The 54,796-nt window shown below is 73.1% G+C and carries 56 protein-coding genes and 3 pseudogenes (1 of these 59 cut by a window edge); 44 read left to right on the top strand and 15 right to left on the bottom strand.

What is annotated here, in order from left to right; translation table 11 throughout:
- The 3 genes from ACFFIA_RS13775 to ACFFIA_RS13765 form a co-directional block, all read left to right on the top strand.
- Window positions 1–473, top strand: the 3' portion of a protein-coding gene (locus ACFFIA_RS13775) for a xanthine dehydrogenase family protein molybdopterin-binding subunit (protein ID WP_377250664.1). Its footprint begins 1,711 nt before the window's first position; 473 of the gene's 2,184 nt are visible here — the last part of the coding sequence; its start codon lies off the left edge, out of view; its stop codon occupies window positions 471–473.
- Window positions 463–1,332, top strand: coding sequence for an FAD binding domain-containing protein (locus tag ACFFIA_RS13770; RefSeq protein ID WP_377250662.1), 870 nt, complete (start codon window positions 463–465; stop codon window positions 1,330–1,332). The genes ACFFIA_RS13775 and ACFFIA_RS13770 overlap by 11 nt, the downstream gene beginning before the upstream one ends.
- Before the next feature lie 346 nt (window positions 1,333–1,678).
- Window positions 1,679–2,767, top strand: a complete 1,089-nt coding sequence (locus ACFFIA_RS13765) for a helix-hairpin-helix domain-containing protein (protein WP_377250659.1) — start codon at window positions 1,679–1,681, stop codon at window positions 2,765–2,767.
- A 36-nt stretch (window positions 2,768–2,803) separates the two neighbouring features.
- Here ACFFIA_RS13765 and ACFFIA_RS13760 read toward each other — a convergent pair whose 3' ends face one another.
- The 4 genes from ACFFIA_RS13760 to ACFFIA_RS13745 are packed head-to-tail and all read right to left on the bottom strand — an operon-like array spanning window position 2,804 to window position 4,996.
- A complete protein-coding gene (locus ACFFIA_RS13760) occupies window positions 2,804–3,199 on the bottom strand; it encodes a hypothetical protein (RefSeq protein WP_377250657.1) in 396 nt (131 codons plus the stop codon).
- 15 nt (window positions 3,200–3,214) lie between these two features.
- A complete protein-coding gene (locus tag ACFFIA_RS13755; protein ID WP_377250655.1) occupies window positions 3,215–3,421 on the bottom strand; it encodes a hypothetical protein in 207 nt (68 codons plus the stop codon).
- 22 nt (window positions 3,422–3,443) lie between these two features.
- Window positions 3,444–4,214: an IclR family transcriptional regulator gene (locus tag ACFFIA_RS13750; protein ID WP_377250652.1), complete on the bottom strand. Its 771-nt coding sequence runs from the start codon at window positions 4,212–4,214 to the stop codon at window positions 3,444–3,446.
- Window positions 4,211–4,996, bottom strand: a complete 786-nt coding sequence (locus ACFFIA_RS13745) for an alpha/beta fold hydrolase (protein WP_377250650.1) — start codon at window positions 4,994–4,996, stop codon at window positions 4,211–4,213. Before ACFFIA_RS13745 ends, ACFFIA_RS13750 begins: the two co-directional genes overlap by 4 nt.
- 199 nt (window positions 4,997–5,195) lie before the next feature.
- Here ACFFIA_RS13745 and ACFFIA_RS13740 point away from each other — a divergent pair, with 199 nt between their 5' ends.
- The 23 genes from ACFFIA_RS13740 to ACFFIA_RS13630 all read left to right on the top strand — a co-directional run bounded on the left by ACFFIA_RS13740 (window position 5,196) and on the right by ACFFIA_RS13630 (window position 30,404).
- A complete protein-coding gene (locus ACFFIA_RS13740; RefSeq protein ID WP_377250647.1) occupies window positions 5,196–6,506 on the top strand; it encodes a hypothetical protein in 1,311 nt (436 codons plus the stop codon).
- Window positions 6,503–7,180 carry an isochorismatase family protein gene (locus ACFFIA_RS13735; RefSeq protein WP_377250645.1) on the top strand — a complete coding sequence of 226 codons (678 nt, stop codon included), beginning with the start codon at window positions 6,503–6,505 and terminating at the stop codon, window positions 7,178–7,180. The genes ACFFIA_RS13740 and ACFFIA_RS13735 overlap by 4 nt, the downstream gene beginning before the upstream one ends.
- The gene (locus ACFFIA_RS13730) at window positions 7,177–7,497 is read left to right on the top strand and encodes a hypothetical protein (protein WP_377250643.1); all 321 of its coding nucleotides are present in this window, start codon (window positions 7,177–7,179) and stop codon (window positions 7,495–7,497) included. Before ACFFIA_RS13735 ends, ACFFIA_RS13730 begins: the two co-directional genes overlap by 4 nt.
- The gene (locus ACFFIA_RS13725; protein ID WP_377250641.1) at window positions 7,494–8,684 is read left to right on the top strand and encodes a Rieske 2Fe-2S domain-containing protein; all 1,191 of its coding nucleotides are present in this window, start codon (window positions 7,494–7,496) and stop codon (window positions 8,682–8,684) included. The genes ACFFIA_RS13730 and ACFFIA_RS13725 overlap by 4 nt, the downstream gene beginning before the upstream one ends.
- Window positions 8,684–8,821 carry a hypothetical protein gene (locus ACFFIA_RS13720; RefSeq protein ID WP_377250638.1) on the top strand — a complete coding sequence of 46 codons (138 nt, stop codon included), beginning with the start codon at window positions 8,684–8,686 and terminating at the stop codon, window positions 8,819–8,821. The genes ACFFIA_RS13725 and ACFFIA_RS13720 overlap by 1 nt, the downstream gene beginning before the upstream one ends.
- Window positions 8,818–9,759, top strand: coding sequence for a DODA-type extradiol aromatic ring-opening family dioxygenase (locus ACFFIA_RS13715; protein ID WP_377250636.1), 942 nt, complete (start codon window positions 8,818–8,820; stop codon window positions 9,757–9,759). Before ACFFIA_RS13720 ends, ACFFIA_RS13715 begins: the two co-directional genes overlap by 4 nt.
- The gene (locus ACFFIA_RS13710; RefSeq protein WP_377250634.1) at window positions 9,756–10,607 is read left to right on the top strand and encodes an alpha/beta fold hydrolase; all 852 of its coding nucleotides are present in this window, start codon (window positions 9,756–9,758) and stop codon (window positions 10,605–10,607) included. Before ACFFIA_RS13715 ends, ACFFIA_RS13710 begins: the two co-directional genes overlap by 4 nt.
- Before the next feature lie 4 nt (window positions 10,608–10,611).
- A complete protein-coding gene (locus ACFFIA_RS13705) occupies window positions 10,612–11,538 on the top strand; it encodes a PDR/VanB family oxidoreductase (protein ID WP_377250631.1) in 927 nt (308 codons plus the stop codon).
- Window positions 11,539–11,783: 245 nt separating this feature from the next.
- Window positions 11,784–12,722: an acetaldehyde dehydrogenase (acetylating) gene (locus ACFFIA_RS13700; RefSeq protein WP_377250628.1), complete on the top strand. Its 939-nt coding sequence runs from the start codon at window positions 11,784–11,786 to the stop codon at window positions 12,720–12,722.
- Entirely contained in the window at window positions 12,719–13,726 is a 1,008-nt protein-coding gene (dmpG, locus tag ACFFIA_RS13695) for a 4-hydroxy-2-oxovalerate aldolase (protein WP_377250625.1), read from the top strand. The genes ACFFIA_RS13700 and dmpG (ACFFIA_RS13695) overlap by 4 nt, the downstream gene beginning before the upstream one ends.
- Window positions 13,727–13,961: 235 nt before the next feature.
- On the top strand, window positions 13,962–15,596 hold the full coding sequence (locus ACFFIA_RS13690) for an ABC transporter substrate-binding protein (RefSeq protein WP_377250623.1): 1,635 nt from the start codon (window positions 13,962–13,964) through the stop codon (window positions 15,594–15,596).
- 7 nt (window positions 15,597–15,603) lie between these two features.
- Window positions 15,604–16,614 carry an ABC transporter permease gene (locus ACFFIA_RS13685; RefSeq protein WP_377250621.1) on the top strand — a complete coding sequence of 337 codons (1,011 nt, stop codon included), beginning with the start codon at window positions 15,604–15,606 and terminating at the stop codon, window positions 16,612–16,614.
- 49 nt (window positions 16,615–16,663) lie between these two features.
- Window positions 16,664–17,557, top strand: coding sequence for an ABC transporter permease (locus ACFFIA_RS13680; RefSeq protein WP_377250619.1), 894 nt, complete (start codon window positions 16,664–16,666; stop codon window positions 17,555–17,557).
- 76 nt (window positions 17,558–17,633) lie between these two features.
- A complete protein-coding gene (locus tag ACFFIA_RS13675) occupies window positions 17,634–19,682 on the top strand; it encodes an ABC transporter ATP-binding protein (protein ID WP_377250616.1) in 2,049 nt (682 codons plus the stop codon).
- Window positions 19,683–19,687: 5 nt separating this feature from the next.
- Window positions 19,688–21,733 (top strand): hydantoinase/oxoprolinase family protein, encoded by a 2,046-nt coding sequence (locus ACFFIA_RS13670; protein ID WP_377250614.1) that lies wholly within the window; start codon window positions 19,688–19,690, stop codon window positions 21,731–21,733.
- Window positions 21,734–21,737: 4 nt separating this feature from the next.
- Window positions 21,738–23,420, top strand: coding sequence for a hydantoinase B/oxoprolinase family protein (locus ACFFIA_RS13665; protein WP_377250611.1), 1,683 nt, complete (start codon window positions 21,738–21,740; stop codon window positions 23,418–23,420).
- Entirely contained in the window at window positions 23,413–25,071 is a 1,659-nt protein-coding gene (locus tag ACFFIA_RS13660) for a hydantoinase B/oxoprolinase family protein (protein ID WP_377250609.1), read from the top strand. The genes ACFFIA_RS13665 and ACFFIA_RS13660 overlap by 8 nt, the downstream gene beginning before the upstream one ends.
- Entirely contained in the window at window positions 25,068–26,330 is a 1,263-nt protein-coding gene (locus ACFFIA_RS13655; protein WP_377250607.1) for an amidohydrolase family protein, read from the top strand. Before ACFFIA_RS13660 ends, ACFFIA_RS13655 begins: the two co-directional genes overlap by 4 nt.
- Window positions 26,327–26,809: a DUF4440 domain-containing protein gene (locus tag ACFFIA_RS13650; RefSeq protein WP_377250605.1), complete on the top strand. Its 483-nt coding sequence runs from the start codon at window positions 26,327–26,329 to the stop codon at window positions 26,807–26,809. Before ACFFIA_RS13655 ends, ACFFIA_RS13650 begins: the two co-directional genes overlap by 4 nt.
- Window positions 26,806–27,807 carry an NADPH:quinone oxidoreductase family protein gene (locus tag ACFFIA_RS13645; protein ID WP_377250602.1) on the top strand — a complete coding sequence of 334 codons (1,002 nt, stop codon included), beginning with the start codon at window positions 26,806–26,808 and terminating at the stop codon, window positions 27,805–27,807. Before ACFFIA_RS13650 ends, ACFFIA_RS13645 begins: the two co-directional genes overlap by 4 nt.
- Before the next feature lie 5 nt (window positions 27,808–27,812).
- Window positions 27,813–28,118: a TIGR04076 family protein gene (locus tag ACFFIA_RS13640; protein WP_377250762.1), complete on the top strand. Its 306-nt coding sequence runs from the start codon at window positions 27,813–27,815 to the stop codon at window positions 28,116–28,118.
- 70 nt (window positions 28,119–28,188) lie between these two features.
- Window positions 28,189–29,265 carry an LLM class flavin-dependent oxidoreductase gene (locus ACFFIA_RS13635; protein WP_377250600.1) on the top strand — a complete coding sequence of 359 codons (1,077 nt, stop codon included), beginning with the start codon at window positions 28,189–28,191 and terminating at the stop codon, window positions 29,263–29,265.
- Entirely contained in the window at window positions 29,262–30,404 is a 1,143-nt protein-coding gene (locus tag ACFFIA_RS13630; protein ID WP_377250597.1) for an alpha/beta hydrolase family protein, read from the top strand. The genes ACFFIA_RS13635 and ACFFIA_RS13630 overlap by 4 nt, the downstream gene beginning before the upstream one ends.
- An 18-nt stretch (window positions 30,405–30,422) precedes the next feature.
- Here ACFFIA_RS13630 and ACFFIA_RS13625 read toward each other — a convergent pair whose 3' ends face one another.
- Window positions 30,423–31,040 carry a helix-turn-helix domain-containing protein gene (locus tag ACFFIA_RS13625; protein ID WP_377250595.1) on the bottom strand — a complete coding sequence of 206 codons (618 nt, stop codon included), beginning with the start codon at window positions 31,038–31,040 and terminating at the stop codon, window positions 30,423–30,425.
- Between the two features lie 246 nt (window positions 31,041–31,286).
- Between ACFFIA_RS13625 and ACFFIA_RS13620 the strand changes: the two genes are divergently transcribed.
- The 12 genes and pseudogenes from ACFFIA_RS13620 (at window position 31,287) to ACFFIA_RS13565 (ending at window position 41,667) form a co-directional block, all read left to right on the top strand.
- Window positions 31,287–32,126, top strand: coding sequence for a tryptophan 2,3-dioxygenase (locus ACFFIA_RS13620; protein WP_377250592.1), 840 nt, complete (start codon window positions 31,287–31,289; stop codon window positions 32,124–32,126).
- A 13-nt stretch (window positions 32,127–32,139) separates the two neighbouring features.
- Window positions 32,140–33,390, top strand: a complete 1,251-nt coding sequence (kynU, locus tag ACFFIA_RS13615; protein WP_377250589.1) for a kynureninase — start codon at window positions 32,140–32,142, stop codon at window positions 33,388–33,390.
- A gap of 16 nt (window positions 33,391–33,406) precedes the next feature.
- Window positions 33,407–34,406 (top strand): annotated as a pseudogene (locus ACFFIA_RS13610) (FAD-dependent oxidoreductase); the annotation flags it as partial.
- An 80-nt stretch (window positions 34,407–34,486) separates the two neighbouring features.
- Window positions 34,487–34,825: pseudogene (locus ACFFIA_RS13605) on the top strand (FAD-dependent oxidoreductase); the annotation flags it as partial.
- Entirely contained in the window at window positions 34,822–36,330 is a 1,509-nt protein-coding gene (locus tag ACFFIA_RS13600) for a 2-hydroxymuconic semialdehyde dehydrogenase (protein ID WP_377250587.1), read from the top strand. The pseudogene ACFFIA_RS13605 and the gene ACFFIA_RS13600, both read left to right, overlap by 4 nt.
- Complete coding sequence (locus tag ACFFIA_RS13595; protein WP_377250585.1) at window positions 36,327–37,127, top strand: 2-keto-4-pentenoate hydratase; 801 nt, start codon at window positions 36,327–36,329, stop codon at window positions 37,125–37,127. Before ACFFIA_RS13600 ends, ACFFIA_RS13595 begins: the two co-directional genes overlap by 4 nt.
- Window positions 37,127–38,026 carry an acetaldehyde dehydrogenase (acetylating) gene (locus tag ACFFIA_RS13590; RefSeq protein ID WP_377250583.1) on the top strand — a complete coding sequence of 300 codons (900 nt, stop codon included), beginning with the start codon at window positions 37,127–37,129 and terminating at the stop codon, window positions 38,024–38,026. The genes ACFFIA_RS13595 and ACFFIA_RS13590 overlap by 1 nt, the downstream gene beginning before the upstream one ends.
- Entirely contained in the window at window positions 38,023–39,033 is a 1,011-nt protein-coding gene (gene dmpG, locus ACFFIA_RS13585) for a 4-hydroxy-2-oxovalerate aldolase (RefSeq protein ID WP_377250581.1), read from the top strand. The genes ACFFIA_RS13590 and dmpG (ACFFIA_RS13585) overlap by 4 nt, the downstream gene beginning before the upstream one ends.
- Window positions 39,030–39,740, top strand: coding sequence for a 2-keto-4-pentenoate hydratase (locus ACFFIA_RS13580; RefSeq protein WP_377250579.1), 711 nt, complete (start codon window positions 39,030–39,032; stop codon window positions 39,738–39,740). The genes dmpG (ACFFIA_RS13585) and ACFFIA_RS13580 overlap by 4 nt, the downstream gene beginning before the upstream one ends.
- Entirely contained in the window at window positions 39,737–40,135 is a 399-nt protein-coding gene (locus tag ACFFIA_RS13575; RefSeq protein WP_377250577.1) for a RidA family protein, read from the top strand. The genes ACFFIA_RS13580 and ACFFIA_RS13575 overlap by 4 nt, the downstream gene beginning before the upstream one ends.
- 9 nt (window positions 40,136–40,144) lie before the next feature.
- Window positions 40,145–40,669 carry a 3-hydroxyanthranilate 3,4-dioxygenase gene (locus ACFFIA_RS13570; protein WP_377250575.1) on the top strand — a complete coding sequence of 175 codons (525 nt, stop codon included), beginning with the start codon at window positions 40,145–40,147 and terminating at the stop codon, window positions 40,667–40,669.
- On the top strand, window positions 40,666–41,667 hold the full coding sequence (locus ACFFIA_RS13565) for an amidohydrolase family protein (RefSeq protein WP_377250573.1): 1,002 nt from the start codon (window positions 40,666–40,668) through the stop codon (window positions 41,665–41,667). Before ACFFIA_RS13570 ends, ACFFIA_RS13565 begins: the two co-directional genes overlap by 4 nt.
- A 25-nt stretch (window positions 41,668–41,692) precedes the next feature.
- Here the strand turns inward: ACFFIA_RS13565 and ACFFIA_RS13560 are convergent, their stop codons facing one another.
- Both ACFFIA_RS13560 and ACFFIA_RS13555 read right to left on the bottom strand, forming a co-directional pair.
- Window positions 41,693–42,358 (bottom strand): cellulose binding domain-containing protein, encoded by a 666-nt coding sequence (locus ACFFIA_RS13560; RefSeq protein ID WP_377250571.1) that lies wholly within the window; start codon window positions 42,356–42,358, stop codon window positions 41,693–41,695.
- A gap of 60 nt (window positions 42,359–42,418) precedes the next feature.
- Window positions 42,419–43,012 (bottom strand): TlpA family protein disulfide reductase, encoded by a 594-nt coding sequence (locus ACFFIA_RS13555; protein WP_377250569.1) that lies wholly within the window; start codon window positions 43,010–43,012, stop codon window positions 42,419–42,421.
- 118 nt (window positions 43,013–43,130) lie between these two features.
- Between ACFFIA_RS13555 and ACFFIA_RS13550 the strand changes: the two are divergent.
- The 3 genes and pseudogenes from ACFFIA_RS13550 to ACFFIA_RS13540 form a co-directional block, all read left to right on the top strand.
- Window positions 43,131–43,277, top strand: a pseudogene (locus ACFFIA_RS13550) (acyl-CoA dehydrogenase family protein); the annotation flags it as partial.
- A 130-nt stretch (window positions 43,278–43,407) separates the two neighbouring features.
- Complete coding sequence (locus tag ACFFIA_RS13545) at window positions 43,408–43,641, top strand: acyl-CoA dehydrogenase family protein (RefSeq protein ID WP_377250759.1); 234 nt, start codon at window positions 43,408–43,410, stop codon at window positions 43,639–43,641.
- A complete protein-coding gene (locus ACFFIA_RS13540) occupies window positions 43,638–44,156 on the top strand; it encodes a gamma carbonic anhydrase family protein (RefSeq protein WP_377250756.1) in 519 nt (172 codons plus the stop codon). Before ACFFIA_RS13545 ends, ACFFIA_RS13540 begins: the two co-directional genes overlap by 4 nt.
- A 214-nt stretch (window positions 44,157–44,370) precedes the next feature.
- Here ACFFIA_RS13540 and ACFFIA_RS13535 read toward each other — a convergent pair whose 3' ends face one another.
- Window positions 44,371–44,742 (bottom strand): MmcQ/YjbR family DNA-binding protein, encoded by a 372-nt coding sequence (locus tag ACFFIA_RS13535; protein ID WP_377250566.1) that lies wholly within the window; start codon window positions 44,740–44,742, stop codon window positions 44,371–44,373.
- A gap of 91 nt (window positions 44,743–44,833) precedes the next feature.
- Between ACFFIA_RS13535 and ACFFIA_RS13530 the strand changes: the two genes are divergently transcribed.
- Both ACFFIA_RS13530 and ligD read left to right on the top strand, forming a co-directional pair.
- Window positions 44,834–45,061 (top strand): TM2 domain-containing protein, encoded by a 228-nt coding sequence (locus ACFFIA_RS13530; RefSeq protein ID WP_377250564.1) that lies wholly within the window; start codon window positions 44,834–44,836, stop codon window positions 45,059–45,061.
- Between the two features lie 59 nt (window positions 45,062–45,120).
- Window positions 45,121–46,095 carry a non-homologous end-joining DNA ligase gene (gene ligD / locus ACFFIA_RS13525; RefSeq protein WP_377250562.1) on the top strand — a complete coding sequence of 325 codons (975 nt, stop codon included), beginning with the start codon at window positions 45,121–45,123 and terminating at the stop codon, window positions 46,093–46,095.
- Window positions 46,096–46,150: 55 nt separating this feature from the next.
- Here the strand turns inward: ligD and bla are convergent, their stop codons facing one another.
- The gene (bla, locus tag ACFFIA_RS13520) at window positions 46,151–46,861 is read right to left on the bottom strand and encodes a class A beta-lactamase (RefSeq protein WP_377250560.1); all 711 of its coding nucleotides are present in this window, start codon (window positions 46,859–46,861) and stop codon (window positions 46,151–46,153) included.
- Window positions 46,862–47,042: 181 nt separating this feature from the next.
- On the opposite strand from bla, the gene ACFFIA_RS13515 reads away from it, so the two are divergent.
- Window positions 47,043–48,479: a cellulase family glycosylhydrolase gene (locus ACFFIA_RS13515; RefSeq protein ID WP_377250558.1), complete on the top strand. Its 1,437-nt coding sequence runs from the start codon at window positions 47,043–47,045 to the stop codon at window positions 48,477–48,479.
- A gap of 519 nt (window positions 48,480–48,998) precedes the next feature.
- Here the strand turns inward: ACFFIA_RS13515 and ACFFIA_RS13510 are convergent.
- The 6 genes from ACFFIA_RS13510 to ACFFIA_RS13485 all read right to left on the bottom strand — a co-directional run bounded on the left by ACFFIA_RS13510 (window position 48,999) and on the right by ACFFIA_RS13485 (window position 54,670).
- Window positions 48,999–49,787, bottom strand: a complete 789-nt coding sequence (locus ACFFIA_RS13510) for a DUF4184 family protein (RefSeq protein ID WP_377250556.1) — start codon at window positions 49,785–49,787, stop codon at window positions 48,999–49,001.
- A 65-nt stretch (window positions 49,788–49,852) separates the two neighbouring features.
- The gene (locus tag ACFFIA_RS13505) at window positions 49,853–50,773 is read right to left on the bottom strand and encodes a 1-phosphofructokinase family hexose kinase (RefSeq protein ID WP_377250554.1); all 921 of its coding nucleotides are present in this window, start codon (window positions 50,771–50,773) and stop codon (window positions 49,853–49,855) included.
- A complete protein-coding gene (locus ACFFIA_RS13500) occupies window positions 50,770–51,663 on the bottom strand; it encodes a carbohydrate kinase family protein (RefSeq protein ID WP_377250552.1) in 894 nt (297 codons plus the stop codon). Before ACFFIA_RS13500 ends, ACFFIA_RS13505 begins: the two co-directional genes overlap by 4 nt.
- Window positions 51,664–51,675: 12 nt before the next feature.
- Entirely contained in the window at window positions 51,676–52,521 is an 846-nt protein-coding gene (locus tag ACFFIA_RS13495) for a class I fructose-bisphosphate aldolase (RefSeq protein WP_377250550.1), read from the bottom strand.
- Between the two features lie 26 nt (window positions 52,522–52,547).
- Window positions 52,548–53,555, bottom strand: coding sequence for an ABC transporter substrate-binding protein (locus ACFFIA_RS13490; protein WP_377250548.1), 1,008 nt, complete (start codon window positions 53,553–53,555; stop codon window positions 52,548–52,550).
- A 92-nt stretch (window positions 53,556–53,647) separates the two neighbouring features.
- A complete protein-coding gene (locus ACFFIA_RS13485; protein WP_377250546.1) occupies window positions 53,648–54,670 on the bottom strand; it encodes an ABC transporter permease in 1,023 nt (340 codons plus the stop codon).
- Window positions 54,671–54,796 lie beyond the last annotated feature (126 nt).

The raw sequence follows: 54,796 nt of genomic DNA, 5'->3' as shown, positions 1-54,796 counted from the left end.
AGCTGGGCGGCGGCTCCGGGCCGGCGCTCTTCTGGGAGGTCTGCGTCGCCGGCGCCGAGGTGGCGGTCGACCCGGAGACCGGCCGGATCGACGTCCGCGAGGCGGTGACGGTGGCCGACGTCGGCCGCGCGATCAACCCGACCCTGGTCGAGCGCCAGGACGAGGGCTGCACGCTCCAGGTGGTCGGCAACGCGCTCTTCGAGGAGATGCGGTTCGGCCCGGACGGCGTGCTGCGCAACGGCAGCCTGCTCGACTACCGGATACCCACGGTGTCGGACATGCCGGGGGAGATGACCTGCGTGATCGTGGAGAACGGCGACGGTCCCGGCCCCTTCGGGGCCAAGGGCTGCGGCGAGGGCGTCTTCGGCGGCCTCACCGCCGCGCTGGTCACCGCCGTGACCCACGCCGGGGTACGCGTCCCCGAGCTGCCCATGTCGCCGGACCGCGTGTGGCGGTGGATCCATGCTTCCTGACTTCACCCTGCTCCGCCCGGCCACGGTCGCGGAGGCGTGCGCGCTGCTGGCCGAGCAGACCGGCGAGGCGGCCGCCTACGCCGGCGGTACTGAGCTGCTGCTCGCCATGAAGCTCGGCGAGGCCACGCCCCGCTATCTGGTCGATCTCAAGGGCGTGCCCGGCCTCGACCCGCTGACTGTCCACGATGGAGTGTTGCGGATCGGGGCGCTGGTCACCCACCGCCGGCTCGAACGGGCACCGCTGGTCGCCCAGACGCTGCCGGCGCTGGCCTGGCTGGAGCGGCGCCTCGCCAACCCACGCATCCGGGCCACCGGCACGGTCGGCGGCAACCTCGCCTCCGGCCGCCCCCACTCCGACCTGGCCACGTTTCTCATCGCGGCCGGCGCGACCGTCTCGTGCGTCTCGTCGGCCGGCGCGGCCCGGACCGTCGCGGCCGCCGACCTGACGGTCGCGCCGTTCCAGACCGTGCTCACCGAGGACGAGGTGATCGTCGGCGTGGACGTGCCCGTGCCGGCCGCCGGCACGGCCCTGGCCCACCAGCGGTTCATCCTGGTCGAGCGCCCGGCCGCCACCGTGACCGTCCGTCTCACCGCGACCGGCGGCGTCGTCACCGCGGCCCGCGTGGTGGCCGGCGCGGCCTCGCCGATCCCCGCCCCGCTGCCAGCGGCGGCGGACGCCCTGGTCGGCGTGCCGCTCGACGCCGGACCGGTGGAGCTGCGCCAGGCCGGCGAGGCGGCGGCCGAGACGCTGGCGGTGGCCCCCGGCGGCGACGAGGCGTACCAGCGGCAGCTCGTCGCCGTGCTCGTCCGCCGCGCCGCCCACGCGGCCCTCGCCGACCTGGCGTTCGCGCCCAGGTAGCTGTCCGCTCGCGCCGCACGAGACCAAGGATCTGAAGAGCTCCCGGGTCGGGTGATCGCGCGGGTCATGCGTTGGGGAAGCTGTCGAGCTGGGCGCGCCGGTGCCCCAACCCGGCCCGGCGTCATGCGGATCACCGCCTGCCCGCCGCCGACCCGGAAGGACGGACGCCGGATGCGCGCCTCGCGCCGTGGATGCGCGGGACCCGGCCGCGAGGGGCTATGTCGGGGACACTGCCCGTTCAAACCTGCCGCAAGCGGCTATGTCCCCGGCATAGCCCACGCACCGGCCGGGTCCCGCGCGGCAACGCGCACCGGACCTGTCCGACTGCCGCCGGCTCGGCATCAAGGTGCTGCCGCCCGACGTCAACGCCAGCCAGCTCACCTTCGCCGCGGTCGGCGCCGACATCCGCTTCGGCCTCGGTGCGGTCCGCAACGTCGGCGCCGGCGTGGTGGACGCGATCGTGGCCACGCGCGAGGCGAAGGGGGCGTACACCGACCTCGACGACTTCCTCGCCAAGGTCCCGGCCGCCGTCTGCAACAAGCGGGTCGTCGAGTCGCTGGCCAAGGCCGGCGCGTTCGACTCGCTGGGCCACCACCGTAAGGGCATCGTCGCCGTACACGAGACTGCGGTCGACGCGATCGCCGACGTCAAGCGGAAGCAGGCGCACGGCCAGGACTCGCTCTTCGGGCCGGCGGCCTCCCCGGCGGCATTCGCGGTCGCCGTCCCCGAAGGGGAGTGGGACCGGGTCACGCTGCTCGCCTTCGAGCGGGAGATGCTCGGCCTCTACGTCTCCAGCCATCCGCTCGACGGCGCCGAACGCCTGCTCGCGGCCAACCGCGACACCACCATCGCCGACCTGCTCGCCGCCGGGCGCCAGGACGGCGCGGTCCGGGTCGCCGGCATCATCGCCGGACTCCAGCGAAAGATCACCAAGCAGGGCAGCCCGTGGGCGATCCTCACCGTCGAGGACCACGACGCCGCCGTGGAGTGTCTGATCTTCCCCAAGACCTATGCCGAGTACGCCGACACGCTCGCCCAGGACCGTGTCGTCTCGGTGCGCGGCCGGATCAACGTGCGCGACGAGACGACGAGCGTCTACGGCGAGGAGGTCACCCCGCTCGACCTCGCCCGCGCCGACGCCGAGCCGGCCGTCGTGATCTCGCTCCAGCAGGACCGGCTCAGCCCGCGCCTGGTACGGGAGCTGGAGCAGATCCTGGCCGCCCATCCCGGCCGGGCACCGGTGCACCTGTGCCTGCACCGCCCCGGCGCCCGGAGCGTCCTCTACGACCTGCGGCTCTTCCGGGTCGCCCCGGCGCCGGCCTTCTTCGGCGACGTCAAGGCGCTGCTCGGCTGGATCGCCGGCGGCCGGCCCCCGACGTCGGACGAGGAGGCGCTGCGCGCCGATATCGACACCTGGCGCGCAGGCACATCCTGACGGCAGGCGCCGCCGACGGCGTTTGTGGGGTTGGGCTCAGACCTCGATCACGAGGTCCGCGTCCCCGAAGCCCGCGTACAAGCCGGGCGTGGTCGACAGCAGAGGCACGTCGTAGTCGATCGCCAACAATGCCGCCACGGCGGCATCCGGCCGGCCCGCGATGTCGGTCGCCGCAGCGACCGCCTGCCAGTCCTCCGGACCCCGCAACAGGGCCGATGCCTCATGCTCGGACAGTAGCTGGAACAGGTCTGGATGACCGTCGCCAGCCGCCCGCCACGCCTCGGCCATACAGGCGACCGGAAGTCCGAATGCGGCGCCCTCATCGTTGATCTCGGCGATGGTCTCCCCGACGCCGATCGACCGGTCGCCGCCGTGGATGAACCGGAGTATCGCGGACGTATCCAGGACTGCGCGTAGGGGCCGGTCTGTCACAGCCCCAGAGCGTAGTCAGGCGGCCGGCGCCTTGGGGGGAAGGCCGACCTTCGCGCGTAGCGCATCCCGCCGCTCCGGTGTGCGGGCGGCAGCCGCCCGGTCCAGCCGCTCTCGGGCCCGGGCCTTGCCTTCTTCGGTGATCTCAATCCCGACGGCGGCCAGCAATTCCTCGGTGCTCACCGAGGGCTCGGAATCCCAGCTGCGGGAACTTCTCGTGACCACGAACAACAGGGTACAACGTGACCTAGCCGTACGCGGAGCGCAACGTCGTGCCGATGCCGGCCGCCGCCTCCTTCACCAGGTCGGCGAGCTGTTCGGCGGTGGTGGTGTGCAGCGCCGAGGTCACCGATATGGCCGCGATCGCGCCCTTCTCGGAGTTGAGCACCGGCGCGCCCACCGCGAGGTAGCCGACGTGCATCTCCTCGACCTCGGTGGCCGTACCGGTCTCCCGGGCCCGTTCCAGCGCGCGGCTCAGGTGCAGCGCCGACGTGATGGTGCGTGGCGTACGGCGCGGCAGCCCGGCCCGGAGCACCTCGGTGACCAGGTGCGGGTGCGAGTACGCGAGCAGCGCCTTGCCCACCGCCGTGCAGTGCATCGGCATCCGGCCGGCGATCTGGGTCAGCCGCGTCGGCTGGCGAAACGGCGACAGGCGCTCGATGACCAGCGCGTCGAGGCCGTCCACGATCGCCAGGTGGACCACCGAGCGGGTGCGGTAGAGCAGCTCCTGCATGTACGGGCGGGCCGCGTCGCGCAGGATGCGCTGGCGGGGCACGCGCTGCCCCAGCTCGAACAGGCGCAGCCCGAGCCGGTAGTCGGCGCCGGAGCGTTCCAAGACGCCCCAGGTGGTGGCGACCTGGCAGATGCGGTGGACGGTGGTGCGCGGCAGGCCGGTGCGGCGGACCAGCTCGGCCAGCGACAGCTCGACGTCGTCCATCGTGAACGCGTCGAGGATGATCTCGATCTTGCCGACCACCGACCGAGGGTCGAGCTTGTCGGCTTCCCCCGGCGCCGTCACGTGGTTTCGTCCAGGAATTTCGAGACGAGCGCGGCGACCTCGTCGGGCATCTGCTCCATCAGCGGCACCATGCCGCCCTGGATGATCTCCAGCCGGGCCCGGGGCAGCCGCTCGACCAGGCGCGGCACGTGGTGGTACGTGATCGGGTCGGCTGTCGCGCCGATGCAGAGCACCGGACCGGGGTAGCCGGTGCGCCCCTCCATCCGGTACGCGCTGATCGCCCGGTGGCCCTCCTCGGCCTGGTGCTCCAGCAGCAGGACGTCGCGCACGTACCGGTCGAGCAGGTCGGGGCGGGCCGGCGGGTAGAAGCCGCTGCGGCGTACCCACAGCTCCGTCAGGTGGCGGCCGTCGTCCTGGAGCTCGACCAGGCTGAGCGGATGCATCTGCGGCCGGTTGCGGCGGAACTCCTCGTCCACGTACGGCGTGCCGGACAGGATCAGCCGCCCCAGCCGCTCCGGCCGCTGGTGCGACACCTCCACGGCCACGATGCCGCCGAGCTGATGGCCGAGCAGGTCGACCCGGTCGAGGCCCAGCTCGTCGAGGAGCGCGATCACCGCGCCGGCGTACCGCTCGATGGAGTGGTCCTCGATCGACTCGGAGGCGCCGAAGCCGAGGATGTCCGGCGCGATGACCCGCCGCTTCTCCGCCAGCAGCGGCATCAGCTCGCGGAACTCGTCCCACGAGCTGGGCGTCTGGTGCAGCAGGACCAGCGGCTCGCCCGCGCCCATCTCCACGTAGTGCATCAGGCCGCTGCGCGTCCGGGCGTAGTGCGGAGAGAACATCGGGGCGATCATCCGGTTTTAGTCCTGTCGTGAGGTTTGTCGGCTTGGTCCGTGCCGCCGCTGTGGCCAGCGTAGTTCGGTCGCCGGCCGCCCGGGATGCGCCTGCATCCACTGACCGGGATGCCGCGCTGGTCAGTTCCGTGGCTGGTCGCGCAGCCTATGGACCCGGACGACCCAGGGCACACGGGAGGGAGGGCCGATGACCGAGCTTGTCGAGCGGGCGTGGGCGGCGATCGACGCCGACCGCCTCCGCGACCTCGCTCTGCGGATGGTGTCGACGCCGAGCCCGACCGGGGACGAGGCGGCACTCGCCCGGCTGCTCACCGGCCACCTGGCCGAGGTCGGGCTGGAGGCGACGTACCAGGAGATCGACGAGCGGCAGGGGAACGCGGTCGGCCGGCTGCGCGGCGACGGCACCGGCGCCGACCTGCTGCTGTACGCGCCGATCGACACGCTCTCGGTCGGCACCGAGGAGGAGGACCTGCCGTACGTCGGCGACGCCCTCCGCCCGGACATGCGCACCGAGGGGCTGCTCGACGGCGACACGGTGATCGGCCTCGGCGCCAGCAACCCCAAGGGGCACGCCGCCTGCGTGGTCGAGGCGGCCTCGGCGGTCGCCGCGGCGGGCCTCCCGCTCCGCGGTGACCTGCTGGTCGGCCTCGGCGCCGGCGGCATGCCCACCAACAGCCGCCCCGGCGCGACCCGGGCCAACACCGGGCAGGGCAACGGCTGCTCGTTCATGCTCGAACAGGGCGTGTGGGCCGACCACGCGATCCTCGCCAAGCCCGGCTGGTCGGTCTCCCACGAGGAGGTCGGGCTCTGCTGGTTCACCGTCCGGGTCCTCGGCACCTTCAACTACGTCGGCAGCCGGCAGCGCCTGCCGTACCGCAACGCGGTGGTCGACGCGGCCCGGCTGATCGGCGAGTTGGAGCGCTGGTTCCCCGAGTACACCGCCCGCAACACCGGTGGGCTCGTCGCGCCGCAGGGGCACGTCGCCTCGGTGCGCGGCGGCTGGGAGCGGACCGCGGCGTTCAGCCCGGCGGTCTGCGAGTTCACGGTGGACCTGCGGATCAGCCCGCGTACGACGCCGGCGGACGCGGCTCGGCAGTTCGGCGAAGGGCTGGCCGCCGCACTGGAACGGCTCGGCGACGTCTCCGCCACGTGGGAGATGACGCTCTCCATCCCGGGCAGCCACACCGACCCGCAGACCTGGATCGTCGGGGCCTGCGTGCGGGCGTTCGAGGCGGTCACCGGCGCGCCGCACGTGGTCGACGAGGTGTACCGGACGACGAGCGGCGCGACCGACGGCAACATCCTGCGCAACCGGGGCATCCCGACGGCGCGGATCGGGATGCCGCGACTCGCCTCGACGGACGGCTCCGAAGTGGACTTCCCGCTGGGGATGAACGCCGCGTCACTGCCGAACATGCTGCGGCTGACCCGGCTGATCGTGGCCGCGGCGGTCGACGCCTGCACGCGGGACCGGGCGTCAATTGGAGGTGTGTCATGAGGTGGTGGCAGGAGGTCTTCGCCGGGGAGGCGGGCACGGCGTACGCGTCGTTCGCGCACCGGCAGGAGCCGGGGGAGCGTCCCGCGGTCCTGGTCATCGACGTCGTCCGGTCGTTCGTCGGCTCGCCCGGCCTCGACCTGGAGGCGGCGATCGCGCAGTGGCCCACCGCCTGCGGCCCGGCCGCGTACGAGGCGCTGCCCGCCGTCGCCGCGCTGCTCGACGCCGCCCGTACCGCCGGCGTGCCGGTCGTGCACCTGCGCCCGGCCGGCCCGGCCGCCCGGCTTCTCGGCCCGACGGTGAAGAACGAGCTGGTCGGCGAGTTCGTCAACGGCCGGCCCGGCGCGGTCGACTTCGTGCCCGAGTCGGCGCCGCGCGACGGCGAGCTGGTCGTCGCCAAGCCCCGGGCCAGCGCGTTCTTCAACACGCCGGTCGCCACGTACCTGCACTCGCTGGGCGTGGACGACCTCATCATCGCCGGCACCACGACCTCCGGCTGCGTACGCGCCTCGGTGGTGGACGCGTTCTCGCACGGCTTCCAGCCGTTCGTGGTCGAGCAGGCCGTCTTCGACCGCTCGCGCCTCTCCGCCGGGGTGAGCCTCTACGAGATGGACGCCAAGTACGCCGACGTCGTGCAGCTCGACGACGCCCTCAAGCGGCTGGCGGCGGTCCGATGAGGACGGTCCACTTCCACGTCGACCGGCTGCGCCTCGCGGGCTCGCTCTTCCTGCCGGAGGAGCGCCCCGAGGCCGGTGTGCCGGCGGTCGTCTTCTGCCACGGCTTCGGCGCGACCCGGGAGTACGTGGCCGCCGACAGGGAGCACGCCGGCGCGCTGTACGCCGCCGCGCGCGAGCCCAAGGAACTGCTCACGCTGCCGGACGCGACCCACCACGACATCTACCGCGGCCACCACTTCGACGAGGTCGTTGACGCGGCCGCGCGGTGGTTGGGCGCACACCTGGATAAGACCCACGCGGAGGTTCGGAACAAATGACCATCGAGCGCGAGGCGGGGCAGCCGCCGGTGTGGCAGAACGACACCCCCGAGGGGCAGGCGCCGGTGATGGAGGGGCAGGACTGGTCGGCCTGGCCCCAGTACGAGAGCGCCACGCTCGGTCTGCGCGACTACTGGTACCCCGTCGACTGGGCGGACCGCTTCACGCGCAAGCCGCGCCCCGTGAAGATCCTCGGCGAGGACATCGTGCTGGTGCGCGAGGGCGACGAGATCTACGCGCTGCACGACCGGTGCCCGCACCGCGGCGTGCCGCTCTCGCACGGGCGCCGCCAGTTTCCGGACACGGTCAGCTGCGCGTACCACGGCTGGACGTTCGAGCTGAAGACCGGCAACCTCTGCGCGGTCCTCACCGACGGCCCGGACTCGCCGATCTGCGGCAAGCTCAAGGTCCGCACGTACCCCGTGCAGCAGCGGCTGGGCCTGGTCTGGGTCTACGTCGGCGCCGGCCCGGTACCGCCGGTGGAGCGGGACATCCCGGCCGAGTTGCTCGACAACGACTTCGTGATGGGCGGCCGCAGCGACGTGCGCAACGGCAACTGGCGCTTCGCCGCGGAGAACGGCTTCGACGAGGGGCACGCCAAGTACCTGCACAACACCGCCCTGTGGCGGCTGTTCAAGGTGATGCCGGCGTGGAACAAGACCCGCCTCCAGCAGGAGGGGCCGTGGCTGGTGCGGGTCCAGGAGGAGTTGCACTGGGAGGCCGAGTTCCCCGGTCTTGGCACGTGGACCAACAAGCGGTGGTGGAAGCGGATGCCGCTGCCCGACCGCCCCGGCAAGGGCAAGCGGGTCAACCCCGTCATCGACTCGCTGAAGATCCCGGGCTTCGTCTCCATCCGCCTGCCCGGTCTGCTGCGTGTCGCGTACCCCCAGTTCATCCACTACGAGTGGTACGTGCCGGTGGACGAGGACCACGTCCGGTACGTGCAGATCATGGTCCGGTTCGAGAAGGGGCTGACCGCCGCGGCGTTCAAGGCCAAGTACCTCGCCGGTATCCGCTGGCTCTTCCACGGCCAGTTCACCGGCCAGGACGCCTGGATGGTCGACGTGACCGACGCCCCGCCGGAGCGGCTCTACCGCCCCGACCTGTCGATCACCGGCTGGCGCCGGCTCGTCGAGCGCTCCAAGCCCGTGGTCCAGACCCGTCCGCAGCGTACGAAGGCCGAGTGATGAAGTTCCGTACCCCCGTTGTCGTGGCCGCCGTCGTCGTGGCCGCCGCCGCCATCCCGCAGGTCCGCCGCGGCCTGGCCCGCCTGCTCCTGCTCACCACCGGCACGGTGGTCCGCGACCAGCGGCGTCTCCAATGAGTCAGGTCGTCCTCGGCGTCGGTGCCTCGCACAGCACGCTGATGAACACGCACTGGGACGAGGTCGCCGACCTGCCGGACGCGATCGCGTTCCGCGAAGGGCTGGAGGAGGCGGCGGCGCTGGTCGCCGAGGCGCGCCCGGACGCCGTGGTGATCATCGGCTCCAACCACTTCCGCGGCTTCTTCCTCGACCTCATGCCGGCGGTGACGATCGGCGTCGCCGAGTGCGTCGGCGCGGGGGAGTCCGGCACGCCCGGCGGGCCGCTGCCGGTCGACACCGCGCTCGCCCGGAGCCTCGTCGACTCGCTGCTGGAGAACGAGTTCGACGCGGCGTTCTCGCTGCGGCTCCAGGTCGACCACGGCATCACGCACAGCCTGCAGTACCTCGTGCCGGGGCTGGACGTGCCGATCGTGCCGGTGGTGCTCAACATGTTCGCGCCGCCGCTGCCGACGCTGCGCCGCTGCCACCGGCTCGGCGAGCAGATCGGCCGGGCGGTCGCCGGCGACGGCGCCGGCAAGCGGGTCGTCGTGATCGCCTCCGGCGGCCTGTCGCACCGGCTGCCGTGGCCGAAGTGGTTCGAGACGTTCTCGGACGACGACCGCTTCCTCGTCGAGGCATGGCTCAACGGGCGCACGTCGTGGAAGGAGTACGAGGTGCGCCGGCGGCAGATCATCCGGGCCGCCGAGGCCGACATCAACCCCGACTTCGACCGCCGCTTCCTCGACCTGCTCGCCACCGGCGGGCTCGCCGAGATCGTCGGCTACGACAACGACCGGGTCGAGGCCGAGGCGGGCAACGGCGGCCAGGAGATCCGCTCCTGGGTCACCATGGCCGCCGCCGTTGGCCCGGCCGAGGGCCGCACGCTCGCGTACGCACCGATCCCCCAGTGGCTCACCGGCATGGGTGTGGCCGCGCTCGTTCCCGGAGGTAACCGATGACGTTCTGGACCGACCTGACCGGCGTGCCGTTCTCGCTGGACTACGTGGACGCCGGTGGGGTGCGTACCCGCGCGCTCCGGGCCGGCGCGGGCGAGCCGGTCGTCTTCCTGCACGGGACCAGCGGCCACCTGGAGGCGTTCGTCCGCAACTTCCCGGCGCACTCGCGGCACTTCAGCTGCCACGCGATCGACATGCTCGGCCACGGCTACACCGCCGGGATCGACGCGCCGTACCGGATCGAGCGCTACGTCGAGCACCTGCTGGCGTACCTCGACGCGATCGGCGCCGACCGGGCGCACCTGGTCGGCGAGTCGCTGGGCGGCTGGGTCGCCGGCCGGCTCGCCGCCGACCACCCCGAGCGGGTCGCCCGGCTGACGCTGGTCGCGCCCGGCGGCACGGTGGCCAACCCGAACGTGATGGAGCGGATCAAGACCAGCACGCGCGCCGCGGTGGAGAGCGACGACATCGGCCTGACCCGAAAGCGCCTCGAACTGTTGATGCACGACCCGGCCAAGGACGTCAGCGACGAGTTGGTGGCGGTGCGGCACGACATCTACCACCGTCCCGAGTTCAAGGCCGGGCTGGACAAACTGCTGTGCCTCCAGGAGATCGAGAACCGGGAGCCGGACCTGCTCAGCGAGGAGCAGATGGGGCGGATCACCGCGCCGACCCTGATCGTGTGGGGCGCGGAGAACCCGTTCGGCGAGGTCCCCGAGGCCAAGCGGATGAACGCGTCGATCCCCGGCTCCCGGCTGGAGATCTTCGAGCGGTGCGGGCACTGGCCCCAGCACGAGCACTCGGACCGGTTCGACGCGCTCAACATCGGCTTCCTGACCGGGCGGGACTGATCCGATGGACGTCCTGGTCAAGCAGGCGACCTGGGAGGCCGAGGGCGTCCTGTCGCTCGTGCTGGTCGACCCCGACGGCGCCGAGCTGCCCACCTGGACGCCCGGCGCCCACCTCGACCTGCACCTCGGCGACCGGCTCCGGCAGTACTCGCTCTGCGGCGACCCCGCCGACCGCGGCCGCTACCGGGTCGCCGTGCTGCACGCGAAGGAGAGTCGGGGCGGCTCGGCGTACGTGCACGAGCGGCTGCGCCCCGGCCAGACCGTCCGGATCGACGGGCCGCGCAACCACTTCACGCTGGAACCGTCGCCGCGCTACCTCTTCGTCGCCGGCGGCATCGGCATCACCCCGATCCTGCCGATGGTCCGCCAGGTCGCGGCCGAGGGCCGGGACTGGCGCCTGGTCTACGGCGGCCGGGGCCGCCGTTCCATGGCCTTCCACGAGGAGCTGGCCGGGTACGGGGACCGCGTGGAGATCGTGCCGCAGGACGAGCGGGGCCTGCTCGACCTGGACGCGCTGCTCGGCACGCCCGGCCCCGACACGCTGGTGTACTGCTGCGGGCCGGAGCCGCTGCTCGCCGCCGTCGAGGCCCGCTGCGCCGCCTGGCCGCCGGGGAGCCTGCGGCTGGAGCGGTTCGCGGCCAAGCCGCAGGACTTCGGGCCGGACGCCCCCTTCGAGGTGGTCTGCCAGCGCTCCGACGTCACCGTCCGGGTCGATCCGGGCGTGTCCATCGTGGACGCGCTGGAGGAGACCGACATCTGGCTCTCCAGCGCCTGCCGGGAGGGCATCTGCGGCACCTGCGAGACGCGGGTCATCGACGGGACGCCGGACCACCGCGACTCGCTGCTCTCCGAGGAGGAGCGGGCGGCCGGAAAGGTCATGCTCCCGTGCGTCTCCCGGGCACTGACCAAGAGGCTCGTGCTGGACCTCTGAAGATCTTCGAAGAGACAGAGGATTTGAGCTGCCGCGATGTCCGCCGTGGTTCGGACCGCCGCTCCCGCGGCCCTGATCTCCGCCTCCACAAGACCGAGGCCCGCGCCGCGGACGTCGACCTCGGCTCGGGATGTGTGACGGCGGAGGGTGAGGCTGCGGGAGCAGCGGCCTTGCCCGCGGCGGACATGGCGGTAGCCCAAATTTTTTAATCATCCAACTTGAATGGATCATTTGTGGAGGGCGCGATGAGCAGGACGAAGGTGGCGATCATCGGTTCCGGCAACATTGGCACCGACCTCATGATCAAGGTGCTGCGGCTCTCCCCGCACCTGGATGTCGCGGCGATGGTCGGCATCGACCCGGCCTCGGACGGCCTGGCCCGGGCCGGCCGGCTCGGCGTACCGACCACATCGGACGGTGTGCGCGGGCTGGTCGAGATGCCCGGCTTCGACGAGGTCCAGATCGTCCTGGACGCGACGTCGGCCGCCGCGCACGTGGCGAACGACGCGGCGCTGCGGCCGTACGGCAAGCGGCTCATCGACCTCACGCCGGCCGCGCTCGGCCCGTACGTGGTGCCGTCCGTCAACCTCGACGCCCACCTCGACGCGCCGAACGTCAACATGGTGACCTGCGGCGGGCAGGCGACCATCCCGATCGTCGCGGCCGTCGCGGCGGTCACGCCGGTCCACTACGGCGAGATCGTGGCGTCGATCGCGTCCCGCTCGGCCGGACCGGGCACGCGCGCCAACATCGACGAGTTCACCGAGACCACGCGGCTCGCCATCGAGCGGGTCGGCGGCGCGGCCCGGGGCAAGGCCATCATCGTGCTCAACCCGGCCGAGCCGCCGATGATCATGCGGGACACCGTGCTCTGCCTCGTCGGCGAGGCGGACCAGCGGGCGGTCGCCGACTCGGTGCGGGCCGCCGTCGAGGCGGTGCGGGCGTACGTGCCCGGCTACCGGCTCAAGCAGGAGGTGCAGTTCACGCCGGTCGCGCCGGACGAGCCGACGCACACGCTCGCCGCCGTGCCGGACGGGACCCCGCTGTGGCGGGTCACGGTCTTCCTGGAGGTGGAGGGGGCCGCGCACTACCTGCCCGCCTACGCCGGCAATCTCGACATCATGACCTCGGCGGCGCTGCGGGTCGCCGAGCGCATCGCCACGTCCACGGAGGTGCTCGCGTGACCGGAGTGTACGTACAGGACGTGACGCTGCGGGACGGCATGCACGCCATCCGGCACCGCTACTCGCTGGACGACGTGGGCCGGATCGCGGCGGCGCTGGACGCGGCCGGCGTGGACGCCATCGAGGTCTCGCACGGCGACGGGCTGGGCGGGGGGAGTCTCACGTACGGTCCGGGCAGCCACACCGACTGGGAGTGGATCGAGGCGGCCCGCGCGGCTGTGCGGCAGGCCCGGCTCACCACGCTGCTGCTGCCCGGCATCGGCACCGTGCACGACCTGCGCCGCGCGTACGACCTCGGTGTCACGTCCGTACGGATCGCCACGCACTGCACCGAGGCCGACATCGCCGCCCAGCACATCGCCACCGCCCGCGAACTCGGCATGGACGTCTCCGGCTTCCTGATGATGTCGCACATGAACGACGCCGCCGGGCTGGCCGCCCAGGCGCGGCTCATGGAGTCGTACGGCGCGCACTGCGTCTACGTGACCGACTCCGGCGGCCGGCTGACCATGGACGGCGTACGCGAGCGGGTCCGCGCCTACCGCGACGCGCTCGACCCGGCGACCGAGATCGGCATCCACGCCCACCACAACCTCGCGCTCGGCGTGGCCAACTCGGTCGTCGCCGTGGAGGAGGGCGTGCGCCGCGTGGACGCCTCGCTGGCCGGGCAGGGCGCCGGGGCCGGAAACTGCCCGATCGAGGCGTTCGTGGCGGTGGCGTCCCTCCAGGGCTGGACGCACGGTTGCGACCTGTACGCGCTCATGGACGCCGCGGACGACCTCGTGCGCCCGCTCCAGGACCGGCCCGTGCGGGTCGACCGGGAGACGCTCACGCTCGGGTACGCCGGCGTCTACTCCAGCTTCCTGCGCCACGCCGAGACCGCCTCCCGGCAGTACGGCGTCGACGTGCGCCGGATCCTGGTCGAGGTGGGCGAGCGGCGCCTGGTCGGCGGCCAGGAGGACATGATCACCGACATCGCCCTCGACCTGGCTGCCCGGTCCTGACTTTCTCAGCCGTTCGTACCGGATCTGGGCCGGTCCGCTGTAACGTTCCTGTGAACGCTGGTGAACAAGCGACCAGCGCCGCTCAGTGATGCGACCAGACCGCGCCCATCAGCTAGGACGCAACGGTTTGGTGAACAGGCCCGGCGCTCTTGTTCACAATCTTGAAGCCTGATAGAACACACGAAGCAGGTGCGGCGTCATGGTCCACCTCGTCGCGGTTCTGGAAGGACTTCCCATGGCTGATTCAGGCCTTTCTCGCCGTGTTTCTCGCCGTTCCGTGCTCCAGCTCGGCGGCGGCGTCGCGCTGCTGTTCGCGACCGGCGCCTGTGCCGCCGGTTCGAAGGAGGGCGGCTCGGGCGACAAGTCGGCGGGGCCGGCCGCCGGCACTTTGCGCATCGCGGTCTCCAGCTACCTCAGCAGCTGGGACCAGGACTTCGTCGGGTTCGACCTGACGGCGCTCATGCTCTACAAGAACGTTTTCCCATACCTGATCGACTACGGCGTCACCGAAGCCGGTGGCTCCAGGATCCTCGATACGCAGAACGTCACGCCGACGTTCGCCGAGTCGTTCGAGCCGAGCGCCGACCAGAAGGTCTGGACGCTCAAGCTGCGCCAGGGCGTCAAGTTCGCCAGCGGCAACGAGATGAAGGCCGCGGACGTCAAGTGGTCCAAGGACCGGGCCTTCGCCGCCCAGGCCAACGTCGCCGGCATCTACCGGACGATCGGCCTCACCGAGCCCGACCAGATCGAGGTCGTCGACGACTACACCGTGCGGATCACGCAGGCGTTCCCGAGCGCGCTGACCCGGCAGATCCAGGCCATCTCGCTGTACGTCTTCGACTCGGTGGAGGCCAAGAAGCACGCCACCGACGCCGACCCGTGGGCCAAGGACTGGCTGGCGAAGAACCCGCCGACCGGCGGCTACTTCAACGTCACCAAGGCCACGCAGGGCCAGGAGATCGTGCTGGAGGCCAACAAGGGGTACCCCGGCCCGGACCCGGCGAAGGCGGCCACCATCCGGATCACCGTGGTGCCGGACGGCTCCAACCAGCGCCTCCAGTTGCAGAACGGCGACATCGACGTGGCGCTCGGCATCGGCCAGCGGGACATCGCCGACCTCAAGAAGACCGACGGCGTCACGGTCGTCTCGGCCGCCAGCAACGAGCAGGTCGCGATCCAGATGTCCGTCACGACCGCGCCGTTCGATGACGTCAACGTCCGCAAGGCGCTGGCGTACGCGGTGCCGTACGAGCAGATCATCGCCAACGTGTACGGCGGCGACGCCCGCCCCACGAAGAGCCTCGTGCCGCTGGACATGCCCGGCTACGACGAGGCCGGCTACCCGTACACGTACAACGTCGACCAGGCCAAGGCGGCGCTCGGCGGCCGTACCGTCAGCTCGGAGCTGGTCTTCGAGACCGACAACGACACGCAGCAGCAGATCGCGGTGCTGGTGCAGAGCGAGGCGCGCAAGGTCGGCATCGAGCTGAAGCTGACCCCGCTCGACCCGGCCACGCTCGCCGGCCGGCGGCAGCAGAAGAACATCCCGCTCCAGCTCACGTCCGGCCAGCTGTGGGTCAACGACGTCGAGTACATGCTCGCCACGAGCTTCGTGAAGGGCGCCAACCTCAACTACGCCAACTACACCAACGCCGAGATCGAGCAGATCTACGAGCGGTCGCACACCACGGTCGACGAGCCGGCCCGGCTGGCGCTGTGGAAGCGGGTCCAGGAGATCTTCGCGGCCGAGGTGCCCTGGGTGATCATCTGTCAGCCCAACTTCAACCTGCCGGTCCGCTCGTCGGTCGCCGGCTGGGTCCAGCCGATGGACGGGCTGGCCCGGCTCCGCTACCTGAGCACGTCGGCCTGACCCTCGGATGCGGCTCCTCCGGTTCCTCGCCCGGCGACTGCTCCAGGTCGTCCCGGTCCTGCTCGGCGTCGTCGTACTGACGTTCGTGCTGGTGCGCGTGCTGCCCGGCGACCCGATCAGGACCATCCTCGGCCCGAACGCCACCGAAGCGGACGCGGCGGCCGCCCGCGCCCGCTTCGGCCTGGACAAGCCGATCTGGGAGCAGTTCCTGGACTACCTGCGAGGGCTGGTCACCGGCGACTTCGGCACGTCGATCCAGAGCGGCACCTCGGTCGGCTCGGAGTTGGCGCTCCGGGTCGGCCCCACACTCGAGCTGGTCGTCATCGCGGTCAGCCTCGCGCTGGTGATCGCCGTCGTGCTGGGCGTCTGGTCGGCCCGCCGGGCGGACCGCTTCGGCGACCACAGCGTGCGGATCGTCGCGCTGATCGGCAACTCGATGCCGGAGTTCTGGCTGGGCCTTGTGCTCATCCTGGTCGGCTACAGCGTGCTGGGCTGGTTCCCGGCGCCGAGCGGCCGGGTCGACCCCGACACCAACCTCACGCCGCTGACCGGGGCCGACCTGGTCGACGCGATGCTGACCGCCAACGGGCCGGCGTTCACCTCGGCGCTCAGCCACCTCGTGCTGCCGGTCGCCACGCTCGCCATCGTGGTCGTGGCGCCGCTGCTGCGCAGCGTCCGCGCCTCCGCGCTGGAGGTGCTGCGCTCCGAGGCGTACCTCGCCGCGACCACGCACGGCCTGCGCCCGCGCACGCTCCTTCGTGGGTACCTGCTGCGCCCCGCCCTGGTCCGGCTGCCGGCGCTGGCCGCGCTGGTCTTCGGCACCGCGATCGGCTCGACCGTCCTGGTCGAGTACGTCTACTCGTGGCAGGGCTTCGGCCAGTGGGCGCTGCGCGGGCTGCTCTACCGGGACTACCCGGTCGTGCAGGCGTCGGTACTGCTGATCGCGCTCTGCTACGTGATCGTGTTCCTGATCGCCGACCTGGTACACGCGATCCTCGACCCGAGAGTGAGGATCTGATGCGGACGAGCGTGCGTGGACGGGTCTTGCCCACGATGGCGGTGAGCGAGTGAGCGAAGAAATCGCAGCCGACCTGCGAGCCACGGGCGGCACGCCGACGCCGGCCGCCAAGCGCCGGGCCGGCGGTGGCGGCTTCTCCCGCGCGCTGATCGTCACCGGCGCGGCGATCCTGGCCGTGGTCGCGCTCGCCGCCCTGTTCGCGCCGCTGCTCAGCAACTGGGGCCCGGAGGAGATCGACCCCAACGCGACCCTCGCCGCACCGGGCGGCGCGCACCTGCTCGGCACCGACACCAACGGCATGGACATCTGGAGCCGGCTGCTCTACGCCGCCCGCCTCGACCTCGGCGTGGCGGTCACCGCCGTCGCGCTCGCGGTCGTGGTCGGTACGGCGCTCGGCCTGCTCGCCGGCTACCTCGGCGGCTGGGTCGACGACGTGCTGATGCGGATCGTCGACATCTTCCAGGCGTTCCCGACCTTCATCCTCGCGCTCGCGGTCGCCGCCCTGCTCGGCAACGGCACCGTCAACCTGGTCATCACGATCGCGGCGGTGAACGCCCCGGCGTACGCGCGCCTGGTCCGGGCCGAGGTGCGGTCGATCCGCGAGCTGCCGTACGTGGACGCCGCCATCACCTCCGGCGCCTCCACGCTCGGCGTGCTGTGGCGGCACGTACTGCCGAACAGCCTCACGCCCGTGCGGGTCATCGCGCCGCTGAACTGCGGCTGGGCGATGCTCACGCTGGCCGGGCTCTCCTTCCTCGGCCTCGGCGTGACCGTGCCGGCCGCCGAGTGGGGCGCGATGATCAGCCTGGGCAGCCCGGACGTGGTCGCCGGCCGCTGGTGGACCTCGGTGCCGCCCGGCCTGACCCTGCTGATCTGCGTGCTCGGCTTCAGCCTGCTCGGCGAGGGCCTTCAGGAGCGCGCCGACCGGAGGCGGTCCTCATGAGCGAGCGAAGCGAGCGAATCATCAGGCACAGCGCGTGTGGAGCCTCATGCCCGCCCGCAGCGAAGCGAGGACGGGCATGAGCGAGCGAAGTGGCACGGCGGCGCCCTCGGTGCCGCGCGAGCGAGTGGACCGGGACGCCCGGACCCACCTTCTGTCCATCGAGGACCTGTCGGTGCTGATCCGGCGGCCGGGGCGGGACGTCGCCGCGCTCAGCGGGGTCAACCTGCACGTCGACGCCGGCGAGGTGGTCGGGCTGGTCGGCGAGAGCGGCGGCGGCAAGAGCATGGTCGCCCGCGCGATCGTGGCGCTGCTGCCCGAGGGCTCCGAGGTCGGCGGCGCGGTCCGGTTCGAGGGCGCGGACGTGCTGGCCATGGACGAGGCGGCGCTCGCGACCCACCGGGGCCACGGCGCGGCGCTCTGCTTCCAGAACCCGCGCGGCGCGCTCAGCCCGACCCGTACCGTCGGCCGCCAGCTCACCGACCGCCTCACGACGCACCAGAAGCTGGACCGGGCGGCGGCCCGGGAGAGCGCCCGCCAGCTCTTCGAGGCGGTCGGCATCCGCAACCCGGCCCGGCGGCTGGAGGCGTACCCGCACGAGCTTTCCGGCGGCATGGCGCAGCGCGTGATGATCTCGCTGGCCACCGGCTGCGCGCCCGGGCTGCTGATCGCCGACGAGCCGACCACCGGGCTGGACGTCACGCTGACCGGGGAGATCCTGCGCCAGTTCCGGCACGCCGCCGACACCGACGGCCGGGGCGTACTGCTGATCTCGCACGACCTCGCCTCGATCGCGCCGATCTGCGACCGGGTCGTGGTGCTCTACGCCGGCACGGTGGTGGAGAGCGGCCCGGCGACGAAGGTGCTGCGCGAGCCGGCGCATCCGTACACGCGGGCGCTGCTCGCCTCGGTGCCGGACGTCTCCGGCCGACCGGCCCGCGCGATCGGTGGGGCCATGCCGCTGCTGCCGTCGCCGCCCGCGGCGTGTCCGTTCGCGCCGCGCTGCGCCCACGCGACCGAGGAGTGCGGCGCGTCGCGGCCCGCCCTCGCCGGCGACGGCTGGCAGTACGCGTGCTTCCATCCGCAGACCGGCACGGTCACGGCGCCCCCCGAGGGAGGCGGCAAGCCGGCGCGGACGGCTACCGACCGCGTCGTGCTGGACATAGCGGACGCGCACGTCGTGTACGGGAGCCGCTTCGGCAGCGGCGGCCACCACGCCCTGCGCGGCGTCACCCTTCAGGTCCGCGCCGGCGAGACGGTGGGCGTGGTCGGGGAGAGCGGCTGCGGCAAGAGCACGCTCGCCCGGCTCATGCTCGGCCTCAACGCGCCCAGCAGCGGCACCGTACGGCTCGCCGGCACCGACCTGCGCGCGCCGCGCGGCAAGAAGCTGCGCCGGCTGCGTACCCGGGCCCGGCTGGTCTTCCAGGACCCGGTCGGCTCGCTGAGCCCGCGCCGTACGGTGGCGGACGCGATCGGCGAGCCGTTGCGCGCGCTGGGCGTACCGGCGGCCGAGCGGGAGCGGAAGGTCGCCGAGGTGCTGGCCCGGATGAACCTCGACCCGGCCATGCTGCGGCGCCGCCCGCACGAGCTCTCCGGCGGCCAGGCGCAGCGGGTCGGCATCGCCCGCGCGTTGGTCGGCAACCCCGACCTGATCGTCTTCGACGAGCCGACCTCGGCGCTGGACGTGACCGTGCAGGCGCAGATCCTCGACGTGATCGCCGAACTGGCCGGGGACGCCTCCCGAGGCTCGGTGTTCATCTCCCACGATCTGGCCACCGTGCGCGGCTTCTGCGACCGGGTCGTGGTGCTCTACCTCGGCCGGATCGTCGAGCAGGGGCCGGTGGACGAGGTGTTCGGCAACCCGCTGCATCCGTACACGCGGGCCCTGCTCTCCAGCGCGCCCAGCCTCGACGGCGCGGCCAGCTCCGGGGCGATCCTGCCTCGGGTCGAGCTGGCCAAGGACCTGGACGAGGCGGATGCCACCACCGGCTGCCCGCTCGCCGCGCGGTGCCCGTTCGCCACCGACAGGTGCCGGACCGAGCCGCAGCGGCTCGTGTCGTACGGGGCGGCGGAGGCGGCCTGCTGGCGCGTACCCGAGATCCCCGCTCTGCTCCGGGAAAGGACCTGAGAACCGTGCCCGATCCACACATCCGGCTCGCCGTCGACATCGGCGGGACCTTCGTCGACGCGATGGAGCTGGACACTCGCACCAACCAGGTCCGCTTCCGCAAGGCGTCCACCACCCCGGCCCGCCCCGCCGACGGCGTGCTGAACGCGATCGCCGAGCTGGGTACCGACCTGTCCGAGGTGGAGCTGTTCATCCACGGCACCACGCTCGGCCTCAACGCGGTGCTGGAGCGGCGGGGCGGCGCCACCGGCATCATCACCAACGAGGGCTTCCGGGACATCTTCCTGCTCGGCCGCGGCAACGTCCCCGCCGACCACATGTACGACTTCACGTACCAGCGGCCGGAGAGCCTGGTGAAGCGCCGGTACACGGCCGGCGTCGTGGGGCGGCTGGACTACAAGGGCCGGGTCGTGCGGGAGCTGGACCCGGGCAGCGTCCGCGAGGCCGCCCGCACGCTCGTGGAGGAGCAGGGCGTGCGCTCCATCGCGATCTGCTTCCTGCACTCGTTCCTCGACCCGAGCCACGAGCGGGAGGCGGCCCGGATCATCCACGAGGCGTACCCGGACGTCAGCCTCTCCCTCTCCACCGACATCGTCCGGGAGTACCGGGAGTACGAGCGGACCAGCACCACCGTGCTGGAGGCGTACATCCGGCCGATCTTCGAACGGTACGTGGACGAGCTGGAGACCGGGCTGGCCGAGCGGGGCTTCGCCGGCCGGTTCCTGATCATGCGCTCCGGCGGCGGCTCGATGACCTCCACGGTGGCCAAGACGTCGCCGACCCACACCGTGCTCTCCGGTCCCGCCGGCGGCATCGTCGGCGCCGCGTACCTCGCCGGCGCGCTGGGCCGCGACAACATGCTCACCTTCGACATCGGCGGCACCTCGCTGGACGCGTGCGTGATCGAGCGGGGCAGCGCGGTCGCCGCGTACGAGTCGCAGCTCGAGCACTTCCCGCTGCTCATCCCGGCGTACGACATCCGCACGATCGGCGCCGGCGGCGGCTCGATCGCCTGGCTCGACCGCGGCCTGCTCAAGGTGGGGCCGCGCAGCGCCGGCGCCGACCCCGGCCCGGTCTGCTACGGCCGGGGCGGCACCGAGCCGACCGTCACCGACGCCGCGGTCGTGCTCGGCTACATCGACCCGGACCGGTTCCTCGGCGGCAACATGGGACTCCAGGCGGACGCCGCCCGGCAGGCGCTCACCGAGAAGGTCGCCGAGCCGCTCGGGCTCACCGCCGAGGCCGCCGCGGCCGGGGTCGTCGACGTGCTGCTGGCCCGCACCGTCGGCGCGGTCCGGCAGATCACCGTCGAACGTGGACACGACCCCCGGGTCTTCTCGCTGCTCGCGTTCGGCGGGGCGGGACCGCTGCTGGCCCCGCTGCTGGCCCGGGAGATGGGCATCCGCGAGGTGGTGGTGCCGTTCGCCCCCTCCGGCTTCTCCGCGTGGGGCATGCTGTCGGCCGACATCGTCGACGACTTCGCCCGCACCGTGATGGCCACATTGGACGACGCCGACCTGGACGAGCTGGAGACCCTCTACAAGGGAGTGGAGGCGGACGCGCTCGCCTCGCTCACCGACCAGGGCGTCGCGCCGGCCGACACGGTGCTGGAGCGGCAGCTGGAGCTGCGCTACCTCGGACAGGAGCACTCGCTGATGGTCACCGTCGGGCGCGAGCTGCGCCCGGACGCCATCCGGACCGCCTTCGAGGAGCTGCACCACGCCCGGTACGGCCACACGATGGGCAACCGCCTCCAGATCCTCAACCTGCGCGTGCGCGGCATCGGCCGGACGACGCGCCCGACGCTCGGGGAGCCGGCGCCCGGCGACGGCAACCCGGAGCGTGCGCTGCGCGGGCACCGCACCGCCTACGACGTGGCGACCCGGTCGATGGTCCCGTTCGCCGTGTACGACCGGGACGCGCTCGCCCCCGGCGACCGCTTCACCGGCCCGGCACTCGTGGACGAGGGCACCTCGACCACGGTCGTGCCGAGCGGCCAGCGGGTCGAGGTGGATGCCCACGGCTACCTGCTCGTGACCTTGGAGGTGTGACCCAATGACCACAGTGGACGGTGCTGCCACCGAGGTGGTGCGCAGCTACCTCATCTCCGCCGCCGAGGAGATGCGCGCGACGCTGATCCGCACCTCGTTCAACCCGGTCATCTACGAGGTGCACGACTTCGGCATGTCCATGTACGACGCCGACCTGCGGCTGATCGCCGAGGCGACCGGCCTCACGTTCTTCCTCGGCGCCAACGACTTCTCGCTGCGCAAGGGCGTGGAGTACGTCGGCCGGGAGAACCTGCACCGCGGCGACGTCGTGCTGCTCAACTACCCGTACTGGAACGCCGCGCACGCCGCCGACGCGACCCTCTTCGCCCCGGTCTTCACCCCGGAGGACGAGGAACTGGTCGGCTTCCTCTGCGTCCGGGCACATTGGATGGACCTCGGCGCCAAGGACCCGGGGTACGTGCTGGACTCCACCGACATGCACCAGGAAGGGCTCATCTTCCCGGGCACGAAGGTGGTCTCCCGGGGCGAGCCGGTGCACGAGATCCACGAGCTGATCCGCTTCAACTCGCGCATGCCGGCGGAGGTGCTCGGCGACCTGCACGCCCAGATCGCCGCGCTGCGTACCGGCGAGCGGCGGCTGCTGGAGATCCTCGACAAGTTCGGCCGCCCGACCGTCGCGGCGGCGGTGCAGCGGATGATCGACGACGGCGCGGCGCGCAGCCGGGCCGCCCTCGACGCGCTGCCGCAGGGCTCCTGGACCGCGGTCGACTGGGTCGACGACGACGGAATCGGGACCGAACCCGTCCGGATGCAGGCCACGGTCACCATCGCGGACGGGGAGTTCACCGTCGACTTCGCCGGCTCGTCGTCGGCCACGGCGGGACCGATCAACATGCCGTTCGGCGCCACCGAGGCGATCTGCAAGGTCGTACTCAAGTCGCTCACCTCGCCGGAACAGCCCTCCAACGAGGGCACGGTCGCGCCGCTGCGGGTCAAGGCCGAACCGGGCACGCTCTTCCACGCCGTGTACCCGCAGCCCACCTACACGCTCTGGACCGGCATCGTGGCGGTCGAGCTGATCCTCAAGGCGCTCGCCCAGGGGATGCCCGACCGGCTGCCGGCCTCGTCCGGTGGTGACGTGCCGGGGTTCATGATGGTCGGTACGCATCCGGACACCGGGCAGCTCTTCGCGGTCAGCAACAACGACCCGGTCGGCTGGGGCGCCACCGTCACGCACGACGGCATGAACGCGGCGACCCACGTCTCCGGCAGCACCGGGCGGATCACGCCCATCGAGGTCCTCGAAGCGAAGACGGGGATGTTCTTCGAGCGGGTCGAGATGCGGACGGATTCCGGTGGTGCGGGTCGGTTCCGTGGTGGTGTGGGGCTGCGGCGGGACATCCGGTTCGTGACGCCGGGGGAGTTTCTGTCGGTGATCAAGAAGACGCGCAGTCGTCCGTGGGCGTTGGCTGGTGGGCAGGAGCCGGAGGCCAACCAGGTGGTGGTGTTTCCGGGTACGGATCGGGAGGCGCGGGTCAGCACCAAGCGGACCCGGGTCGAGGTCGGTGACCGGGTCACGCTGCTGACCGCTGGTGGTGGTGGGCACGGCGAGCCGGGGCGGCGCGACCCGGAGGCGGTACGGGAGGACGTGGCCGAGGGCTTCGTCTCGCCCGAGGCGGCCGCCGACGTCTACGGCCTCCGGGACGACGGGGACCGGGATGCCTGACGTAGACGGCGCCACCGTCGAGGTGGTGCGCAGCTACCTCGTGGCCGCGGCCGAGGAGATGCGGGCGACACTCATCCGCACCGCGTTCAACCCGGTCATCTACGAGGTGCACGACTTCGGCATCTCCATCTACGACGCCGGCCTGCGCCTGGTCGCCGAGTCCACCGGGCTGAGCCGCTTCCTCGGCGCCAACGACCACTCGATCCGCAAGGGCGTCGAGTACGTCGGCGCGGAGGCGCTGCGCCCCGGCGACGTGGTCCTGCTCAACTACCCGTACTGGAACGCCGCCCACTCGTACGACGCGACGCTCTTCGCCCCCGTGTTCCTGGAGGGCTCGCTCGTGGGGTACCTGTGCATCCGGGCACATTGGATGGACCTCGGCGCCAAGGACCCGGGGTACGTGCTCGACTCCACCGACATGCACCAGGAGGGGGTCATCTTCCCCGGCACGCGCGTCTTCCGCGACGGGCGGCCGGTGCCGGAGATCCTCGAGCTGATCCGCTTCAACTCGCGGATGCCCGACCTGGTCCTGGGCGACCTGCACGCGCAGGTGGCCGCGATCCGCACCGGTGAGCGGCGGCTCGCCGAGGTGTACGCGCGCTACGGCCGCCACACCGTCGACACCGTCGTGGAGACCGTCATCGCCGCCGCCGAGGCGTCCACATCGGAGGCCGTCGCGGCCCTGCCGCAGGGCTCGTGGACCGCGGAGGACTGGCTCGACGACGACGGTGTCAGCACCGAGCCGATCCGCATGCGGTGCACCGTGACCGTCGCGGATGGACGGTTCACGGTGGACTTCGCGGGCTCGTCGCCGGCCGTGCCCGGACCGGTCAACCTGCCGTTCGGCGCGACGATCGCCACCGCCCGGGTCGCGTTCAAGGCGATCACCACGCCGGGGGAGCAGACCAACGCCGGGCACTTCGCCGCCCTCGACGTCAAGGCCGAGCCGGGCACTCTCTTCCACGCGGTGTACCCGGCGGCGACGTTCACCCAGTGGACCGGCACGGTCGCGCTGGAGCTGATCTACAAGGCGCTCGCCCAGGGGATGCCCGAGCGGTTGCCGGCCTCGTCCGGTGGTGACGTGCCGGGGTTCATGATGGTCGGTACGCATCCGGACACCGGGCAGCTCTTCGCGGTCAGCAACAACGACGCGGTCGGCTGGGGCGCGGCCCCGGACCACGACGGCATCGGGCCGGCCAACCACCTCTGCCAGACCCAGGCCCGCAACACTCCGGTCGAGGTGCTGGAGGCGAAGACGGGGATGTTCTTCGAGCGGGTCGAGATGCGGACGGATTCCGGTGGTGCGGGTCGGTTCCGTGGTGGTGTGGGGCTGCGGCGGGACATCCGGTTCGTGACGCCGGGGGAGTTTCTGTCGGTGATCAAGAAGACGCGCAGCCGTCCGTGGGCGCTCGACGGCGGGCAGGAGCCGGAGGCCAACCAGGTGGTGGTGTTTCCGGGTACGGATCGGGAGGCGCGGGTCAGCACCAAGCGGACCCGGGTCGAGGTCGGTGACCGGGTCACGCTGCTGACCGCTGGTGGTGGTGGGCACGGCGAGCCGGGCGAGCGCGACCCGGAGGCGGTACGGGAGGACGTCGCGGAGGGGTACGTCTCCGCCGCGGCGGCACGGGAGTTGTACGGAGTGGCGATATGAGTCAGGACGGCGCCAGCGGATCGACCGTGGTCGTGGGCTGCACCATTGTGGACGGACGGGTCGTCGAGGGCGTGGCCGCCGTGCCGGACGCCGCGGTGTGGGTACGCGGCGACCGGATCGCCGCCGCCGGGCCGCGTGACGAGGTCGTCGCCCAGGCCCGCGCGGCGGGGGAGCACGTCACCGTCGACCTCGGCGGCGCGTACCTGACGCCCGGCCTTGTCAACATGCACACACACCTGTCGCTCTCGCTGCCCGGCAGCGGCGGCGACGGGGTCAAGACGATGAACCCGCACGAGCTGGCGCTCTACATGGCCGACGGCGCCCGCCGCACGCTGCTCGCCGGCGTGACCACGGTGCGCTGCGTCGCGGAGAAGAGCCACGCCGACTTCGCGCTCCGCCGGGCGATCACCGCCGGCCGCGTCCCCGGGCCGCGCATCTTCACCGCCGGGCGGGCGCTGGTCTGCACCGGCGGCCACGGCCACGAGAGCCCGGACACGCTGGAGTGCGACGGCGCAGACGGGTTCCGCCAGGGCGTACGCAGCCAGGTCAAGGCGGGCGCCGATCTGATCAAGGTGATGATCTCCGGCGGGATCGCCGGCGAGCACGAGCGGATCAACACGCGCCAGCTCTTCCCCGACGAGCTGGCCGCCGTCATCGAGACCGCGCACGCCTGGGGGCGGCGGGTCACCGCGCACGCCGGGCCGGCCGATGTGATCGGCGAGGCGGTCGAGCTGGGGCTGGACTGCGTCGAGCACGGCTACGAGCTGACCCCCGAGGTGGCCGCGCGGATGGCCGCGCGGGGCACCGCGCTGGTCCCCACGCTGCTGGTCACGCGCTGCAAGGAGTTCTTCGACGAGCTCGGCGTACCGGAGTGGATGCAGGCCCGCTCGCTCGGCGCCGGGCCGAGGCACCTGGAGAGCTACGCGACCGCGCTGGCCGCCGGCGTGGAGGTGCTGCTCGGCAGCGACATGCCGCCGTTCTGGCACTTCGAGGGGACCAACGCCTCGGTGCGCGAGCTGGAGTACATGTCGGAGGCGGGCATCGGGCCGGCCCGTGCCCTGTACGCCGGCACGCTCGGGCCGGTGCGCTGGCTGCGGGCGGAGGACGACCTCGGCACCGTCCAACCTGGACGGTACGCCGATCTGATCGCGATGGACGCCGACCCGGCCGCGCACACCTCCGCCTTCCGTGGCGTGCGCTGGGTCATGGCCGGCGGGCGAGTGGTCCGGGACGACCGGGCGGGATGGAGCGTGGCATGAGAGAGACGTCCTTCGCCGTGGGCGGCGACGCGGAGCTGATCGCGGCCGGCATCGCGGACATGTACGACGCGTTCCTGGCCGGCGACCGCGACCGCTTCGACAGCCACCTGCACCCCGAGGTCACCACCTGGGAGACGCACCTGCCCGGGCCGCTGCGGACCCGCGCCGAGCTGGACGCCTACCGCGAGACGCGGGACGCGGTGGGCCAGCGGCCGAGGCTGGACCGGCTCGACGCCACCGACCTGCGGGTCGACGTGTGGAACGACACCGCCGCCGCCCGGTACGTGCTGGTCGCCGTGCCGGCCGGCGCCGGAAACGCGGAGCAGAGCCGGGTCACCGACGTGCTGCGCCGCGACGGTGACCGGTGGGTCATCGTGCACCACCACGCCGAGCGGGTGCCCCTCGCGGCCCCGTCCGGCCCCGCTGGAACCCCCGCCGGGCCCCGCACCAGGCCCGGCGGGCCGGCGGAGGTGCCGTGATCCGGCGGCTCCGCGCGTACGCCACCGGCGAGCCGGCCGACGTGCTGGCCGTCGCCGAGCTGCCGGACGACCCGCCGCCCGGGCCGGGGCAGGTCACGCTGGCCGTACGCGCGGTCGGGCTCAACTTCCTCGACGTGATGCTCTGCCGGGGCACGTACCCGGTGCGGCCGGACCCGCCGATGACGCCCGGCGTGGAGGTGGCCGGCCGGGTCGTCGCCACCGGCGCCGGCGCCGAGCACCTGGCCGGCCTGGACGTGGTGGCCTGCCCGGCCCTGCCGCACGGCGCGCTCGGCGAGAGCGTGACGCTGGACGCCACGCTCGCCACGCCACTGCCGGACGGCTTCGATCCCGTGGTCGCGGCGGCGCTGCCGGTGACGTACCAGACGGCCTGGTGGGCGCTGGAGCGGGCCGGCGTCCGCGCCGGCGAGACGGTGCTGGTGCACGCCGGCGCCGGCGGGGTGGGGATCGCCGCGACGCAGCTCGCGGTGGCCCGCGGCGCCCGCGTGATCTGCACCGCCGGCGGGGCGGCGAAGCTCGCCACCTGCCGCGACAACGGCGCCGCGCTCGCCGTGGACTACCGGGCGGAGGACTTCGTCGCGGCCGTACGGGACGCCACCGGCGGTGCCGGCGTCGACGTGGTGCTCGACCCGGTGGGCGGCGACGTCTTCGCCCGTTCACTGTCCTGTTTGGACTTCGAGGGGCGGATCGTGGCGATCGGCGCGGCCGGCGGTCCGCCGCCCCCGGTCGACCCGATGGCGCTCGTCGCCGCCAACGCCACGCTCGTCGGCCTCTCCTGGGGCTCGGCCTACCCGTGGCGGCGCCCAGAGCGCGTGCGGGAGGTCTACGCGGAGCTGTTCGCGCACTGTGCCACCGGTGCCGTACGCCCGCCGGTGACCCGCACGGCCACGCTCGACGAGGCGCCGGCCGCCCTCGCCGACCTGGCCGCCCGGCGCACCACCGGCAAGATCGTCGTCCAGGTTGGAAGGGGAGAGCCGTGAGCGACATGGAGCTTTACGACCTGCGGGTCTGCGTGGACCGCATCGAGGGGCGCTCGGTGTGCGGCATGTCCGTGGGGGACTACTTCGAGCTCACCGACAGCGCCCACCTCAAGATCCCGGAGGGCAAGCACTTCTGCGTGTACGCGGTCGCCGCCGTGCTGCCCTTCCTCGCCGCCAAGCAGCGCGAGGTGCCGGCCGGCGACTGGCTCGCCCAGGACTCCCACTTCGCCTGCCCCGACCCGGAGGAGCGGCTCGTGATGCGGGTCGAGCGCACCGGCAGGCGGCGGATGAACTCCGCGGACCTCACATGAGCGAGCTGGCGAGCGAATCATCGAACTCAGCGAATTCGCGCCCCACGGCCGTGAGAATCGGGAAGACCGGATGAGCGGTGTGGAGGTCGGGCTGGGGTTGCAGAGCGACAAGCCCGCCGGCACGTACGCGCGCCTCGCCCGCCGCGCCGAGGAGTGCGGCTTCGACGTGCTGACCGTCTTCGGCGACCTGATGTACCAGCCGCCGATCTTCCCGCTGCTGGAGATGGCGCCCGCGACCGAGCGGGTCCGGCTCGGCCCGGCCTGCCTCAACCCGTACTCGATGGCGCCGTACGAGATCGCCGGGCAGGTGGCCGCCCTCGACCTCGCCTCGGGCGGCCGGGCGTACCTGGGACTGGCCCGCGGCACCTGGCTCGGCGCGGTCGGCATCGCGCAGCCGCGCCCGCTGACCGCCCTGCGCGAGTGCGCCGAGGTCGTGCGCCGGCTGCTGGCCGCCGATACGAGCGGCTTCGCGGGCGAGGTCTTCACGCTCGAGCCGGGCACCGCGCTGCGCTACGGCGTGGCCCGCCCGGACCCGCCGCTGCTGATCGGCGCGTGGGGCGCGCGCGGCGCGGCGCTGGCCGGGCGGATCGCCGCCGAGATCAAGGTGGGCGGCAGCGCCAACCCCGCGATGGTCGAGGTCGTCCGCGACCGCCTGCGCCCCGGTGCCGCGCGCGCCGGCCGGCCCGTCGGCGACATCGGCATCGTGCTCGGCGCGGTCACGGTGGTCGACCGGGACGGCGCGGCCGCCCGGGCGCACGCCCGCACCGAGGTCGCGATGTACCTGGCGGTCGTCGCCGAGCTGGACCCCACCGCGGGCGTGCCGGCCGACCTGATCGCCCGGGTCACCGCGCTGGTCGACGCCGGCGAGCACGCCGCCGCCGGGCGGCTCATCCCGGACGACGTGCTCGACCTGTTCGCCTTCGCCGGCACGCCGGAGCAGGTGGCCGAACGGGCGCAGGCGCTGATCGACGCGGGCGTGCGCCGGGTCGAGTTCGGCACGCCGCACGGGCTGACCGACGAGGGCGGCGTCGAACTGCTCGGCACCGAGGTGCTCCCGCTCCTGCGCCGCGAACCAGCCCGCCCCGCCGGCGGGGCCGGCGGCAGGGAAGCCGCGCCGGCCGGCACGCGTGGACCGGTGAGCCGATGAGCGCCGCCCAGGTGGTCGTCGCCACCGGCGTCCGGGCCGACCACGCGTTGCTCACGAGCGTGGCGGAGGCGGAGTTCGAGCGGCTTGGAGTGCCCGGCACCGTCGCGGTCGTGTCCGGCGCGGCCGAGTTGCGCGAGCGGCTGGCCGCCGGTACGCCCACCGTCGTGCTGCCCGGCCCGGCGGCGGAGGTCCGCGCGCTGATGGCGGTCGACGGTCCGCACGCGGCGGCGACCGTCTGGTACGACATCGAGGTCACCGGCCCGGCGGCGGTCGCGTCCGGCGCCGTCCACCTGTACGGCCGGGGCGTCTGGGGCCTGGTCTGGGCGATCCGGCACGCGGTGCTGCGGCTGCGGCATCCGGCGACCCGGATCGCGTACGGGCCCCATCCCGACCAGTACGGCGAGCTGCGCCTGCCGGCGACCGGCGGCCCGGTGCCGGTGGCGGTGCTGCTGCACGGCGGCTTCTGGCGCTCGGTCTGGGCCGCCGACCTGATGGACGCGCTCGCCGCAGACCTGGTGGCGCGCGGCTTCGCGGCCTGGAACCTGGAGTACCGGCGCCCGGACCGCTACGGCTGGGCCGCCACCACCGCCGACGTCGCGGCCGGCATCTCCGCACTGTCCAAAGTCGACACCAGCGGAGACGCGGCACTGTCCGGGCTGGATACCGGAACGGCCGCGCCGGCCCTGGACCTGGACCGCGTGGCCGTGCTCGGGCACTCGGCCGGCGGCCAGCTCGCCCTGCGGGTCGCCGCCGACGGCGGGCGGGTCGCGCTCGCGGTGTCGCTGGCCGGCGTGCTCGACCTGGCCGGCGGCGACGGCCGGGCGATCGGCACCGGCGCGGTGACCGCGGCGCTCGGCGGGCCGCGCTACGAGGTGCCGGAGGTCTACGCCGCATCCGACCCGATGGCCCGCGTGCCGATCGGCGTGCCGCAGCTCGTGGTGCAGGGCGCCGCCGACGACCTCGACCTGATCGACTTCAACCGCCGGTACGTCGCCGCGGCCCGGGCCGCCGGTGACGACGTGCGGTACGTCGAGGAGGCCGGCGACCACTTCGCGGTGATCGATCCGTCGGCGCCGCTCTGGCACACCACGATGGCGGCGGTGGCGGAGGCGCTGGGCGTCGCCGAAAAAATTACGTGAGAGTGAACACCGGCCCGGTCAGAAGAGCCGAGGGGTGACCACGGAGACCACCGTGGTCACCTGGTCGGTGTCGTTGTACATGTTGTGCGGCACGCTGGAGCGCAGGTGCACGCTGTCGCCCGGCCGCAGCCGGTGCTCGACTCCGTCCACCTCGTAGAGCAGCTCGCCGGTCACCACGTAGGCGAACTCCTCGCCGGCGTGCGCGTACGCCTCCTCGCGGCGCCCGCCCGGCGCGATGTGCACCACCATCGGCTCCAGCACGAGGTTGGGCCCGCGGTCGGAGAGCATGCGGTAGGTCACCTGGCCCGACACGTACTCCGTCGCGCCGCTCTCCGCGCGGGTCAGCGTGAAGTGGCTGGGCAGCGACGCCGCCGCGCCGTCGGAGGTGGCCGTCTCGCCCTCCTCGAAGAACTCGGCGACCGGCCGGTCGAGGGCGGCGGCCACGCTGTTGAGCGCGGTCAGCCCGATCGACGAGACGCCTCGCTCCACCTGGGACAGGAACCCGATCGAGAGGCCGGCGCGGGCGGCCAGGCCGCGCAGTGTCAGGCCCCGCTCGGTGCGGAACTGCCGCATCCGCGCGCCGACCTGATCCTGGCGGGTCTCGGCCTGCTGGCCGCGGCGTTCCGAGGTGCGCACGGTTCCTCCCGGTGTCCGCGCGGGGAGGGGACGAGGCCCGCGCGAGTCTGTTCGATCCTATCGAACTTGACCGTCCAGGGATACCGCCAGATTCGGACATAGGACACCAAAACCGGCGGACTTTGCGAACGTTAAGTGGTGCCCCCGCACGGCCGCTGATTCTGCTGGTACTGCCGCCGCCGACCGTCGATCGTCCATTTCGGTCGGGCGCCCGGAGGGCGATGCTGGCAGTGGAGGTGATCTTGCGTGGCAGCGGCACCAGTGGCCGTCCAGGAGGACGACCAGACCATCCAGTTCGCGGAGAGCGCGCCGTACGACGAGTACGTCCACGCGAGCACTCTGCACACACTCCAGAAGACGATCAGCGACGAGTCCGGGGAGATGTCCTTCCTGGTCGTCAGCCAGATCATGGAGCTGTACTTCGGCCTGATCCGCTTCGAGCTCCGCGAGGCGCAGCGGCTGGTCCGCGAAGACGACGTGTGGGGTGCCCTGGAGCCGCTGCGCCGAGCGGGGCTGCACCTGGAAGGGCTCAACGCCTCCTGGCGCACGCTCCGCTGGATGTCACCGGCCGACTTCAACCGCTTCCGCGGCCAACTCGGCGAGGCGTCCGGCTTCCAGTCGGCGATGTACCGGCACATGGAGTTCGCGCTCGGCCTCAAGAGCGAGCCGCTGATCCGTCCGTTCCGCCGGCAGACCGCCGTGTACGCCGAGCTGACCCGGGACATCCGCGAGCCGAGCCTGTGGGACGAGGTGATCGCCCTGCTCGCTCGGGAGGGCCACGACATCCCCGCCGACGTGCTCGACCGGGACCGCGTACGCGACCACGACCCGCACCCCGCGGTCGAGGCGGCCTGGGTGCGCGTCTACGAGCGGCCCACGCCCGGCAACCGGCTCTGGCTGCTCGGCGAGGCGCTGACCGAGGTGGCCGAGCAGTTCGGCGACTGGCGGTACCTGCACCTCAAGGCCGTGCTCCGCGCGCTCGGCGACAAGCCCGGCACCGCCGGCTCCTCCGGGGCCAACTGGCTGCGCCGCAGCATGGCGCGGCCGGTCTTCCCGGAGCTGTGGTCGGCCCGGACCCACATGTGAATGCGAGGCAGGGATGACCGCGACCGAGGAGGAGGCCCGCCGCCGCGACGCGGGCGACCCGGGTCACCGGGACCTCTTCCACATCCCGCCGGCCACCGGCGGCGACTTCGCCGAGACCGCCTACTTCGCCGGCAACTCGCTCGGCCTCCAGCCGAAGGCGACCGTGCCGGAGCTGCTGGCCGACCTCGACGACTGGGCGCGGCTCGGTGTCGAGGGGCACCTGGAGGCGGGCCGCCCGTGGCTGCCGTACCACGAGCTGCTGACCGCCACGGCGGCGCGGCTGGTCGGCGCGCTCCCCACCGAGGCGGTCGTGATGAACTCGCTGACCGTCAACCTGCACCTGCTGATGGTCTCGTTCTACCGCCCGGCCGGCGGGCGCACGCAGATCCTGATCGAAGACACAGCTTTTCCCTCCGACAGCTACGCGGTCCGAAGCCAGGCCCGATTCCACGGCCTCGATCCGGACACCACAGTGGTACGGCTGGCGGGCGGCGAGGACGTCCTCGCGTACCTGCGGGAGCGGGGCGAGCGAGTGGCGCTGGTGCTGCTCGGCGGCGTCAACTACCTCACCGGCGAGCTGATGGACATCCCGGCGATCACGCGCGCGGGGCACGACGCCGGCGCGGTGGTCGGCTGGGACCTGGCGCACGCCGCCGGCAACGTATCGCTGCGCCTGCACGACTGGGACGTCGACTTCGCCGCCTGGTGCTCGTACAAGTACCTCAACAGCGGGCCGGGCGCGCTCGCCGGTGCCTTCGTGCACGAGCGGCACCTGGCCGACCCGGCGCTGCCCCGCTTCGAGGGCTGGTGGAGCACCGATCCGGCGACCCGCTTCGAGATGACCCCGGTCGCCCGGCCGCCGGCCACCGCGGACGCCTGGCAGATCTCCAATCCGCCGATCTTCTCGATGGGGCCGGTGCGTACCTCGCTGGAGATCTTCGACCGGATCGGCATGGACGCGCTGCGCGCCCGCAGCCTGCGCCTGACCGGATACCTGCGCGGCCTGCTCGACGAGGTGGTGCCTGGCCGCCCGCTGGTCGTGGTCACCCCGCGCGAGCCGGAGCGGCACGGCTGCCAGCTCTCGGTGCGGATCGGCGACGGCCGGGCCGGCGACGTGACCCGCCGGCTGCGGCACGAGCACGGCGTGATCGCCGACGCCCGCGAGCCGGACGTCGTGCGGTTCGCGCCGGTGCCGCTCTATTCCACGTACCACGACTGCTGGCGCGCGGCCCGGGCGCTGGCCGCGACGGTCAAGGAGGTGTGACGTGCCGGTGTCGGATGTGGACGTCACGGGGTCCGATGTGGAGGTGGCGGTCGTCGGCGCCGGGCTCTGCGGCTGCCTGCTGGCGTGCTTCCTGGCCCGGCGCGGATACCAGGTCACCGTGTACGAGCGGCGGCCGGACCCGCGCCAGGGCCAGCCCGAGCGCGGCCGGTCGATCAACCTGGCGCTCTCCGAGCGCGGGCTCGACGCGCTGCGCCGGATCGGCCTCGCCGAGCAGGTGATGGCCGACGCGCTGCCGATGCGCGGCCGCATGATCCATCCCGTCGAGGGCGAGCGGGACTTCCAGCCGTACAGTGTGGACGGCCAGCGGGCGATCAACTCGATCAGCCGGGGCGCGCTCAACAACGCGCTGCTCGACGCGGCCGAGCGGGCGCCCGGCGTGCGGGTCGTCTTCGGCCACCGACTGGTCGGTCTGGAGCCGGCGACCGGCGAGATGACGTTCGAGACCGCCGAGGGCGAGGCGCGGGCCACCGCGGGCGTGGTGCTCGGCGCCGACGGGGCCGGCTCGGCCGTACGCGGCCAACTGCTCGCCCACGACGCGCTCACCGAGTCGCTGGACTTCCTCGACTACGGCTACAAGGAGCTGAGCATCCCGCCGGCCGGTGGCGACTTCGCGCTCGACCCGGGCGCGCTGCACATCTGGCCGCGCGGCACCTCGATGATGATCGCGCTGCCCAACCCGGACCGCTCGTTCACCTGCACGCTCTTCTGGCCCAACGGCGGGACCGGCAGCTTCGCGTCGCTGAGCAGCCCGGCGGCGGTCGAGCGGCACTTCGCGGCCCACTACCCGGACCTGGTGCCGCTCGCGCCCCACCTTGTCGACGACTATCAGCACAACCCGGTCGGGCTGCTCGGCACCGTGCGCTGCGACCCGTGGCACGCGCACGGCCGGGTCGGGCTGATCGGCGACGCGGCGCACGCCATCGTCCCGTTCTACGGCCAGGGCGCCAACTGCGCGATGGAGGACGTGGTCGAGCTGGACCGCTGCCTCGACGACACCAATCCGGCGGTAGCGAGTGAGCATCGCAGGGTCGGCCACGACCCGAGGAGCGGAGCGAGCGTGAAGCCGCTGGCGGGCACAGACGACTGGTCCCGGGCGCTGCCGCTCTTCCACGAGCGGCGGCGCGACGACACCGCGGCGATCGCCGAGATGGCGCTGGCCAACTTCGTGGAGATGCGCGACAAGGTGGCCTCGCCGCTGTTCCGGCTCGGCAAGCGGGTCGAGCACGCCCTGGAACGCGCGCTGCCCGGTCGCTACGTCTCCCGGTACGAGCTGGTCTCCTTCTCCACCACGCCGTACGCCGAGGTGCGCCGCCGGGTCCGGTGGCAGCACCGGGCCGTCGGTGCCGCCGCGCTGGTGGCCGGCGCCGGCATGGCGGCCGTGGGGCTGGGTTCGCTGCGGAGGTGGACGGCATGACGCTCTGGGACCCCCGGCTGGCCGCCACCGGCCGCCCGGCCGGCGAGCCAGGGCTGCTGCGCAACTTCGTCGGCGGCCGCTTCGAGCCGTCCGGGCGGACCTTCGCCAAGCTCTCCCCGGTCACCGGCGAGCAGGTCTTCGAGGTGGCCGAGGCCGACCGGTCCACCGTGGACGCCGCGGTCGCCGCCGCCCGCACCGCGCTGCGCGGGCCGTGGGGGCGGATGGGCGAGCGGGAGCGGGCGGAGGTGCTGCGCCGGATCGCCGCCGAGCTGGACCGGCGCTTCGACGACCTGGTCACCGCCGAGGTGGCCGACACCGGCAAGCCGATGAGCCAGGCCCGTACGCTCGACGTGCCGCGTGGCGCGGCCAACTTCCGCGCCTTCGCCGACATCGTCTCGGCGGCGCCGACCGAGTCGTTCACCACCGTCACGCCCACCGGCGGTCGGGCGCTCAACTACGCGGTGCGCAAGCCGGTCGGTGTCGTCGCGGTCATCGTGCCGTGGAACCTGCCGCTGCTGCTGCTCACCTGGCAGGTCGCCCCCGCACTGGCGTGCGGCAACGCGGTCGTGGTCAAGCCCTCCGAGGAGACCCCGGCCTCCGCGACGGTGCTGGCCGAGGTGATGGCCGCGGCCGGCGTGCCCGAGGGCGTCTTCAACCTGGTACACGGCTTCGGCCCGGACTCCGCCGGCGAGTTCCTGACCCGCCATCCCGGCGTCGACGCGATCACCTTCACCGGCGAGTCGGCCACCGGGAGCGCCATCATGCGGGCCGCCGCCGACGGGGTGAAGGCGGTCTCGTTCGAGCTGGGCGGGAAGAACGCCGGGCTGGTCTTCGCCGACGCCGACCTGGACGCGGCCGTGGCCGGCTCGGTCCGTTCCAGCTTCACCAACGGCGGCCAGGTCTGCCTCTGCACCGAGCGGCTGTTCGTGCAGCGGCCGGTCTTCGACGAGTTCGTCGCCCGGCTCGGCAAGCGGGCCGAGGCGCTCTCCTTCGGCTGGCCCTCCGATGTGGAGACCGGCACGATGCCGCTCATCTCCCGCCAGCACCGGGAGAAGGTGCTCGGCCACTACGACCTGGCCCGCGCCGAGGGCGCCACGGTGGTGGCCGGCGGCGGCGTGCCCGCCCTCGGCGACGAGCGGGACGGCGGCGCGTACGTCCAGCCGACCGTCCTCACCGGACTGTCCAACAGCGACCGCACCAACCGCGAGGAGATCTTCGGGCCGGTGTGCCACGTGGCCCCGTTCGACACCGAGGAGGAGGCGTTCGCGCTGGCCAACGAGAGCGACTACGGACTGGCGGCCACCGTGTGGACCCGCGACGTCGGGCGGGCCCACCGCGCCGGCACCGGCCTGGACGCCGGCATCGTGTGGGTCAACACCTGGTTCCTGCGTGACCTGCGCACGCCCTTCGGCGGGGTGAAGGCGTCCGGCGTGGGGCGCGAGGGGGGCGTGCACTCGCTCGCCTTCTACTCCGAGCTGACCAACGTCTGCGTGGACCTGTCATGACGGCACCGCATGCCGCCCCCGCCGCCGCCGAGGTCCTCACCCGGGCGTACGAGACCGGCGTCCCCTGCCCGCCGCTGCGTGGGGAGCTGATCCCGGTCGGCGACGTCGATGCCGCGTACGCGGTGCAGCGCGAGCAGGTCGACGCCTGGCTCGCCGCCGGCCGCCGCCAGGTGGGCGCGAAGATCGGCCTGACCGCGCGGGCGGTGCAGGAGGCGTTCGGCGTATTCCAGCCCGACTTCGGCGTGCTCATGGCCGACGCGGCGGTGCCCGACGGCGCGGAGATCGCGCTCGGCCGGCTGCTCCAGCCGCGTGTGGAGGCGGAGGTGGCCTTCGTGCTCGGCGCCGACCTGACCGAGCCCCAGGTGACCACCGTGGACGTGATCCGGGCGACCGACCACCTGCTGCCCGCCATCGAGGTCGTCGACTCGCGGGTCGCCGGCTGGGACATCTCCATCGTGGACACCGTCGCTGACAACGCCTCCAGCGGGCTGTTCGTGCTCGGTACGCGCCCGGTCCGCCTCTCCGGCGTGGACCTGCGGCTCTGCGGCGCGGTGCTGGAGCACGCCGGCGAGCCGGTGTCGGTGGGCGCCGGCGCCGCCTGCCTCGGCAACCCGCTGCACGCGGTGGCGTGGCTGGCGAGCACGCTGGCCACGGCCGGGCAGCCGCTGCGCGCCGGCGACCTCGTACTCTCCGGCGCGCTCGGGCCGATGGTGCCGGTGACGCCCGGCGCCGCGTACGAGGCGCGGATCTCCGGGCTGGGCTCGGTCCGCGCCTGCTTCGACAGAGGAGAAGGGTGATGACGACCGGCGTCGCCGTGATCGGGTCGGGCAACATCGGCACCGACCTGATGATCAAAGTGTTGCGGCTCTCCACCTCGCTGCGGATGGTCGCGATGGCCGGCATCGACCCGGCCTCGGACGGGCTGGCCCGGGCCCGGCGGCTCGGCGTCGCCACCACGTCCGGGGGCATCGACGGGCTGGTCGCGATGCCCGAGTTCGCCGACGTGGGGATCGTGCTCGACGCCACCTCGGCCGGCGCGCACCACCGCCACGCCGCCGTGCTGCGCGAGCGGGGGCGGCTGGTCGTCGACCTGACCCCGGCCGCGGTCGGCCCGTACGTGGTGCCGCCGGTCAACCTCGACCAGCACCTGGACGCGCCGAACGTCAACATGGTCACCTGCGGCGGACAGGCCACCGTGCCGATCGTCGCCGCGGTGGCCGCGGTGACCCCGGTCGCGTACGCGGAGATCGTCGCCGCCATCGCCTCCCGTTCCGCCGGCCCCGGCACGCGCGCCAACATCGACGAGTTCACGGTGACGACCGCGCGGGCGCTGGAGGTGGTCGGCGGCGCCGCCCGGGGCAAGGCGATCATCGTGCTCAACCCGGCCGATCCACCGATGCTGATGCGCGACACCGTGTACTGCCTCTGCCCGGACACCGGCGCCGACCGGGAGCGGCTCGCCGCCTCGGTGCGCGACATGGTCGATTCCGTCCAGCGGTACGTGCCCGGCTACCGCCTCAAGCAGGACGTGCAGTTCGCCGCCCTGGACGACGGCCTGCTGGTGACGGTCTTCCTGGAGGTCTCCGGCGCCGGCCACTACCTGCCCGCGTACGCCGGCAACCTGGACATCATGACCTCGGCGGCGCTGCGTACCGCCGAGCGCATGGCCGCCCTGCGCGCGGAGGTGGTCGCGTGAAGCTCTACGTCCAGGACGTCACGCTGCGGGACGGCATGCACGCCTCCCGGCACCGGTTCACGGTGGGGCAGGTACGCGAGATCGCGGCCGCGCTCGACGCGGCCGGCGTGGCGGCGATCGAGGTGGCGCACGGCGACGGCCTCGCCGGTTCGAGCATCAACTACGGCCGGGGCGCGCACACCGACGCCGAGTGGATCGCCGCCGCCGCGGAGGTGGTCCAGCGGGCCACGCTGACGACCCTGCTGCTGCCCGGCATCGGCACGATCGACGACCTGCGCGCCGCCCGCGACCTCGGGGTCACCAGCGTGCGGATCGCCACGCACTGCACCGAGGCCGACATCGCCGCGCAGCACATCGGCTGGGCCCGCGACAACGGCATGGACGTCTCCGGCTTCCTGATGATGGCGCACATGAACGACCCGGCCGGGCTCGCCGCGCAGGCCAAGCTGATGGAGTCGTACGGCGCCCACTGCGTGTACGTCACCGACTCCGGCGGCCGGCTGCTGATGCGCGACGTGGCCGAGCGGGTCGACGCGTACCGGCAGGTGCTGGAGCCCGGCACGCAGGTCGGCATCCACGCCCACCACAACCTCTCGTTCGGCGTGGCCAACTCGGTGGTCGCCGTCGAGCACGGGGCGACCCGCGTGGACGCCTCCCTGGCCGGGCACGGGGCCGGCGCCGGCAACGCGCCGCTGGAGGTCTTCGCCGCTACCGCCGACCTGATGGGCTGGCCGCACGGCTGCGACGTCTTCGCGCTGATGGACGCCGCCGACGACCTGGTCCGCCCGCTCCAGGACCGGCCGGTGCGGGTCGACCGGGAGACGCTCTCGCTCGGCTACGCCGGCGTGTACTCCAGCTTCCTGCGGCACGCCGAGTCGGCCGCCGACCGGTACGGCGTCGACGTGCGCACGATCCTGGTCGAGCTGGGCCGCCGCCGCATGGTCGGTGGCCAGGAGGACATGATCGTCGACGTCGCGCTGGACCTGGTGAAGGAGGCCGCCAAGTGAGCGACCTGGCTGAGCGGCTGGACGTGGCGGCCCGCACCGCCACCGCGATACCGCAGATCGTCTCCGCGGCCGGCGTGGACGCGGACGGCGCGTACACGGTGCAGCGGGACCTGGTCGCCCGGCGCCTGGCCCGCGGCGAGCGGCTGGTCGGCATCAAGCTGGGCCTCACCAGCCGGGCGAAGATGGCGCAGGTCGGGGTCGACGAGGTGATCTGGGGGCGGCTCACCGACGGCATGCGGGTCGCCGACGGCGGCACCGTCGACACCGGCGGCCTCATCCATCCGCGGATCGAGCCGGAGGTGGCCTTCCTGATCGACGCGGAGGGGAACGCCTCCGCGGTCGCGCCGGCCCTGGAGGTGATCGACTCGCGGTACGACGACTTCAAGTTCTCGCTCGCCGACGTCATCGCCGACAACTCGTCCGCGGCCGCGTACGCGATCGGGGCGTGGCGGCCGCTCCCCGACGGCCTCGACAACCTCGGTGTGCTGCTGGAGGTGGACGGCCGGGTCGCGCAGGTCGGCTCCACCGCGGCCATCCTCGGCGACCCGCGGCGGGCGATCGAGGCGGCGGCGCGGCTCGCCGGTCGCGCCGAGGCGGGCTGGGTCCTGCTGGCCGGCGCGGCGACCGCCGCCGTACCGCTGGCGCCCGGCGCTTCCGTGCGCGCCGTCGTCGAAGGGCTGGGCACGGTGGGGGTGCGGGCATCATGATCGTCGACGGCATGGCCCGGCCCCGTGGCCGCTTCCCGCACGTGAAGGTGGCGGGCGGCTTCGCCTTCGTCTCCGGCACCTCCAGCCGCCGCCCGGACAACACCATCGCCGGCGCCGCCGTGGACGAGCTGGGCACGACCACATTGGACATCCGCGTGCAGACCCGCGAGGTCATCGAGAACCTGCGGGAGATCCTCCGCTCGGTCGGCGCCGACCTCTCCGACCTGACCCAGGTGACCACGTACCTGGTCAGCATGAACGACTTCGGCGGGTACAACGAGGTGTACGCCGGGTACTTCGACGAGACCGGCCCGGCCCGCACCACCGTCGCGGTGCACCAGCTGCCGCACCCCCACCTGCTGATCGAGATGCAAGCCGTCGCTCTTCTACCGTAGGGAGTTGCCATGTCCGAGGTCGCGCGCCCGGTGAGCTTCCCGAGCTGGCTCGCCGAAAACCAGCACCTGCTCAAGCCGCCGGTGGGCAACAAGCAGATGTTTCCGACCGGGTCCGACTTCATCGTGATGGTGGTCGGCGGGCCCAACCAGCGCACCGACTTCCACGTCGACCCGTACGAGGAGTTCTTCTACCAGATCAAGGGCAACATGCACCTGAACGTCATGACGCCCGACGGTCCGGACACCATCCACATCAAGGAGGGCGACATGTGGGTGCTGCCCGGCAACATGCCGCACTCGCCGCAGCGCCCCGAGGAGGGGTCGATCGGGCTGGTGGTCGAGCGGGTCCGCGCCGAGGGGACGCTGGAGAAGTTCCAGTGGTACTGCGTCGAGTGCGGCAACCTGCTGCACGAGGTGGAGCTCCAGGTGCGCGACATCGTGGTCGACCTGCCACCGGTCTTCCAGGCGTTCTACACCGACGAGCAGGCGCGTAGCTGTGGCAGGTGCGGCGCCCTGCACCCGGGTCGCGGGTGAGCACGCCCGTCTACGACGTGCACACGCACGTCGTGCCGAAGGGCTGGCCGGATCTGGCCGAGGCGTGCGGCGGCACCGGCTGGCCCTGGCTGCGCGTCGACTCCGAGCGCGCGGCGATGCTGATGGTCGGCGAGCGGGAGTGGCGCCCCATCCAGTCCTCCTGCTGGGACGCGCCGACCCGGCTGTCCGACATGGACGCCGACGGAATCGACGTGCAGGTGGTCTCGCCCACGCCGATCTTCTTCTCGTACGACCGCCCGGCCGACCAAGCGGTGAAGGTCGCCCGCATCTTCAACGACCTCGTGCTGGAGTGCGCGGCGGCCGGCGGCGAGCGGCTGGTGCCGTTCTGCCAGGTGCCGCTCCAGGACCCGGAGGCGGCCTGCGCCGAGCTGGACCGCTGCCTGGCCGCCGGGCACGCCGGCGTCGAGATCGGCAACCACGTCGGCGACCGCGACCTGGACGACCACGGCGTGGTGGAGTTCCTGCGGCACTGCGCCGAGGTGGGCGCCCCGGTCTTCGTCCACCCCTGGGACATGCCGGACGGCCCCCGGCTCGACCGCTGGATGGCGCGCTGGCTCACCGGCATGCCCGCCGAGACCCACCTGTCGCTGCTGGCGATGATCCTCGGCGGCGCCTTCGACCAGGTCCCCGACACGCTGCGGATCTGCTTCGCGCACGGCGGCGGCAGCTTCCCGTACTGGCTCGGCCGCGCCGACAACGCCTGGCACCGCCGCGGCGACCTGGTCCGCGGCCGTTCCACGCGTCCGCCGAGCCACTACATCGGACGGTTCTACGTGGACAGCGTGGTGTTCGACCCGGCTCCGCTGCGCCTGCTGGTGTCCACGGTGGGGGAGGACCGGGTCGTGGTCGGCAGCGACTACCCGTACCCGCTCGGCGAGCGCCCGGCCGGCCAGGTGGTACGCGAGGCCGACTTCCTCACCGACGACCAGCGGACCAAGCTGCTCTCCGCCAACGCCGCCCGCTTCCTCGGCCGCTGACCCCCCACGAGTACCGGCCTGGTGCCTACACGCCCGCGCAGGTGGCGCCGTTCGCCGTGCAGACGGTGGGCGTGGGGACCGGGCCGGTGCGGTCGAAGTGGAACCTCAGCGGGGCCGCCTTGCCGGGCCCGAGGGGCGCCGCGCCGGTGAAGGTGAAGCGGCTCCCGTCCCGGCGCAGCGCCGGCTGCTGGGCGCCGTCGACCCAGAAGGTCCGCAGCCCGCCGACGCCGGAGGGAAACCGCAGCTCGACGCTCCAGTTACGAGGGCTCCCCGCGGCGTTCGTGACGCGTACCTCGCCGATGAACGAGTCCTTGAAAGACTCTACGACCCGGTACCGTCCGGCGATCTCCCGCGGCGGCGCGGGCGGGGGAGCGGCCGTCGTCCGGCGCGGTGGGGCCGGCGGCGAGGTGGCGGGCGGCAGCGAGATGGGCGCCGGCGCGGGGTCCACGGAGGCTTCCGGCGTGACCACCTCGGCCTCGGTCGTCGCGGGCGCGGCCGGCCCGGCCAGGAACGGGGGCGAGACCGGCGGTGGCGGCGCGCCGCGCGTGACCGGATCCGCCGGCCGGAGGCTGACGATCGCGAAGCCCAGCAGCCCGACCAGGATGGTCACGCCGACCGCCGTGGGGACCCACGGCAGCATCTCGACCGTGCCCGGCCGGAGCACTCGGGGAGTTCCGCTTCCGATCCGCATAATCACCCCCAACGTCGCTGACCGGTGGTACGGGGGGAACGGCCGATCAGATCAAACGGCTCAGCCCGGCTCGTCGGCCAGGCCCCGCACGAGCGGCTCCAGTTCGGCCCGGCGTACCCGCTGGCGGAACAGCGCGGCGACCCGCCCCCGCCGGTCCATCAGCACGGTCGCCGGGATGGTGTTCGGCGGCACCTGGTCGAAGCGGAGCGCGGCCCGCCCGGCCGGGTCGAACAGGCTCGGATACGTCATCCGCCCTCGCTGGAGCGCGACCGCCTGGTCCACGTCGTCGCGCACGTTGACGCCGAGGAACGCGACCCGCCGGTGCCGGGTCGCGGCGTGCACCGCCTCGAGGTCCTCGGTCTCGGCGCGGCACGGCGCGCACCAGGAGGCCCAGAAGTTCACCACCGCCACCTGGCCGGCCAGCGCGCTCAGGTCGAAGGCCGCCCCGTCCAGCAGCTCGCCGGTGAGCGAGGGGCCCGGCGGCCGGCGGTCCGGTGGATACGACACCAGGTCGTACGGACCGGTGGCCGGCTCGGGGGGCGGTGCCGGCTCCTCGTCCAGCTTGCCGGTGCCGTACACCACCAGGCCCGTCCACGCCGCCACGCCCACGCTGGTCAGCACCGCACGCCGCCGCACCCCGCCGCGCTCCGCCATCCGTCCTCCTCGATGCCAAGTACTACGGCGCGTAGTATAGCGGTCGGTCCGGGCGGTGCGTGGCGTGTACCGGCTACCACTGGAGGGTCTGGACCTCCGTGTCCTCCAGGATGCCCTCATGCGCGTGCTCCAGGCGTCGGAGTGGCAGACCTTCTGGATGCTGCTGGTCCGCCGGGTCATCGAGCGAAAGGTGGTCCCGCACCACGACGAGTGGCGGGCCGCCGGCATCGTCCCGCGCGACCTGTTCCGCACGCTCGGCGAGGTCGGCGTGATGGGCTTCGCGATCCCGGAGGAGTACGGGGGCGGCGGGCAGGCCGACTACCAGAACACCAAGTTCGAGCTGGCCGCGATGGCGGCCCGAGCTGGAGGCGGGGCAGGCGCTGCTCGACCGGGCCGTGCGCGCCCACCTCGACGGCGAGCTGACCGGGGTGGACGCGGCCAGGACCAAGCTCTTCTGCACCGAGATGCAGGGCCGGATCGTCGACCGCTGCCGGCAACTGCACGGCGGCTACGGTTACGTCACCGAGTACCCGATCGCCCGCATGTACGCCGAGGCCCGGGTCACTCGGATCTACGGCGGCACCAGCGAGGTGCTCAAGACGATCATCGGAAAGGCGTTGGGCTTGTGACGATATACGCGCTCGGTGAGCACCGTCCCCGGATCGACCCGTCCGCGTACATCCATCCGGACGCGGTGGTGATCGGGCAGGTCGTCATCGGCCCCGACTCCTCGGTCTGGCCGGGCGCGGTGCTGCGCGGCGACTCGAACGGGATCGTCGTCGGTGCCGCCACGAACATCCAGGACGGGGCGGTCGTCCACGCCAACCACCGGCACGCCACGCGCATCGGCGACCGGTGCGTGATCGGGCACCTGGCGCACCTGGAGGGCTGCACGATCGAGGACGGGACGCTCATCGGCTCGCAGGCGACCGTGCTGCCCGGCGCGGTCGTCGGCGGCGGGGCGCTGGTCGGCGCCTGCGCGCTGGTCCCCGGCAGCCTCACCGTCCCGCCCCGCACCACCGCGCTGGGCGTACCGGCGACGGTGCGGGACAAGGCGCCGGACGCCGACCACCTCCGGATCAACGCCGAGCAGTACGTGCTGATGGCCCGCCGCTACCGCACGGAGCTGAAGCGGCTCGCCTGACCCTCCGGTCAGGAACTCCGCCGCCACACGCACGGCCTCCACGACAGGATGGTGCACCTTGAACCCACAGCAGAAGCCGGGGTCCGTGACCCGTAGCCGCTCCGGCCCGATCCTGCCCGGCGTCGCGCCGAGCAACGTGTACCCCACCGCCGACAGCGACTTCGTGCTCGTCGCGGCCAACCAGGACCCGGCCTCACCGAGCCCCGCCGAGGGCTCAGCCGGCGGCGTCGAGGTCGGCGGCGAGGCCGGCCGGCGCCCGCATCCGCCAGGCGTCGGTGACCAGCTCGGCGAGGCGTCCGGCGCCGACCCGCTCCAGCCGGAGCATGACCAGGGGCAGCCCGTCGTACATCGGCGTGGTGAAGAACAGGTCGGGCTCGCCGAGCAGCAGCGCCTGCTTCTCGGCCTCGTCGCCGACGTAGAGCACGGCGATGTCGGTGCGGATCACGCGCGGCCGACCGGGCAGCCGCTCGGGGTAGGACCAGACGAAGCCCTTGTCGCCGACCCGGAAGTCGAAGCCGTCGCTGTCGATCTCCACCACGTGGGGGAGGGCGAGCGCCAGGCGGCGTACGTCGTCGGCGTCAGCCATGTGCCACAGGTTAGCCGCCGCCCCAGCGCGTGACCCGCCCCGGTACCCTGGCCGGACGCCGCCCTCCGCCCGCGACCCGATCGGAGATGTCGTGACCGCTCCGGCAGCGCCGAAGTCACTCGCCCTGGCGTACCTGCTGTGCGTCTTCACCGGCGTCTTCGGAGGGCACTACTTCTACCTCGGCGTGAACAGACGGGCGGTCCTCTACCTGCTGACCTTCGGCTGCCTGACGTTCGGCGTGCTGATCGACCTCTTCACACTCCCGTCCGAGGTGCGCCGGACCAACCGGGAGATCATGGCGGGGCGGCTCACCGACTGAGGGCGACGCTTCGTCCGTTTCGCCGCTCTCGCGCTGGTTTCGGTGCGATCGTGTGCGTCATGAAGGTCGGGTCGCTGCCGCTCCTGCGCCCGATGCTGGCGACCCTCGGCGAGCTGCCGACCGGTCCCGGCTGGTCGTACGAGTTCAAGTGGGACGGCGTCCGCGCGATCGTCTACGTCGAGGCGGGCGACGTGCGCGTGCTCTCCCGCAACGACAAGGAGATCGCCGCCAGCTACCCCGAGCTGCGCGGCCTGCCCGACCGCCTGCCGGCCGGCCCAGTTGTACTCGACGGGGAGATCGTCGCCCTGGACAGCGCCGGGGCGCCGAGCTTCAGCCGCCTCCAGCAGCGGATGCACGTCCGTGAGCCGGGCACCGCGCTGCTCGGTCGCGTTCCCGTCCACCTGTACGTCTTCGACGTGCTGCACCTGGGCCGGCGGTCGACGGTTGGGCAGCCGTACCGGGAGCGGCGCGCCCAGCTCGACGAGCTGGGGCTGAGCGGCGGCCTGGTGGACACGCCGCCGTACTGGGCCGACGGGCGGGGCGCCGACCTCATGGCCGTGGCCGCCGAGCGGGGCCTGGAGGGCGTAGTCGCCAAGCGGCTGGACTCGCCGTACCAGCCCGGCGTCCGCTCCCGCCTCTGGATCAAGACCCCGCACAACGCCACCACCGAGGTCGTCATCTGCGGCTCGAAGCCGGGCGCCGGCCGCCGCGCGGGCACCATCGGCGCGCTGCTGCTCGGCGCGTACGACCCCGCGGGGCGGCTGGTCTACATCGGCAAGGTGGGCACCGGCTTCACCAACCGGATGCTGGACGACCTCGGCGCGCGGCTGGCCCCGCTGCGCCGCACCGGCCCGCCCTTCGACGGGCCGGTGCCCCGGCCGGACGCCCGCGACGCCTCCTGGGTCGAGCCGAGGCTGGTCGGCGAGGTCGAGTACCGCACGGTCAGCCCCGAGGGCCGCCTGCGCCACCCCTCCTGGCGCGGCCTTCGACCGGACCGCGACACGGGCGAGGTGAAGGCTCCCGTGGCCGGGTGAGCGCCGGCGCCATCGAGGTGCGCGGCCGGCCTGCGGGCGCCCCCGGCCCGCGCCGTCAAGGGCTGGCGCAGGTGGTGCCGGTCGGGGCGAGGGCACTGTTGCCGGAGGCCACGAAGCCGAACGTCGTGGTGCCGTTGGCGACCAGCGTCCCGTTGTACGCCGCGTTGCGGACACTGACCGCGCCGCCGGTGCCGGTCTTGTCGGCGACCTTCCAGCCGCGCGGCACGCCGGCCCGCACGCGCCGGTCGCCGGTGGTGTTCCGCTCCAGCAGGTCGCGGAGGAAGGCGCGCCGCTCCGGCGGCAGCGCGTCGCCGAGCACCACCTTCCGGTAGTTGGTGCCGAACGCCCGGGGCGACGTGGTGTCGCGCGGGTCGCCCGGCTTCGCCTCCGCGAGCGCCGGCTCGGTGCGGTCCATCCGGGTCACCGTGTCGCCGAGCTCCCGCGCGTACGCGGTGAACCGGCCCGGCCCGCCGATCTCGCGGAGCAGCAGGTTGCCCGCGGTGCCGTCGCTGTACCGGACCGCGGCGTCGCAGAGCGCCCGCAGGGTCATGCCGGTATCCACGTGCTGGCGCGTGATCTGGGAGCTGCGCATCAGGTCACGTTCGCCGTAGCGGACCACGGTGTCCAGGCGTGACGCGGGGTCGCGGCTCAGCACCGCGGCCGCCGCGAGCGCCTTGAACGTCGAACAGAACGCGAACCGCTCGTCCGCCCGGTGGAGCGCCGCCACGCTCAGGAGGGCGCGCCTGCTGGTGGTCGGTCGCGTCATGCGTCTCCCTCTCCCGGGGGCGGTCGCTGGCCGGCCTCCCGGCCGCCGCTGTTGCCCGGCCGTCGTACGGCCTGGATGCGGTCCAAGCCTGCCAGCCCAGGTCGCACGGCTTGACAAGTGGCGCGATCGACATCAGGATGGGAGCGCTCCCATTCGCTGTCTTCGATGCGTTAGGAAACCGATGAGACGTTCTGCCGCACTACTCCTGGCCGGCGCGGTGGCCGCCGGCCTCGCCGTGGCGGTGCTGCCGCAGACCTTCGCCTCCGCCGCGGCCGGCTGCCGGGTCGACTACACGATCACGAGCCAGTGGCCCGGCGGCTTCCAGGGTGACGTGCGGATCACCAACCTGGGCGACCCGATCAGCGGCTGGTCCCTGGCCTTCGACTTCGCCAACACCGGCCAGCGGATCACCCAGGGCTGGAACGCCACCTGGAACCAGTCCGGCAGCCGCGTCACCGCCGCCAGCCAGAGCTGGAACGGCTCGCTCGGCACGAACGCCGCCACCGGCATCGGCTTCACCGGCTCCTGGTCGGGCGCCAACCCCGTACCGGCGAGCTTCACGCTCAACGGGACCACCTGCACCGGCTCGGTCGCGCCGACGACCGGTACCCCGACGGGGAACCCCACCACCAGCCCGCCCACGAGCAATCCGCCCACCTCGCCGCCGCCTCCGACCGGCACGACCCCGGTCGCGATCAACGGCCAGCTGCGGGTCTGCGGCGTCAACCTGTGCAACCAGTACAACCGGCCGATCCAGCTGCGGGGCATGAGCACGCACGGCATCCAGTGGTTCGGCAGCTGCTACAACAACGCCTCGCTCGACGCGCTGGCCAACGACTGGAAGGCTGACCTCTTCCGCATCTCGATGTACGTGCAGGAGCAGGGGTACGAGACCAACCCGACCGCCTTCACCAACCAGGTCAACAACCTGGTGGACATGGCGACCGCCCGCGGCCTGTACGCGCTGATCGACTTCCACATCCTCACGCCGGGCGACCCGCACTTCAACCTCGATCGCGCCAAGACCTTCTTCGCCGCCGTCTCGGCCCGCCACGCCGACAAGAAGAACGTCATCTACGAGATCGCGAACGAGCCGAACGGGGTGAGCTGGGCCTCCATCAAGAGCTACGCCGAGCAGGTCATCCCGGTGATCCGCGCGAACGACCCGGACGGCATCGTGATCGTCGGTACGCGCGCCTGGTCGTCGCTGGGCGTCTCCGAGGGCGGCAACGAGACCGAGGTCGTCAACAACCCGGTCAACGCCAGCAACGTCATGTACGCGTTCCACTTCTACGCCGCCTCGCACCGCGACAACTACCGGGCGGCGGTGAGCCGGGCGGCGAGCCGGATCCCGCTCTTCGTCACCGAGTTCGGCACGGTCGACTACACCGGCAGCGGGCCGTTCGACCAGGCGAGCAGCGCGACCTGGCTCGACCTGCTCGACTCCCTGAAGATCAGCTACGCGAACTGGACCTTCTCCGACCACGAGGAGAGCAGCGCGGCACTGCTGCCCGGCACGTGCGCGCGCGGCAACTACACCGGCACCGGCGTGCTGAAGCCGTCCGGTCAGTTCATCCGCGGTCGCATCATGACCGCCGACAACTTCCCGACCAGCTGAGGACTCGCCCGCGCGCGGCGCCTGGCCGTGCGTGGGCGACCCGGACGGGCGCCCGCCCGTCGCGGCTGAGGCTCGTCCGCGCGCGGTTCACTCCGCGCGCGGACGATCGGGCGGGCGCCCGTCTGCGGTAGCCGGGGGACCTGGGGCAATGCCGCCCAGCTTAAGTTGATCATGAGGCCGGGCGCATCCTGGACCCCCATGTGAGCAGGGAAAATCCATGCGCGCCCGAGGGAGCCGGCCGTTCCAGGCACTCCGCGCGGTCCCGGGGAATGCGCACGTCACAGCCGAGTGGCGTTGGCTCCAGATCGCTCCCGCGGCCGCCCCTCGCGATCGGCGCTGCGGCGTGCGTGGCCGGGGTGCGACCGGCGGCGCGTGACAGCAATATCGGGGACTTTGCTGCCTCGTCCGCAGCGGGAGGCGACAAAGACGGGGAAATTGTCGGGATCTTGGTAGGTGTGCGGCCGGCGGTCAGGGCAGAGCTGGTGGACGCGAGGGGTGAGGCTGTGGGAAGAGCGGGGGCTATGTCCCCGGGAGCGCCCCGGGCGACCGGGGCGGCCGGCGGGCCACGACGGCGACGGTCGCCGCGCAGAGGAGGGCGGCCGCGATCCCGGCTCCGCCGCCGCGTGTGATCGCCAGGAACACCGCGACGCGCAGGTCGGCGTCGGCCAGCGGGCGCAGCGCGGCGAGCAGGCCGACCACGGCGGTGGCCGAGAGGATCAGGGCCCAGCTCGCGACCGCCACGGCTCGGCGCACCGGGCGCCGGCCGCGCGAAGCGGCGGTGGGCGGGTTGGCGCGCCACCAGCGGGCCAGCCAGAGCGCGAGCGCGGCCGCGCCGACGACGCCGCTGGCGTACTGCGCCCAGCGATAGCCGGGCAGACCGGCGTGCGACTGCGCGAGCCAGCCGATGTGCGCCGGACCCCACCGCCCCTGGTGCGTGAAGGAGTCCCACACGACATGTGTGGCGGCGCCGACCGCCAGCGAGACGAGCAGCCGCAGCGGCCAGACCGCGCGGCGGGCCAGCCCGGACGGCCGGGGAGCCGGCGGGCGGAGGCGGTCGCGCACCGCCCTCGGGCCGATGGCGATGGCGAACGGGGCGAGCAGCGCGTGCCACACCGCGAACACCACGAGGCCGAGCAGCACGTCGACGCTGACCGCGGCGGCGAGCGTGTGCGTGGTCGCGCCGCGTACCGGCGTGGGGAGGTAGTAGGGCAGGTCGGGCACCAGGCTGCCGATCACCAGGGCGGACGGCAACAGGCCGGACCGCGTCAGGGGGAGCACGGCGGCGGGGTGGCTACCGGTGAACGGCACGCGACCATCCTGCCGGACCGCTGGCCGGTTTCCACCAACCTGCACCCGGCCCGGCGCGGGCGGGTTCAGCCGGCGTGGACATCGGCGAGTTCGGCGTCCACGTCCGCCCGCGTGATGTCGCCGGCGGTCAGGTGGCGGGCGTTGGCGCGGGCCGCCGCGGCGGCGAGGCGCAGGCCGGCGAGCACGCCGGAGCCGGCGAGCCGGGCCGCGGCGAGGCCGGCGAGGAACGCGTCCCCGCTGCCGACCGGGAGGGCGCCGGGCAGCGGCGGATGGGTGACCGCGACGCGCTGGCCGTCGGGGCCGAGGTAGCGGGCGCCGTCCGACCCGGCGGTGACCACGACGGCGCGGGCGCCGAGCGCCTGGAGGGCAGCCGCGGCGGCCCAGTCACCGGCGGTGGTGCCGGTCGCGTCGGCCGCCTCGTGCTCGTTCACCTTGACCAGGTCGGGGCGGGCGGCAAGCGCGGCGACCAGCGCCGGGCCGTCCGCGTCGACCAGCACCGGCAGGCCGCGGGCGGCGGCGTGGTCGACCAGCTCGGCGAGCGCGGTGGCGGGCAGCCCTGGCGGTACGCGCCCGGAGAGGGCCACCACCGCGCCGGCGCCGAGCCCGTCGATCTCCCGCGCCACGGCCGCGCGGATGGCCGGCCAGCGCTCGGCGGGCACCGGGCGGACCGGCTCGTACACCTGGGTCAGGACGCCGCTGCCCTCGTCGAGCAGGCACTGGCACTGGCGGGTCTCCACGCCACTGTCCACCCAGGACACGTCGAGCCCGGCGGCGTGCGCGCGCAGGGCGTCGCCGGTGGGGCCGCCGACGAGCGCGACCGCGCGGGCCGGTACGCCGAGCCCGGTGGCGGCGCGGGCCACGTTGAGCCCCTTGCCGCCGGCCCGGGACAGCACCTCGCGCGGCCGGTTGATGCCCCCGACCCGCAGGGCGGGCAGCCAGGCGTACCGGTCGAGCGAGGGCGCCAGGCTGACGCAGAGCAGCGTCATCGGGGCGCGGGCAGGGTCAGGCTGGGCCGGACGCTCATCGGCCCGGGTACCTGGATCGCCTGCGCGGCCACCGCGGCGCCGGCGCGGGCGGCGGCCCGGGGGTCGGCACCGGCCAGCGAGGCGGCGATGAAGCCGGCGGCGAACGAGTCGCCGGCGCCGTCGGTGTCGACCGCCTCGACCTCGACGGCCGGGACGGTGGCGGTGCCGGTGCCGTCCCGCACCAGCGTGCCGCCCGGCCCGTGCGTGGTGCAGATCGTGGCGCCGGCCGCGAGCAGGGCGTCGACGTCCGCGCCGAGCGCCTCCAGCTCGCCCTCGCTGGGCAGCAGCACGTGGGCGAGGGGGAGTACGCCGAGCAGCGCCCGAGCGGCCTGCGGGGACATCGACTCGGCGCGCACGTTGGGGTCCACGGAGACGCGCGCGCCGGCGCGGCGGGCCCGGTCGAGCGCGGCGAGGGCGGTCCGCGCCAGCGGCGGCCCGAAGAGGAGCGCCGAGCCGGACAGGTGCAGCCAGGTGGCCCGCTCGGGCAGGTCGCCCAGGTCGGCCTCGGTGACCCGGGTCGCGGCCGTACCGGCGACGGCGAACTCGAACTCGCGGTGGCCCTCGCCCCGGTACGTGATGTGGGCGGTGGCGGTCGGCGCCTCCGCGACCTCGACCAGGTGGCCGAGGTCGACGCCGCCGGCACCGAGCCCGTCCCGCATCACCTGCCCGTGCGGGTCGCGGCCGACGCCGCCGACGAAGGACGTGGGCACGCCGAGCCGGGCGGCGACGTACGCGGTGATCGCCGGTGCGCCGCTGGGCCACGGCCCGGCGTACGGCGGGTCCGGCACCGACCCGCCCGGGCCGAGGTCGCGCTGGTACACGACGATCGCCTCGCCCACGATCAGCAACATCCGGTGCCCCTCTCAGCTCCTGGCGAGGGCACGCTCGGCCGACACGCCGTCGTGGGTGACGGCGCGCAGGCCGGCGAGCACCTCGGCCGGGTCTTCGGCGCGGAAGACCCGCCGGCCGAACATGACGCCCGCGGCGCCGGCGGCGATCGAGTCGGCCGCGAGCCGGAGCGTGCTGGCCGGGTCGTCACCGCCCGGGCCGCCGGCCACCAGGATCGGGGCGAAGCAGGTCTGCGCGACCGGGCTGAACGCCTCCACCGAGCCGTTCCAGACGACCTTAACCAGATCGGCGCCGATGTCCGCGGAGATCCTGCAGTACAGGCTGAGCACTTCGGTGCTGAGGGCGGCGCCGCCCTCGTGCTCCAGCGCCGAGCGGGGCTCGATGATCACCGCGACGCCGACCCGGGCGGCGTCCCGCACGATCCGCGCGTTGCGCTCGATCTCGGCCCGCTCCAGCGCGGTGTCGCGCTGTCCGATGTAGAGGTACGTCATGACCGCGTCTACGCCCGCGGCGGCCACCTCCTCCAGCGAGGCGAGCTGGGCCAGCACGCCCTCGCCGCGGCCGTCCGCGCCGGGCGTGTAGAGCTTGCGGCCGTGGTTCTTCCAGTCGAGGTGGAGGACCAGCGCGGGGCGGCCACGGCCGACGAAGAAGTCTTCGACCAGCGGCAGCATCCCCGGGCTGACCATCACCCCGTCCGCGGCGCCGAGCTGGCCGAACACCGCGCCGATCTCCGCGCGCGTGGCCAGCCCCGCCGGCGGCCCGCTCATCACGCCGTGCGAGGCCGCCACCACGACCGCCTTGCCGGTACGCGGGTCGAGCAGCCGGCCGAGCCGGATCTTCTTACCGGTACGGGAGTCCATGTCCTGCCTTCCGGGAAGCGCGGCGGTCAGGCCGCCGGGCAGTCGAAGCTGTAGAGGTACTTCTGCACCTCAGGGGTCTGCAGGTTGTCCTTCGTCGCGACCAGCGCGCCGGTGGAGATCTGCTTGGTCACCGGCTCGCCGGTGAGCGCGTTGACCGCCTGCTCGGCCGCGGCCACGCCCTCGTCGTACGGCTTGAGCACCACCTGCGCGGCGACCGTGCCGTCCTCGATCTGCTGGACGCCGGGCGGGTTGGCGTTGAAGCCGACGATCGTCACGCGGCTGGTCGCGTTGGCCGACTTGAGCGCGGCGACGGCGCCCTCGGTGTTGAAGGCGGCGGTGGAGAAGATGCCGGTCAGGTCGGAGTTCGCGGCGAGCGTCGCGGAGACGATCGACGAGGCGGTCTGCACGCTGTTGTTGGAGAACTGCTGCCCGAGGTACTTGAGGCCGGAGGCGGCCTCGATCCCCTCGGCGAAGCCCTTCTCCCGGTCGTCGGTGGTGGTGACGCCGGCGGAGAGGTTGACGGTGAGCACCGAGCCGGTCCTGCCGCCCAGCAGCTCGACGAGCTTCTCGGCGGCGACCTTGCCGGCCTCGACGTTGTCGGAGGTGACCTCCGACTCGGCCAGCGACGGGTCCTCCAGCGTCGTGTCCACGAGCACCACCTTGATGCCCTGGCTGGTGGCCTGGCGCAGCGGCGCGTAGAGGGCCTTGCTGTCGGTCGGCGCGATGATGATGACGTCCGGCTTCTTGGCGATGACCGCCTGCAGGATCGGGATCTGGTCGGTCGGGCTGAACGACTTCGGCGCCTGCACGTCCACGGTGGAGCCGGAGCGGGCGGCGACCGCCTGGATGCCGCAGGCGACCGAGCCGTAGTACGCGTCGTTGGCGACGCCGGGGATGAACGCGATCTCGAAGCTGTCGCCGGCGGCACCGCTGCCGCCGCTGTCGCCGTCGTCACCGCAGGCGGTCGTGGTCAGGGCAAGCAGCGCCGCCGCCGCGGCGGCCCCGAACGCGTGGCGTTTGCCTATGTGGCGCATCGTGAGGTCCTCTCGGTCGTGCTTTTCATGGGGTCTGCGCGGCCCGCTCTCGCTCGATGCCCGGGAGCTGGCGCGGTCGGTGGAGCGCGGCGTCAGCGGGCGGTTCTGGCCCGCCTTCGCAGTTGGTCGAGGTAGACGGCGGCGACGAGCACGACGCCGACGGCGAAGTCGCGCCAGAAGGAGTTGAGGCCGACGATCACCAGGCCGTTGGCGAGCACGGCGGGGATCATCGTGCCGACGAGCGTGCCGAACATCGTGCCGATGCCGCCGAAGAGGCTGGTGCCGCCGATGACGACCGCGGCGATCACCGCGAGGTTGTCGGTGGCGTGGCCGCTGAGCGTGGTGGAGCCGAACTGGGCGTAGCTCATGATGCCGGCGAGCCCGGCCAGCAGCCCGGCCAGCGTGTAGACGCTGATCAGATGCCGGTTCACGCCGATGCCGGCGCGGCGGGCGGCCTCGGCGTTGGAGCCGATGGCGTACGTGCGGCGCCCGTACCGGGTAAGGGCCAGCACCAGCCCGCCGACCAGCGCGACCGCGAGGGCCACGATGACCAGCCATGGCAGGCCCGCGACCCGCCCGACGCCGAGGGTGTCGACGAGCTCGTTGGGGATGTCCTTGAGGTCGTTGCCGTTGGTGATGACCTGGGCCAGGCCCTGCGCCGCGCCGAACGAGCCGAGTGTGGCGATCAGCGGCGGTACGCGCAGCTTCGTCACGACCAAGCCGTTGACCAGGCCCCAGGCGGCGCCGGAGGCGAGGCTCACGGCGATGCCGACCAGGCTGGCGGCCCAGCCCTGCCCGCCCATCGCCTTCATCACCTCGCCGGCCATGACCCCGGAGAAGACGAGTACCGAGCCGACGGAGAGGTCGACGCCGCCGGTGATCAGTACGAACGTCGCGCCGACCGCCATCACGATCAGCAGCGAGGCGCCGATCAGCACGTTGGTGAGGTTGGCCGTGGTGAAGAAGGCGTCGAAGTCGAGGATCGCGAAGAGCGCGACGATCACGACCAGGATCGCCGTGATGTCGGTGGCGGAGCCGAGGAGGGCACGGCGGCGGCGCACCTTGGGTGCCGTCCCGGTGTCCGCCGCCGCGCCGTTCTTGGTGAGCAGGCTCATTGGTGCACCCTTGTTTCGCTCGATCCGGTCATGGGTTGGGCGCACCGGTGACCGCCGGGCCATCGCCCCGCTCGCTCGCCCTTTGAGGTCCAGCATGAGTTCTGCGAGGCCCGGCGGCCCGGGACA

It is taken from the genome of Phytohabitans kaempferiae, from assembly GCF_042433955.1.
In the GTDB taxonomy this organism is placed as follows: domain Bacteria; phylum Actinomycetota; class Actinomycetes; order Mycobacteriales; family Micromonosporaceae; genus Phytohabitans; species Phytohabitans kaempferiae.
Note: the sequence above shows the minus strand (reverse complement) of the source record. Positions and strands in the feature narration are given on the sequence as shown.

What these genes read in the sequence shown, in the direction of transcription:
- ACFFIA_RS13675 (WP_377250616.1), top strand. Translation starts at nt 17,634, where the DNA reads ATGAGCGAGCGAAGTGGCACGGCGGCGCCCTCGGTGCCGCGCGAGCGA.
- ACFFIA_RS13515 (WP_377250558.1), top strand. Translation starts at nt 47,043, where the DNA reads ATGAGACGTTCTGCCGCACTACTCCTGGCCGGCGCGGTGGCCGCCGGC.
- ACFFIA_RS13655 (WP_377250607.1), top strand. Translation starts at nt 25,068, where the DNA reads ATGAGTCAGGACGGCGCCAGCGGATCGACCGTGGTCGTGGGCTGCACC.
- ACFFIA_RS13500 (WP_377250552.1), bottom strand. Translation starts at nt 51,663, where the DNA reads ATGTTGCTGATCGTGGGCGAGGCGATCGTCGTGTACCAGCGCGACCTC.
- ACFFIA_RS13505 (WP_377250554.1), bottom strand. Translation starts at nt 50,773, where the DNA reads ATGACGCTGCTCTGCGTCAGCCTGGCGCCCTCGCTCGACCGGTACGCC.
- ACFFIA_RS13685 (WP_377250621.1), top strand. Translation starts at nt 15,604, where the DNA reads ATGCGGCTCCTCCGGTTCCTCGCCCGGCGACTGCTCCAGGTCGTCCCG.
- ACFFIA_RS13630 (WP_377250597.1), top strand. Translation starts at nt 29,262, where the DNA reads ATGAGCGCCGCCCAGGTGGTCGTCGCCACCGGCGTCCGGGCCGACCAC.
- ACFFIA_RS13770 (WP_377250662.1), top strand. Translation starts at nt 463, where the DNA reads ATGCTTCCTGACTTCACCCTGCTCCGCCCGGCCACGGTCGCGGAGGCG.
- ACFFIA_RS13595 (WP_377250585.1), top strand. Translation starts at nt 36,327, where the DNA reads ATGACGGCACCGCATGCCGCCCCCGCCGCCGCCGAGGTCCTCACCCGG.
- ACFFIA_RS13575 (WP_377250577.1), top strand. Translation starts at nt 39,737, where the DNA reads ATGATCGTCGACGGCATGGCCCGGCCCCGTGGCCGCTTCCCGCACGTG.
- bla (WP_377250560.1), bottom strand. Translation starts at nt 46,861, where the DNA reads ATGACGCGACCGACCACCAGCAGGCGCGCCCTCCTGAGCGTGGCGGCG.
- ACFFIA_RS13640 (WP_377250762.1), top strand. Translation starts at nt 27,813, where the DNA reads ATGGAGCTTTACGACCTGCGGGTCTGCGTGGACCGCATCGAGGGGCGC.
- ACFFIA_RS13715 (WP_377250636.1), top strand. Translation starts at nt 8,818, where the DNA reads ATGAGTCAGGTCGTCCTCGGCGTCGGTGCCTCGCACAGCACGCTGATG.
- ACFFIA_RS13690 (WP_377250623.1), top strand. Translation starts at nt 13,962, where the DNA reads ATGGCTGATTCAGGCCTTTCTCGCCGTGTTTCTCGCCGTTCCGTGCTC.
- ACFFIA_RS13700 (WP_377250628.1), top strand. Translation starts at nt 11,784, where the DNA reads ATGAGCAGGACGAAGGTGGCGATCATCGGTTCCGGCAACATTGGCACC.
- ACFFIA_RS13570 (WP_377250575.1), top strand. Translation starts at nt 40,145, where the DNA reads ATGTCCGAGGTCGCGCGCCCGGTGAGCTTCCCGAGCTGGCTCGCCGAA.
- ACFFIA_RS13650 (WP_377250605.1), top strand. Translation starts at nt 26,327, where the DNA reads ATGAGAGAGACGTCCTTCGCCGTGGGCGGCGACGCGGAGCTGATCGCG.
- kynU (WP_377250589.1), top strand. Translation starts at nt 32,140, where the DNA reads ATGACCGCGACCGAGGAGGAGGCCCGCCGCCGCGACGCGGGCGACCCG.
- ACFFIA_RS13490 (WP_377250548.1), bottom strand. Translation starts at nt 53,555, where the DNA reads ATGCGCCACATAGGCAAACGCCACGCGTTCGGGGCCGCCGCGGCGGCG.
- ACFFIA_RS13635 (WP_377250600.1), top strand. Translation starts at nt 28,189, where the DNA reads ATGAGCGGTGTGGAGGTCGGGCTGGGGTTGCAGAGCGACAAGCCCGCC.
- ACFFIA_RS13665 (WP_377250611.1), top strand. Translation starts at nt 21,738, where the DNA reads ATGACCACAGTGGACGGTGCTGCCACCGAGGTGGTGCGCAGCTACCTC.
- ACFFIA_RS13735 (WP_377250645.1), top strand. Translation starts at nt 6,503, where the DNA reads ATGAGGTGGTGGCAGGAGGTCTTCGCCGGGGAGGCGGGCACGGCGTAC.
- ACFFIA_RS13495 (WP_377250550.1), bottom strand. Translation starts at nt 52,521, where the DNA reads ATGGACTCCCGTACCGGTAAGAAGATCCGGCTCGGCCGGCTGCTCGAC.
- ACFFIA_RS13485 (WP_377250546.1), bottom strand. Translation starts at nt 54,670, where the DNA reads ATGAGCCTGCTCACCAAGAACGGCGCGGCGGCGGACACCGGGACGGCA.
- ACFFIA_RS13725 (WP_377250641.1), top strand. Translation starts at nt 7,494, where the DNA reads ATGACCATCGAGCGCGAGGCGGGGCAGCCGCCGGTGTGGCAGAACGAC.
- ACFFIA_RS13535 (WP_377250566.1), bottom strand. Translation starts at nt 44,742, where the DNA reads ATGGCTGACGCCGACGACGTACGCCGCCTGGCGCTCGCCCTCCCCCAC.
- ACFFIA_RS13745 (WP_377250650.1), bottom strand. Translation starts at nt 4,996, where the DNA reads ATGTTCTCTCCGCACTACGCCCGGACGCGCAGCGGCCTGATGCACTAC.
- ACFFIA_RS13730 (WP_377250643.1), top strand. Translation starts at nt 7,177, where the DNA reads ATGAGGACGGTCCACTTCCACGTCGACCGGCTGCGCCTCGCGGGCTCG.
- ACFFIA_RS13560 (WP_377250571.1), bottom strand. Translation starts at nt 42,358, where the DNA reads ATGCGGATCGGAAGCGGAACTCCCCGAGTGCTCCGGCCGGGCACGGTC.
- ACFFIA_RS13660 (WP_377250609.1), top strand. Translation starts at nt 23,413, where the DNA reads ATGCCTGACGTAGACGGCGCCACCGTCGAGGTGGTGCGCAGCTACCTC.
- ACFFIA_RS13555 (WP_377250569.1), bottom strand. Translation starts at nt 43,012, where the DNA reads ATGGCGGAGCGCGGCGGGGTGCGGCGGCGTGCGGTGCTGACCAGCGTG.
- ACFFIA_RS13600 (WP_377250587.1), top strand. Translation starts at nt 34,822, where the DNA reads ATGACGCTCTGGGACCCCCGGCTGGCCGCCACCGGCCGCCCGGCCGGC.
- ACFFIA_RS13710 (WP_377250634.1), top strand. Translation starts at nt 9,756, where the DNA reads ATGACGTTCTGGACCGACCTGACCGGCGTGCCGTTCTCGCTGGACTAC.
- ACFFIA_RS13590 (WP_377250583.1), top strand. Translation starts at nt 37,127, where the DNA reads ATGACGACCGGCGTCGCCGTGATCGGGTCGGGCAACATCGGCACCGAC.
- ACFFIA_RS13720 (WP_377250638.1), top strand. Translation starts at nt 8,684, where the DNA reads ATGAAGTTCCGTACCCCCGTTGTCGTGGCCGCCGTCGTCGTGGCCGCC.
- ligD (WP_377250562.1), top strand. Translation starts at nt 45,121, where the DNA reads ATGAAGGTCGGGTCGCTGCCGCTCCTGCGCCCGATGCTGGCGACCCTC.
- ACFFIA_RS13740 (WP_377250647.1), top strand. Translation starts at nt 5,196, where the DNA reads ATGACCGAGCTTGTCGAGCGGGCGTGGGCGGCGATCGACGCCGACCGC.
- ACFFIA_RS13705 (WP_377250631.1), top strand. Translation starts at nt 10,612, where the DNA reads ATGGACGTCCTGGTCAAGCAGGCGACCTGGGAGGCCGAGGGCGTCCTG.